Genomic DNA, 53,453 nt, shown 5'->3' on the forward strand with positions numbered 1-53,453 from the left:
GCCAGCGCGCCTTCGTTCTCGATACTGACCATACCTCGCGTCTCTCCGACAAGGGTAAAAAGCGTGCCATAGTAGCGAGCGGTAATGAGCGACCCCGCCACGTCGACCGGTCGCGAGGGGAGCGTCCGGGTCGTCGGCACGGCGCACGTCTCCGCCGACAGCGTCCGAGAGGTCGAGGAGGTCATCGACGCCGAACGACCCGACGTGGTCGCCGTCGAACTCGACGAGGGTCGCTACCGACAGATGCAGGGCGAGACGCCCGACGACATCGAACCCGGCGACCTGCTCCGGGGCAACACCGTCTTCCAGTTTCTCGCCTACTGGATGCTCTCGTACGTGCAGTCGCGACTGGGCGAGCGCTTCGACATCGAACCCGGTGCCGACATGCTCGCCGCCGTCGAGACGGCAGAGGAGTTGGGAATAGACGTCGCACTCGTCGACCGCGACATCCAGACGACGATTCAGCGGTTCTGGTCCCGGATGGGGATACTGGAGAAACTCAGACTCGTCGGCGGCCTCGCCTTCGGTCTCACCGATGCGCGGGGTATCGGCGTCGCGCTCGGCGTCTTCGCCGGCATCGTCGCCGGCCCGCTACTGGGGCTGTTCGGCTCGTCGCTCGGTCTCTCGACGTTCGTCCTGACGCGTGTCACCGGGGGCGTCGCACTCGCGCTCGGCGTCGGCTTCCTCGTCCACACGTTCGCCGACGTGGCCGGGATTCGGAACCCGGACCGGCGCCTCGTCGTCGCCGTGGGCGTCGGCCTCGCCGCCGGACTGCTCGGCGGCGTCGGCCTCGGCCTCGCCGACAGCCTCGTCACCTCGCTCGGCCCGTTCGTCGTCCGAGTCGTCGGCAGTCTCACGCTCGGTCTCGTGGGCGGCGTGACCGTCGGCCTCGTCGCCGGCACCCTCGCCGCCAGTCTCGGCTACGGCGCCGCGGCCGACGACGAGTTCGAGGAGCTAGATATCTCGGAACTCACCGACGCCGACGTGGTGAGCGTCATGATGGAGGAGTTTCGCGCCTTCAGCCCGGAGGGCGCCCGCGCGCTCATCGACGAGCGTGACGCCTACATCGCCCACGAACTCGTCCGCCTCCGCGAATCCGGGGCGGACGTGGTGGCCATCGTCGGCGCCGGCCACCGCGAGGGCATCGAAACCTATCTCGAAGCGCCGGAGACGCTCCCGCCGTGGGAGTCGCTCGTCGGCACCGACTCCGGCAACGGATTTCCGTGGCTGAAGGCCGTCGGCGTCGTCATGTCGCTCGGCTTCGTCGTCTTCTTCGTCCTCCTCGCGATGGCAGGGGTTCGCGACGGCTTCCTCCTCCGCCTGTTCGCGGCGTGGTTCGTCGTCAACGGTCTCTTCGCGGCGACGCTCGCCCGACTCGCGGGCGCGCGCTGGGATTCGACGCTCGTCGGCGGCCTCGTGGCGTGGATGACGTCGGTCAACCCCCTGCTCGCGCCGGGATGGTTCACCGGCTATGTCGAACTCCGGCACACCGCGGTCAACGTCGCGGATATCGGCCGGCTGAACGAACTCCTGAGCGACGAGGAGACGCCGATTCGCACCCTCATCGGGCAGATGTTCGACGTGCCGCTCTTCCGTCTCATCATGATAGTCGCGATGACGAACATCGGGAGCATGATTGCCAGCCTGCTCTTTGCGGTGTACGTGTTGCCGCTGTTCGCGACTGAAGTGGGCGGCGTCGACGGCGTCACCCGACTCATGGTTCAGGGCGCGCGAAACAGCGCCGAACTCCTCTGGAGGGCCATCGCGTGAACATCTCGTTCAGTTCGCGCGAACTGCGTGACCTCGCGGTGGCGTGGGTCGCCCTCGGCGTCGCCTTCGCCATCTTCTTCGCCGGCGGCGGGAGCCGCGCCCTCTCGGTCCTTCTGACCGAGGGCCTTGTCGGCCCGTTGCTCGTCTCCCTGCTCACCGCCGGCCTCGGCTTCCTCCTGCACGAACTCGCACACAAGGTGGTCGCGGTGCGATTCGACCAGATTGCCGAGTTCCGCGCCGACTACGGGATGCTCTTTCTCGCCGTGATGAGCGCGCTCGTCGGCTTTCTCTTTGCCGCGCCCGGCGCCGTCCACCACCGGGGACGACTCACCCCGCGCCAACACGGCCTCATCGCACTCGCCGGCCCGGTCACGAACGGCCTCCTCGCGCTGGTCTTTGCGCCGATGTACGTCGTCGGCCTCGCCGTCGGGTCGCCGCTGCTCTCGCTCGTCGGCGCGCGCGGCGTCGCCATCAACCTCTTTCTCGCGGCGTTCAACCTCGTCCCCTTCGGCGCGCTCGACGGGCGGACCGTCCTCGACTGGAGCAAACTCGTCTTCGTCTGTACGTTCGTCCCCGCCGCCGCCCTCGCAATCCTCGTGGTGTTCGTCCTCGGAATCGGGTTCTGACCGTCAGTGGTGGGACGGGTCGAACTCGAACGCGCCGAACCGGGAGAGTAGGACGCCGAGACCGAGGAGGACGACGACTGTCGAGAGCGCGTAGGGGAGCGTCGCGCCGTAGTGCTGGCCGAGATACCCCGCCGTAATCGGGGCGAAGGCGCCGCCGACGAACCGGAAACTGTTGAACGCGCCCGAGGCCATCGACCGACTGTGCGCGGAGACGCCCATCGCGAGCGTCGCCAGATTGGCGTTCAGGAGACCACAGAACAGGCCCCCGACGACGACGAGAGCGACGAGAAGGTCGCTCCGGCCGCTCGACAGCCACATCAGACAGAGCAGGGCGGCGAAGGCGGCGAGACCGGCGGCGGTGGCTCTGGGCGTCCCGAACCGCCGGTTCAGACGCGGCGAGAGAAGCGCCGAGCCGACGATGACGAACGTCCCCCAGCCGAAAAAGACGAGCCCGAGTTGGAACGAGGGGAGCCCGAGCACGAGCGGGGTGTACGCGAGGAGGGTGAAGAAGCCGAACGTGTACAACAGGCCGACGAGCGCGTTCGTCCGAACGCCCCGGTGGCGGAACGCGCCGAGAACGTCGCGGACGCTCTGCTGTCGTTCGGACTCGGGTTCGGTAATCGTCGTGACGACGAAGGCGAAGGCAATGACCATCAGAATGCTGGTGCCGGCGAAGGGAAAGCGCCAACTCTGGGCACCGAGGATGCCGCCGACCAGCGGGCCACAGGCGATACCGAACCCGAGCGCCGCTTCGTAGAGCGAGATGGCGCGCTCGCTGTTGCCCGTGGAGACGCCGACGATGATGGCGAGGGCCGTCGTCGTGAACAGCGCGTTGCCCATCCCCCAGAAGCCACGGAGGATGGCGAGGGTTTCGACCGTCGACGCGAGCGCGCAGGCGCCGGCGAAGACGGCGACGATGCCGAGACCGAGCAACAGCGTCTTCTTGCTCCCGATTCGGGTGGCGAGCGCCCCCGCAAACAGCATCGACCCACCCATCACCAGCAGGTAGCTGGTGAACAGAAACTCCACCATGAAGTGACTCGCGCCCATCGTCTGGGCGATGCTGGGCAGAATCGGGTCGACGATGCCGATGCCGAGAAAGCAGACGAACGTCGCGACTGCCGTCGCCAGTACCGCAGGATGAAACTCTGAACGGAGACCCATACTCCGTGCCGAACTGCCCGTACACTACAACCCGTCGGTCAGCGAACCCCCTGAGAGAGAGTCTCAGTCGAAGGAATCACCGAGCGTCAGCGAACCACGGTCACCGTCGCGTCCGCCCGCCGAACCACCTGCTCGGCCACGCTCCCGAGAGCGAGACGCGCCAACCCGTCCCGGCCGTGACTGCCCATGACGACGTGGTCGATATCGCTGTCGACGTAGCGGACGATTTCGCGACTCGGGTCGCCGACCACAGTTTCGGTCTGGAGGTCGACACCGACGGCAGCGGCACTGGACGCCGCCCGGTCGAACAGCGTCTCGGCAGCCTCCCGTTCGGCCTCGTACCACGCCTCCGCACCGCTCACGTCCTCGATGCCCGCGCCGTAGATGGCGTCGTGCGGGTCGATGACGTGAATCGCGGTCAGGTCGGCCGTCGGCCACTCGTCGAGTGCGTACTCGAGTGCCCGCATCGCGAGCGTCGAGTTGGTGAGCGGAACCAGCACACGTCGGGACATGGCGCCCGATTGCGCGCGGGGATGTTTATCGGCATCGGCGTGGGCGACAGGTTCCGAAGGCTTTTGCTGACTGACCGGTCAGTTACGCTGTGACCGGTGACTCGTCCGACGCCACTGACGATATCATGTGCGCGACGTATCGCGCGCTCTGTCGGCACGGGTACGCCAATCTGACGATGCAGGACATCGCAGACGAGTGGTCGAAGAGCAAGGCCGCCCTGCACTACCATTACGACACCAAGCGCGGCCTGCTCCTTGCCTTTCTCGACTATCTCTTCGACTCCTACACCGACCGGGTCGCCGACGACGGCGAGGGGACGCCGCCGGAGCGACTCCGCTCGTTGCTCGCGGACGCCCTCGACCCACCGCGGGCAGACAGCGCACAGGAACTCCGAACCGCGCTGTTCGAGGTCAAGGCACAGGCGCCCCACGACGACGGCTTCCGCGAGCGACTGGAGCGGTTCGACCACTACTTGCAGGGCGAGATTCGCGCCATCGTCGCCGAGGGCGTCGAGAGTGGTGCCTTTCGGTCTGATATCGACCCGGAGACGACGGCGACGCTACTCGTGACCCTCGTCAACGGCGCGCGCTCGCGGCGCGTCGCCCTCGGCGACGACGCCGGCGTTCCCGACGCGATTCGCGCGTTCGTCGACGACCTCCTCGTGGAGGGAGACGGATGAACGTCCCCGATATCTTCAAATCGCGGGACGAGTTCGACCTGACCAGCGGCGACGTCGGCAAACCGCTGTTCTATCTCTCGCTTCCAATCGTCGTCACGAACCTGCTCCAGACGGCGTACAACCTCGCCGACACCTTCTGGATTGGGCAGTACAGCACGGACGCCCTCGCCGCCATCAGTTTCGCCTTCCCGATGGTGTTTCTGATTATCTCGCTGGGGATGGGGCTGGCGGTGGCCGGGAGTATCCTCGTCGCCCAGTACACGGGGGCAGAGGAGGAAGCGGAGGCCGAGTACGCCGCCTCACAGACCGTCGGCTTCGCCGCCGTCGTCTCCGTCCTCCTCGGCGCCGTCGCCTACACTTTCGTCGGCGACGTCCTCGACTTGCTCGGCGCCGCGCCCGACGTGTTGCCCCTCGCCACCGCGTACATGGAAATCATCTCGCTGGGCATCTTCTTCATGTTCGGCTTCTTCGTCTTCATCTCGCTCATGCGGGGGTACGGCGACACCATCACGCCGATGCTCGTCATGCTCGGCTCCGTCGCCTTGAACGTCGTCCTCGACCCCATCCTCATCTTCGGCTGGGGACCCTTCCCCCAGTGGGGTATCGAAGGCGCCGCCATCGCCACCGTCTTCTCTCGCGGACTCGCGCTCGTGGTCGGCCTCTGGATAATGCTCTCGGGCCGCCGCGGGGTTCGGATTCGCCCCCGTGACGTGATTCCCAACCCCTCGTACGGGTGGCGACTCGTCCGCATCGGCGTCCCCGCCTCCGTCGAGGGCACGGGGCAGGCCATCGCCATCAACCTCCTCATGTTCATCGTCGGCACGTTCTCGACGCCCGTCGTGGCCGCGTTCGGCATCGGCGTCCGCGTGTTCTCGGTCATCTTCCTCCCCGCGATTGCCGTCTCGCGGGGCGTCGAAACGATGTCCGGGCAGAACATCGGCGCCGGGAAACCCGACCGGGCCGCACTCGCGGCGACGGTTGCCGCGCGTACGACGTTCGTCGTCCTCGCCGCCGCCGGCGTGGTTACGTTCGTCTTCGCCGACCCCATCGTCTCGCTGTTCACGACGGACCAAGCCGTCGTCGACGTGGGCGCGAACTTCCTCCGCTACGTCGCCCCCTCCTTCGGCTTCATCGGCATCATGCGGTCGTACAACGGCGGCTTCCGCGGCGCGGGCAAGACGCTCACCGCCGCGGCCATCGCCGTCACGATGCTCGGCCTCGTCCGTCTCCCCATCGCGTGGGTCGCATCGCGATTCATGGGGCCGCCGGGCATCTGGCTCTCCTTTTTCATCTCCAACATCGTCGGTGCGGTCCTCGCCTACGCGTGGTTCCGGCGCGGGACGTGGCGCTCCGGCAACCCGCAGTCGACGAGCGTCGACATCGCCGACGACTGACCGCCGGCAACGCCTAAGGCCGCTCCGGCGTACCGTGGTGTATGGCAACAGACCAAAGCACCGACTTCCGCATCTCGAACCGGGCCGAGCCGTCGACGACTGTCGTCGCCGGGTTCTCCGCGCTCGGGCTGGCGGGGCTCACGGCGGCAGATTTCCTCGTCGACCATCTGGACCTGACCGAGACTGGTCACGTCTCGGCCGAGTCCCTGCCCTCGATTACCCCCTTCGAGGCGGGGCGGCCGCGGCACCACTCACGGTTTTTCTCGCGCCCCGACCTCGACCTGACCGTCCTCGTCAACGAACTGTTCCTGCCCGCGCCCGTCGTTGACTCCTTCGCGGACGCCCTGCTGTCGTGGACCGACGACAACGGCGTGCTGGAAGTTGCCGTGCTCTCGGGGGTGCCCTACGCCCACGGCCCGGACGAACACGAGACGTTCTACGTCGCGTCCGACGACTATCGCGAGCATCGCCTCCGCGACGTCGACGTGCCGCCGATGCAGAAGGGGTTTCTCGACGGCATCAACGGCGCGCTGATGTATCGCGGCATCGAGTCACCGCTCCGAACGGCGACGTTCATCACGCCCGTCCACGCACAGGCCCCGGACGTCTCCGCCGCCATCCGTCTCGTGGAGACGTTCGACCGGGTGTACGACCTCGGCATCGACGCCGGGCCGCTCGAAGCCTTCGCCCAGACCGTCGAGCAGTACTATCAGGACCTCGCCGAGCGCCTCGAAACCGTCGACGACCAGCAACTGCCCGAAGACCGGATGTACATGTAACTCATAGCCAGCCCTCGGTACGGAAATACTGGAGCATGATGGCGGCGGTGAGCGCCATCCCGACGAGGACGGCGGGGTAGCCAAAGCGCCACCCGAGTTCGGGCATGTTGTACGGGCCGCCCCCGAAGTTCATCCCGTAGACGCCGACGACGAAGGTGAGCGGGAGGATGATGGTCGCGACGACGGTCAGCCGCTTCATCACCTCGTTGGTCGACTGCGAGAGCGTGTTGAGATAGATGTCCCGCGCGCCACTCGCCAAATCGCGGTACGTCTCCACGAGGTCGACCTGCTGGACGAGGTGGTCGTAGACGTCGCGGTAGTACTTCTCGGTCGACTCCTGCACGTGGTCGGCGTCGCCACGGGAGAGGACGCTCACCGCGTCCCGCGTCGGCCACACGATTCGCCGAATCGAGAGGAGTTCCCGGCGCAGGCTGTTGAGGATTTCGAGCGTCTCCGTGTCGAGGTCGTCGATGATGCGGTCCTCGACGGCCTCGATGTCGCGCCCGATTTCGTCGAGGACGGCGAAATACTCGTCGGCGACGGCGTCGAGGACGCGATAGGCGGTGAAGTCGGCGTCGTGTTCGAGGAGTCGCGGCTCCTCGCGGCGCACCCGGTCCCAAACCGTCTGGACGGCGCCCGTCTCCTCGATGGCGATAGTGACGAGCCAGTCGTGACCGAAAAACACCCCGATGGGCTGGTCGCGAATCTCCTCCTCGAAGGTCGTCTCGCCGCCGCGGAGGCTGGCGGTCTTGAGGAGCGCGAAGGTGTGCTCCGGAAAGAGTTCGACCTTCGGCGAGACGTTGCTGCGGACGTCCTCTATCTCCAAGGCGTGGAGGCCGAACGCGGTGCTCAACTGGTCGAGTTCGGCGTCGGTCACGTCGGAGGCGCGAATCCACGTGGTGCCGGTCGCGTTGCGGGCCGCCCGGAGCGACTCGGCGTCCGTCTCCCCTCTGGTTTCGACGCTGTCGCCGTCGTAGACGAGGGTACGAATCGTCACGCGGCCGCCCTCCGATGGTCGCCGATGGCGGCGAGCGTGATGCCGACCATGACCGCCGTGACCGAGAACCCGCGTCCCGGATAGGCGACGAACACGCCGCCGACGTAGCCACAGACGCCGAGGGCGAGGAGGAGGAAACCGACGATGAACGTCCGGTCCATGCGCCATCCACACACGGCGTCCACCAAAGGCTATCGGCTGGTAGTGCTGGCAAACGGTGTGCTTTTGCGTCCGGCCGACGCGATGTGGCGCATGGACGACGCGGGCGAGGACGCGACTGACGAACTGACATACGCGGCGACCGGCGTCGACATCGAAGAGAGCGAGGCGGCGACGGCGGCGCTGGTCGGCGCCGTCGGCGAGAGTTCGGGCGACTACGCGGGACTGCTCGACATCGGCGACCGATATCTCGGGCTGGCGACCGACGGCGTCGGGACGAAACTCCTCGTCGCGGAGGCCCTCTCTGATTACTCGACGGTGGGCATCGACTGCATCGCGATGAACGTCAACGACCTCGTCGCGGCGGGGATTCGTCCCGTCGCCTTCGTCGACTACCTCGCCGTCGACGAACCCGACGAGCGATTTGCCGAGCAGATTGGCGACGGACTGGCCGAAGGCGCCGAGCGCGCCGACATCGAGTTGGTCGGCGGCGAGACGGCGGTGATGCCCGAAGTCGTGAAGGGCCTCGACCTCGCCGGCACCTGCGCGGGACTCGCGGCGAAAGACGCGCTCTTTCCCGGGAGCGCGGAGGCGGGTGACGCCCTCGTCGGCGTCCCCTCCTCTGGCATCCACTCGAACGGGCTGACGCTGGCGCGGACGGCGGTCACGCGCGACGGGTCGTACACCGACCCCTGTCCGTTCGGCGACTACGACACGCTCGGCGAGGCGCTACTCGAACCCACGCGCATCTACACGGACCTGCTTGACCCCATGCGCGACCACGGCGTCAACGCGGCGGCCCACGTCACCGGCGGCGGCTGGACCAATCTCGACCGACTCGGCGACTTCCGCTACGTCGTCGACGACCCCTTCGACCCCCAGCCAGTCTTCGAGTTCGTTCAGGAGACGGGCAACGTCTCCGACGAGGAGATGCACCGCACGTTCAACATGGGAACGGGCTTCGTCGCGGCGCTCGACCCCGCGGACGCCGAATCGCTGGCCGACGCCGTCGACGGCCGCGTCATCGGTCACGTCGAGTCGGGCGAGGGCGTCTCGATTCGCGGCCTCGAACTGTAGAAGCGGTCAGGAGAGTTCCGCCGCGATGTCGGCTTCGGTGATGATGCCGACGGCCTCGCCGCTGTCGGTCACGATGACGGCCTTGTAATAGTCGAGCAGGTTGCTGATTTTGTCGACTGAGTCGCCGCGGGAGACGGTGGGAAACTGCTCGCTCATGATTTCGGCGACGGCGTTCTGGCCGACGTTCTCCCCGGCGCGGCGGATGTCGCTGTAACTTATCGAGCCAACTGGGAGGCCGTTCTGCAACACCGGCAACTGCGAGAAGGCGGCCTCCTCCATCCGGCGCTCGGCGTCGGCGACGGAGTCGTCCGGCGCGACGCTGACCAGCGTCTCGTTCATCAGGTCCTCGGCGCGAACGACGCCGCCTTCGGCCTCGTCGAGGGCGTCGACGATTCGGCGAAGCGTCGACAGTCGTGGGTCGACGTCTCCCCCCTCGATTCGGGCAATCAACGGCTGGGAGACACCCGCCATCTCGGCGAGCGCGCTCTGTGTCAGGTCCAGCGAGTTCCGTCGTTCCCGCAGGTCCTGCGACGTCGGTAACTCCATACGGCGTAATAACCAACGGTTATTAAAATTACTTTCGACCGGTGTCCCCAGTCGCGTCCCAAAACTTATGGTGAATCTGACGTGATTGGCGGCCGATGCCCGAGTGTCAGAACTGTAGTGCGTTCGTCACCCGAGCGTACGCTCGGGCGTTCACGCCGAGCGGCGTCGACGAACCGCGAGTCTGTCCTCGCTGTGAGGACGTGCTTCGGGACGCCCGCTCCCCGGGCGACTGACACCGGCGCCGAGTGGAAGGGGCGGGATTCGAACCACGCGAAGCCATCGCCGGCCGCAAAGCGGCCGTCCCCATCGGCGGGGATGCTCTACCACTGAGCCACCCTTCCGCCTCGAACTACGCCAACGAGTCACTAATACGCGTTGGTGGGGGGGTCCGTCGGCAGTGTGAGCGTCACGACCGTTCCACAGGGGTTTCTATCGGCGAATTCGACGTCGCCCCCTGCCGCGGTGGCTATCCACTGCACCAGCCACAGGCCGAGTCCGCTGCCGTGTTCGAGCGCCGTCTCCGTCCCGCTTCGAATCACCTCACGCTCTGCCTCGGGGATGCCCGGCCCATCGTCGGCGACACAGATTTCGGTGTACGGCGCGTCGCCGGTCCCACCTTCGGCTGGCTGGGCCGTAATTCGCACCCACGGGTGGTCCGAATCGTTGTGTTCGATGGCGTTCTCGACGGCATTTTGGACCGCGACGGTCAGGAGTTTCGCGCTCGGGACCGTTACCGTCACGTCCGGGTCGAGGTCGGATTCGACGGTCGCCGCCGGGTAGTCCGCCCGCACGCGTTCGAGCAGCGGTGTCAGGTGCGTCTCGACGACGACTGTCGTCGCTCCGCCGGCGACGTCTGCCGTCTCGACCAGCAGTCGAACCTGCTCGCCCACGTCGGTCAACTCCCGTGCCGCCGTCGCGATTCGCTCACTCGCGTCCACGACGGCCGGGTCGTCGTGGTCCTGAAGCTCTTCAGCCCAGCCGCTGATGACGTTCATCCGGTTGCGGAGATTGTGCCGAAGCACTCGATTGGCCACTTTCAGCCGCTGTTCGTAGACATGCCGGTCGGACACGTCTCGAAATCGGAGGACGTACCCGACGACTCGGCCGTGGTGGTCCGAGAGCGACGAACACGCGAGGTCGTAGGCGCGTTCCGTCCGGTCGATGACCGTCGTCATCGTCTGCCCCTCGATGGCGTCCGGGTCGAACGACCCTGCCAGCACGTACTCCGGAAGACACGCGTGGATGCACTCGCCCTCGACAGCGCCGTCGAGGATTCGCTCGGCCGCCGGATTCGCCGTGATGATGCGCGCTGCTTCGTCGAGGACGACAAAGCCGTCTTCGGCGTCGTCGACGATGCGTTTTCGCGCGACTGGGACGCGTTCGAGCAGGTCGAACCGAAACAGCGCCAGTCCGAAGAAGGGGCCCGTGAGAAAGAACCCGAACGGCGTGTAATCGAGGGCCGGAACGACGCCCCAGTCGGCACCGAGTACGTACGCCGCGTTCGCCACCAGCGGCGGTATCGCGCCGACGACGAGCAACGTGGCCTGTGTCCGATACAGTGCCGAGCGGACGACTGCAAGCGCCAAGAACCCGAAGCCGAGCGACGTGATTACGTACGTGTACAGAAGATGGGCGACGTACGCCGGACCGAACGTCACCTGTATCGTGGTGAGCAACCCGTAAGAGACGAGCGTCGTCTCCCGCCAAATCAGCCCGTGTGACGGGTTCGTCAGCGTCAACAGGCCGAACAGCAACGGGTCGATAATCATAAACGCCTTGACTGGCGGGGTCAGCCACGCGGTGCGGTTGGTGTACTGGACTGCGAACAGAAACCAGAGCGTCGGGACGAGTCCACCGATAGCGAGTGCGGTCCGCTGCCACGCGAGCTGTTCGGCGAGGCTCGTGAAGCCGAGTCCGACGGCGTAGAGACCTATCCAACCCCCGAGCGCGACGAGCAGTCCGAGAAAGGCCTTGGCCGCGGGTTCCGAGCGGTACTGCCACCCGGCGGCGGCGATAAAGAGAAAGAGCGCCGTACCTGCGAGTCCGACAACCGTGTAGAGCGTCGGGTCCCAGACCACGCCCTAAGTGCAACGTGACAGCGTAAAAGAACGGGGGTGGTCGCTACTGGAAGCCGATGCGGCCGCCGCTGCTGCGACCGGCGAAGTTCTCGCCACCGCCACCCTTGAACTGCTCTTGGACCTGCTCGTAGTAGTCCATGATGTCGTCGGTGATGGTGGGGCGGACGTTCTCCATCGCCTGCCGGAAGTGGCGCATCTCGACTGCCTCGGCGTCTTCGTCCTCGCGGAGCGCGACCATCGCCGCCTCGCGGGCGATGCTTTCGAGGTCGGAGCCGACGTAGCCGTCGGTTATCTCTGCGATTTCGCGCAGGCTCACGTCGGGCGCGAGCGGCGAGTCCTGCGTGTGAATCTTCAGAATCTGCTCGCGACCCTCCTGTTCGGGCTCGCCGATGAACACGAGGCGGTCGAACCGACCCGAGCGCAGGAGCGCGGGGTCTATCATGTCGGGGCGGTTGGTCGCGCCGATGACCATCACGTTGCCCATCTCTTCGAGGCCGTCGAGTTCGGTGAGCAACTGGTTGACGACACGTTCGGAGACGTTGTTACCGACCTCGTTCCCTCGCGAGGGGGCAAGCGAGTCGAGTTCGTCGAAGAAGATGACCGTCGGGGCCACCTGTCGGGCCTTCCGGAACGTCTGCCGGATGGCCTTCTCGGACTCACCGACCCACTTCGAGAGAAGTTGCGGGCCGCGAACGCTGATGAAGTTGGCGTTGGTCTCGTTGGCCACCGCTTTCGCCATCAGCGTCTTCCCCGTCCCCGGCGGGCCGTACAGCAAGACGCCCTTCGGCGGGTCGATGCCCATCCGGTCGAACTTCTGGGGCGAGGAGAGCGGCCACTCGACCGCCTCCTGCACCTTCTGTTTCGGCTGGTCGAGTCCGCCCACGTCGTCCCACGTTATCTTCGGGAGTTCGACCAGCACCTCGCGCATGGCGGAGGGTTCCACCTCGCCGAGCGCGCCGCCGAAGTCGTCGCGCTTGACTATCATCCGGTCGATGAGACTCGGCGGAATGTCCTCCTCGTCGAGGTCGATTTCGGGGAGGTAGCGCCGGAGTGCCTTCATCGCGGCTTCCTTGGTCAGGCTCTCGATGTCGGCGCCGACGAAGCCGTGAGTCTCGTCTGCGAGGTGGTCGAGACTCACGTCGTCCGAGAGCGGCATCCCGCGCGTGTGAATCTGGAGAATCTCTTTCCGGCCCGCCTCGTCCGGGACGCCGATTTCGATTTCGCGGTCGAACCGACCGGGGCGACGGAGCGCGGGGTCGACGCTATCGACCCGGTTCGTGGCCGCGATGACGATGACCTGTCCTCGGGTTTCGAGGCCGTCCATCATCGTCAGGAGTTGGGCGACGACCCGGCGCTCGACTTCGCCAGTCACGTCCTCGCGCTTGGGCGCGATGGAGTCGAGTTCGTCGATGAAGATAATCGACGGCGACTCGTCTTTGGCGTCCTCGAAGATTTCGCGCAACTGCTGTTCGGACTCGCCGTAGTACTTCGAGATAATCTCCGGGCCGGCGATAGAGAAGAAACTCGCGGAGGTTTCGTTGGCGACGGCCTTCGCGAGGAGGGTCTTCCCCGTCCCCGGCGGGCCGTGGAGGAGGACGCCCTGCGGAGGCTCGATGCCGAGTTTCTTGAAGATTTGCGGGTGCTTCATCGGGAGTTCGACCATCTCCCGGACACGCTGAATCTCGCTCTGGAGGCCGCCGATGTCTTCGTACGTGATGCCGCCGCCGGTCTTCTCGAAGCCCGAAATCGGCTCCTCGCGAAGTTCGACGTCGGTGTCTTCGGTGACCAGACAGACGCCGTCGGGTTCCGTCTCGACGGCGATGAGCGGGATGGCTTGTCCCGGCGAGCGCATGAACGGGTGGTTCGTACTCGACATGACGGGCACGATGTCGCGCTCGACGACCGGGCGCTTGAGAATCTGCCGTTTCACCATGCCGGCGGCGTCGGAGCCGAACTGGACGCTCGCCTCCTCCGGCGGCGCGAGGACGAGTTTCTCGGCTTTCGTCGCCTCCGCCTTGCGGATGGTGACGCGTTCGCCGATGCCGACGTCCGCGTTCTGTCGAGTGAACCCGTCGATTCGGACCGTGTCGGTGTTCCAGTCCTGCCGGTCGGCGCGCCACACCTTCGCCGCCGTCCGGTCGGCCCCTTCGATTTCGATGATGTCACCCGGGGACAGCTTCAGGTGAAGCAGCGTGTCGGGGTCGAGTCGGGCGATACCACGTCCCGAGTCGTTCGGGTACGCTTTCGCCACTTCGAGTTGCACTTCGTTCATGATGATCCCGCGAGGATGGTGAGGTTTCCGCGGTGGTGCGGGATAAGTTTGTTGCTACCCCGAATCACGTGCCGGGATGCCGCTCCAAACTGTGTCATGCAATAGCATACGAACGGGCCGTACAAACCCCTACCGATTCAAGCACCGGTCGCAAGCCGTTTGCCCGTCGCGCCCGACGAGCGCGTATGAAGACGCTCGCGTTCGACGGTCGCATGGGAGCGAGCGGCGACATGCTCTGCGGGGCGCTGCTCGCCGCCGGTGCCGACCCCGCCGCCCTCGATGCGGTCACCGCCGCCCTCGACATCCGCTACGAGGTCGGGTCGACGACGAAAGCGGGTATCGAGGCGACCACCGTCGACGTGGTGACGACGGCGGATGACGGCCATTCTCACGACCACTCTCACGGGAACGATGACCACTCTCACGGGCACGCTCACGACGACCACGCCCACGAACACGGTCACGACGGTCATTCTCACGAGCATTCCCACGAGCACACTCACGACGACGACCATGCCCACGAACACACCGACGACGACCCCACGCCCGCCGAGGGCCACGGCCCCAACCGCACGTACGCCGAAGTCGTCGCCATCGTCGAGTCGCTGGACCTCCCGGCGGGCGTCGAGGAGACGACGCTCTCGGTCTTCCGCCGACTGGGTGAGGCGGAGGCGACGGTCCACGGGACCGACCTCCACGACACCCACTTCCACGAGGTGGGCGCCGACGACGCCATCGCGGACGTGGTCGGCGCGTGTTGCCTGCTCGCCGACCTCGACGTCGACCGCGTGGTGACGACGCCGGTGGCCGCCGGCGACGGAACCGTGTCGATGAGCCACGGCACCTACCCCGTTCCCGCGCCCGCCGTCGCCGAAATCGCGGCGAACGCCGACTGGTCGCTCCGCGGCGGCCCGGTCGAGCGCGAACTCCTCACGCCGACGGGAGCGGCCCTGCTCGCCGAACTCGCCGACGGCGTGGAACGCCTGCCCTCGCTCGACGTCGACGCCGTCGGCTACGGGGCGGGCGACGCCGACGTGCCCGGCCACCCGAACGTCCTCCGAGTCCTCGTCGGCGACGGCGCCGGCGGCCTCCGGCGCGAGGAGATTTCGGTGTTGGAGACGACTGTCGACGACGTGACGCCGGAGGTGCTGGGCGGCCTCCAAGAGACGCTCGCCGAGGCGGGCGCGCGAGACGTCTCTATCGTTCCAACGACGATGAAGAAATCGCGGCCGGGCCACCTCGTGAAAGTCGTCGTCGACCCGGCGGACGCCGAACGCGTCGCGCGCCGATTGGCCGAGGAGACCGGTACCCTCGGAGTTCGTGAGGGGGGCGCCGGCCACCGCTGGGTCGCCGACCGCTCGTTCGAGACGGTCCGGCTCGATATCGACGGCGCGTCCCACGAGGTGCAGGTGAAAGTCGCCACCGACAGCGACGGGCGGGTGTACGACGTGAGCGCGGAGTACGACGACGCTCTCGCCGTCGCGGCGGAGACGGCTCTGTCCGTTCGCGACGTGTTGCGACGGGCGGAGGCGGCCATCGAGCGGTAGGTCAGCGGTCGCGGTGTTCGGCCAGCGCCTCCGCTATCGTCAGGTCGCCGGTGGCGACGCGGCGGGCGAGGGTGTCGTCGATAGTCCGGTCGTCGCCCGACAGTTCTCTGGAGCGGTCCTTGATTCGCTGGAGTTCGCCCGCCGTGGGGTCGATATCGCGAGACTCCACGCGCTCGCCGTCCAGTCGCGCGATGTTGACCGCGGCGAGAACGTCGTCCATGCCCCGCGCGCCGTTCCCGAGATACGGCGTCGTCCCCGTCTCGTCGACGAGTTCGACGGGTACGTCGTCGAGGTCCTCGACGAGTCGCGCCCCCTGCAGTCGAGCGCCGTCGCCGATTCGGACCACAGGGTCGACGGCGTCTGCCACCTCCTGTCGGATAGTCTCGACGGCGTCGCTCAGCGGCACCTGAAACGCGGCGACGACTGTCTCGCCCGAGAGGACGGCGATGCCCGGGCGGGGGCCGGGGTCGACGCCGACGACGGTCCGACCCTCGCCGCCGCGGAGCCGGGAGAGCGCCTCGTCGACGGCGCGCCGTGCCTCGCCCGCCGTGGCCGTCACGTGCTGGACGTCTCCGCTCGGAGCCGGGTCGTCCGGCGCGGTGAGCACGACGGACGCGCCGTCCGGCAGGTCGTCGCCGGGTTCGACGGTAGTGAACGTCACGCCGCGCTGTCGGAGGCGGTCGACGACCTCGTGGTACAGTGCGAAATCGGCGGTGGCGACGACAATCACGCCAGTCCTTCTCCCCCGCGGCGCTAAAGCGTGTCGCGGTGTCGAGGGTTTATGACCCACAGCGACTCAGTTCGTGTGTGTCCGACCCAGTCCCCATCGGCTGTCAGCCGCTCGACGACCTGCTCGGCGGCGGGTTCGAGCGCGGCACCGTCACGCAGGTGTACGGCCCGCCAGCCGCCGGTAAGACGAACCTCGCGCTCTCGGCGGCGGTACAGGTCGCCGCCGACGGCGGGACGGCGGTGTTTATCGACACCGAGGGGCTGTCCATCGAGCGCTTTCGCCAACTCGCCGAAGCGACCGCCGATGGCGACGTGGAGGAAATCACGTCCCGCATCGTCGTCTCCGAGGCCCACGACTTCGCCGAACAGGAGGAAGCGGTCCGGGACGCCGCGGAGTTCGCCTCGCGCGCCGAGTTAATCGTCCTCGACAGCGCGACGGGGTTCTACCGTCTGGAGCGCCACGACGACGACGACGAGGGCGAGACGCTGCGCCGGGTTGGCGGGCAGGTGACGCATCTCCTCTCGCTCGCCCGCAAACACGACCTCGCGGCGGTCATCACGAATCAGGTGTTCACCGACCCCGAGGGTGAGCGAGCGCGAGGACTCGGCGGTCACACGCTCGACCACTGGACGGGGACGGTACTCAGACTCGACCGGTTCCGCGGCGGGAAGCGCCGAGCGACGTTAGAGAAACATCGGTCGAAACCCGCGGGCGATTCGGCGACGTTCCGAATCACCGGCGAGGGGCTGGCTGCTGGCGAAGACCTATAGCTCGCCGAGTTTCCGGAGGAGCTGGCCGCGGTACTCCTCGTCGGCGATGAGTCCTTTCAGTTCGAGGACGTTTCGTTCGAGCGTATCGAGGGCGACGTGGAAGCCGTGGTCGGCGCCGTAGCCCTCGCCGGTGCCGGCGACCTGCCCGCGGTTAGTTCGCAGTCGAATCTGGCACTGGATGAGCGGCGTGCCGCGCAGTTTCTCCTTGTGTTCGTGGAATCGAACGTGGGCGTGTTGCACCTGCATCTCCTGATACTTGTCGGCCACGCTAGTGATGTCCTCGACGATTTCCTCGCGGGTGATGGTGTCCAGCAGCGCGACGTTGGTAATCTGGACGTCCATCTGGCCCTCCTCGGTGAAGGTGAGCGCCCGGAGCACGTCGGTCTTGGTGAGGACGCCGGCGACGGTGTCGCCGTTCTCCCCGTCGGAGACGACGAGGCCGGAGATGTCGTTGTCGAGCATTCGGCGGACGGCGTCTTCGACCGTCTCGTCTGCCGTCGTCGTCAGCACGGGGCTGGTCATGAGGTCGTAAACCGGAAGGTCGAGCATCCGGTCGATGTCGCCACGGCGGTCCTCCCGCCCCTGTCGGTCGGCGTCGCGGACGACGAAGTCCACGATGTCGTGGGTGGTGAGGACGCCGGTGAGCGAGCCGTCCTCGTCGACGACGGGGAGCCGCGAGATGCCGTGTTTGCGCAGGCGGTTGATGGCCTGTCCGACGTGGGACTGCTCGCCGACGGTGACGACGTCTTCGGTTCGAATCTGCTCGACGGTCAGCGCATCGAGGCTGTCGAGGACCGCCTCGAGGATGGCGTCGGCGGTGACGATGCCCCAGAGTTTCTCGCCTTCGTAGACGGGCGCAATCTTGGTGTTGCCCTCGACGAGGACCCGCGCCACCTCGCGGACGTCTTCGGTTCGGTCGACTCGCGGCGCGGGCTTCATCAGCACGCTCGCTTTCGTGTCGTCCTCGATTCGCGAGCGGACGAGGTCACGCTCGCCGATGACGCCCGCGTACTCGCCGTCCTCCGTGACGATGAGCCCCTTCGGGTTCTCTCGCTCGAAGATGGAGCGGACCTTCGCCAGTCGCTCGCCAGCGTCTACTTCGATGTACTCGGAGATGGCAATCTCGGAGATATCCATAGGTGTACGTGCATCGCACGATGGCTTGAAAGTTGTTCCTCCGGCCTAACTGGTGAGAACACCCGGTAACGTTTGCACGGAGGTCCACGCTTTTGATTGGGAGCGGCGTCGTGCCGGTGGTGGCCCGCTCGAACGTCCCCATCGTGGCGAACCGGTGGCTGCTCCGCCGGGTCGCCCGCCCCGTGCTGGCGCTGCTCGGGGTCGTCGCCTGTGGCGTCGGTGGGTTCGTCTACATCGGCGGCGTCAGCCTCGTCGAGGCGGCGTTCTGGCTCCTCGACCCGTCGAGCATCGCGCTCTACTACCAGACCGCCTCGGGACCGGTCGACCGCGTCAAGACGTTCGCCATCGTCGTGCGCGTGGCGCTCGTCGGCGCGCTGCTCTGGACGGGCGAAACGGCGCTGACGGCGGCGTTCGGCGGGCAGATACAGGAGGAACTCAAACGCGTGAAAAACCAACGAGAACGAGCCTCGGTCGAGGACCACGTCATCATCTGTGGCTACGGGATGTTCGGACAGACGGTCGCCGAGCGAGCGCGCGAACAGGGGCGCGAAGTAGTCGTCATCGAGCGCGACCCCACGCAGTACGAACGCGTCCTCGACGACGGCTTCCTCGGCGTCGAGGGCGACGCCAAACACGAGGGCGTCTTGCAGGATGCGGGCGTCGACCGCGCGTCGTCGCTCGTCGCCGCCATCGACGACTCGAACGCGAACATCCAGATTGCGCTGCTCGCGACACAGCTCGCGCCGCATCTGACCGTCGTCGTCCGCGTCGGCGACGAAACCTACGAGTCCGTGGCGCGCCACGCCGGCGCCGACGAGGTCATCATCCCCGAAGTCGCCGGCGGTGAGCAGGTGCTGGAGCGGTGGTGACCGGGAAGCGGGACAGGCTGGACGTGACTCACTCACTTCGATTCCGGTAGCCCAGAGCGGAGCAGGCCGAGAACACCAATCAGGGCACCGGCGAACAGCGCCCACAGTCCGATATCCGAAAACAGCCCCGTGCTACTGAGGGAGAGAAAGCCACCGAAGAGGAGGAGAAGTATCCCGAACCGGTACGTGACGCTCATCGCCACACGGACGCTTCGGGGTCGACATCAGTCTTCTGGGAAATCATGTGGGAGCGAACCAGCCGACGGCTCGACGAGCAGTTCGGTGAGAAACGGAAGTGGGTTGGGGCGAATTTGAATCGCCGGCCTCCTCCATGTCAAGGAGGTGTCATAACCAGACTAGACCACCAACCCGGTCGTGACGTGCTTTCGAACGCATCTCTACGTATCGCTGGCTGGTAATTGAACCTTTCGGAACCGCGACCCGCGCGTCGATTCCGGGGAATATATGACCGACGACGACAGCGGCGCGTGGTCACCCCGCCTCCCGACGACAGGTTTAAGCAAGTGTATAGATTTGTTCATTGCAAGCCGAACTAATACACTGGTGTTCATTAATGCAGGACTATATCGAGCGCGTTACCGAGGGTGAGGACTTGACACGCGAGGAGGCACGGGATGCGGCCCGGGCCGTCTTCGAAGAGGCGACCGAGGCTCAGATTGGGGCGTTGCTGGCGGCGCTTCGGGCGAAAGGCGAGACGGAGACGGAGATTGCCGGCTTCGCGCAGGGGATGCGGGACGCGGCACGGACCATCACGCCCGACCGCACGCCGCTGGTCGACACCTGTGGGACGGGCGGCGACGACTACGACACCATCAACGTCTCGACGACGAGCGCCATCGTCGCCGCGGGCGCGGGCGTCGCCGTCGCCAAGCACGGCAACTACTCCGTCTCCTCGACGTCGGGGAGCGCGGACGTGTTGGAAGTCGCGGGCGTCGACGTCGAGGCCGAACCGCCGGCGGTCGAGGAGGCCATCGAACGCGACGGCATCGGCTTCATGCTCGCGCCGGTCTTCCACCCGGCGATGAAGGCGGTCATCGGTCCACGGAAGGAACTCGGGATGCGGACGGTGTTCAACGTCCTCGGCCCACTGACCAACCCCGCCGGCGCCGACGCGCAGGTGGTGGGCGTCTACGACCCGGACCTCGTCCCCGTTCTCGCCCGCGCACTCTCGCAGATGGACGTCGACCGAGCGCTCGTCGTCCACGGCTCCGGCATGGACGAAATCGCGCTGCACGACGCCACGACCGTCGCCGAAGTCGACGGCGACACCGTGACGGAGTACACGCTGACGCCGGCCGATTTGGGACTGGAGCAGGCGCCCGTCGAGGCCGTCGCGGGGGGCGACCCCGAGGCGAACGCCGCCGACCTCGAAGGTATCGTCACCGGCGACGTGACGGGGCCGAAACGCGACATCATCCTCGCGAACGCGGGCGCGGCCATCTACATCGCGGGCGCCGCACCCGACTTGGCCGCCGGCGTCGACGCGGCGCGGGAGGCCATCGACTCCGGTGCCGCGGCCGCGAAGTTCGACGACCTGCGGGGCGTCTGATGGTCCGCTCGAAAATCTGTGGCGTGACGAGCGAGACGGACCTGCAGGCGGTGGCCGACGCCGGCGCCGACGCCGTCGGTATCATCACCGAGGTGTCCGTCGACACGCCGCGGGAAGTCGCGCCCGAACGCGCCGCGAACCTCGTCGCCGCCGCTCCGCCCTTCCTCTCGACGGTGCTGGTGGCGATGCCCGACACGGCGACCCGCGCCGTCGAACTCGCGGGCGCCGTCGCGCCCGACGCCATCCAGTTGCACGGCGAGTTCGACGACGCCGACATCCGGTACATCCGGCGCGAGGCGCGCGCGGACGTCATCACCGCCGTCGACGCCGGGGACCCCGAGCGGGTGCGCCGGTACGACGGCGTCGCCGACGCCCTCTTGCTCGATTCGACGACCGAGTCGGGCGCGGGCGGCACGGGCGAGACGCACGACTGGCACGCCGCCCGAGCGCTCGTCGAGGACCTCTCGACGCCGGTCGTTCTCGCGGGCGGGTTGACGCCGGGGAACGTCGCCGAGGCGGTGGAGACGGTCGACCCCTACGCCGTCGACGTCTCCAGCGGCGTCGAGCAAACGGGCGGGGAGAAAGACCACGACGCCGTCGCCGCGTTCGTCCGGAACGCGGCGGAGGTGTTTGCATGACCCCCGACCACGACCGAGCGGCGTTCGTCGACTGTCTGGCCGACCGGACCGACCCGGTCGTCGCTCGCCTCGCCGTCACGCTCGACGCCGAGACGGCGCCGCTGTCTGCCTACGCCGCCCTCGACGACCGGAGCGACTACGGCTTCCTGCTGGAGAGCGCCGAGAAGACGCCTTCCAGCGACCCCGAGGGCGCGTTCACCGCCGACGGCGAGGGCGCCGACCGCCACGCGCGCTACTCCTTCGTCGGCTACGACCCCGACGCCGTCGTCTCGGTGACCGGAACCGACGTGACCGTCGATTCGCTCGGCAGCCCCACGGCCGAACTCGTCGCGGAGCGGGCGGGCGTCGCCGACGCGGACGATGCCGACGTTCTGGACGCCCTCCGAACTACCCTCCCCGACTTGGAGCGAGTGGGCTTCCCAGAGGCCGATCGCCAGCAACTCGACGGCGGGCTGGTCGGGTTTCTCGCGTACGACGCCGTCTACGACCTCTGGCTCGACGAGGTGGGCGTCGACCGCCCCGACCCCGTCGTCCCCGACGCGGAGTTCGTCCTCACGACCCGGACGGTCACCTTCGACCACGCCGAGGACGCCATCGAACTCGTGTTCACGCCCGTCGTCACCCCCGATTCTGACCCCGGTGCAGTGTACGACGCTCTCGTCGCGGAGGCCCGCGACGTGGAGGAGACGCTCGCGGACGCCGAGGCCCCCGAGACGGGCGGGTTCGTTCGAGAGGGAGAGACCGCCGGCCCGCGCGAGGCGTACGAGGACGCGGTGCGGACGGCGAAAGACCACGTCCTCGACGGCGACATCTATCAGGGTGTCATCTCCCGGAAGCGAGAGTTGACGGGCGAGATAGACGCGCTGGGGCTCTACGAGTCGCTTCGCGCCGTCAACCCCTCGCCGTACATGTACCTCCTGCGCCACGACGACCGCTCCATCGTCGGCGCCAGCCCCGAGACGCTGGTGTCGGTGCAGGGGACCCGGGTCGTCTCGAACCCCATCGCGGGCACCTGCCCGCGCGGCACCAGCCCGGTCGAGGACCGCCGTCTCGCGGGCGAGATGCTCGCCGACGGCAAGGAACGCGCCGAACACACGATGCTGGTGGATTTGGCGCGCAACGACGTCCGCCGGGTGTCCGACCCCGGTTCGGTCCGGGTCGAGGAGTTCATGAACGTACTCAAATACTCCCACGTCCAGCACATCGAATCGACGGTCACGGGGCGTCTCGCGACGGACGACACCCCCGGCGCGGGCGGGGAGCGCGACCCGCCCTTCGACGCGTTCGACGCCACGCGCGCGACGTTCCCGGCGGGGACGCTCACCGGCGCGCCGAAGGTGCGGGCGATGGAGATAATCGACCGGTTGGAGCGCGACCCCCGCGGCGTCTACGGCGGCGGCGTCGGCTACTACTCGTGGTCCGGCGACGCCGAGTTCGCCATCGTCATCCGGACGGCCACGATAGCCCACGGCGACCCCGACCGAATCACGGTACAGGCCGGCGCTGGCATCGTCGCCGACAGCGACCCCGCGAGCGAGTACGAGGAAACCGAGCAGAAGATGGGCGGCGTCCTCGACGCCCTCGACCGCATCGAACAGGCCACCGAACCGGAGGCAACGCGATGAAGGTACTCGTCGTCGACAACTTCGACTCCTTCACCTACAACTTGGTCGAGTACATCTCCGACCACCCCGACCCGGCGACCGGCGAGCCAATCACGGTCGAGGTGCTGAAAAACACCGCGTCGCTGGAGGACGTGCGGGCTATCGACCCCGACGCTATCGTCATCAGTCCCGGTCCGGGCCACCCGAAAAACGACCGCGACGTGGGCGTCACCCTCGACGTGCTTCGCGAGGTGAGTCCGACGGTGCCGACGCTCGGCGTCTGTCTCGGCCTCGAAGCGGCCGTCTACGCCTACGGCGGGAGCGTGGGCCACGCGCCGGAGCCAATCCACGGCAAGGCCTACCCCGTCGACCACGACGGCGCGGGCGTGTTCGCGGGGCTCGAACAGGGCTTTCGCGCCGGGCGCTATCACTCGCTCGTGGCGACGAGCGTCCCCGACTGTTTCGACGTGACGGCGACGACGACACACGTCACCGAGGACGACGAGGTGGACCTGATTATGGGCATCCGACACCGCGAGCACCCCATCGAGTGCGTGCAGTTCCACCCCGAGAGCGTCCTCACTGCCGCGGGCCACGACATCATCGACAACTTCCTGCACCGACTGGCGATGCCGACGGCCTGACCGCTCAGCCGAGGAACATCGACGCCAGCAGGAGGACGCCGACCACGAGGGCGGCGATGGTCACCAGTCGCCACGCGACTTTCAGGACGACGCGCCCGACGAGGACGACGACGCCGATGACGACGATGGCGAGTAGCAGTTGCCCGAGCGGTCCACCGAGGAGGCCACCCAGTTGGAGCGCCACTTGCGGCGAGAGCGACATATCTGATATCGACTCACAGCGGGCGCATAAGTCTGTGGGCAGTACGCCGCCGCTCGGGCGGTTCGGTTATGTATCACAATCTGGACACGTAACGACGGCCGGCGTGTGACCGTGTGATACGGTGTGTTCTCTCGTGTCACTCAGCTGTGGGCATCGCCAGCACACGGTCACCGCAATCGACCAACCACCAGTTCGACTGGAACACCGCCGCTGTCGGGCGATATTCTTCGCATATTCCACTTCCGCTCCGGTCTACATAGCGTTATATGCGTCGCCCCGGGAAGATTGAGTTGTACAGGCGGCATCGTGTCCCGGCCCATCGAGGGAAGTAGACAGGAATCGGACAGTTTGGCGGGCGGAACCAACGCCTTTACCTCTCGATTCCACATATGCACGAGCGGATTCACGCCAGCTATCGGGCCGGGCGGGGGACCCGCCGACCTTCACCAGACATGAGTACGTACGACATCGACACCGACGAAGTGGAGTTACCAATCAAACGCACCGACGGAGAGACACTCGAAGAGCGACTCACCGCCAACGCGTATCACAACATCCTCCCCGCGCGCTACCTTCGGAAGGACGCGAACGGCGACCTGATAGAGGACCCGGAGGACCTCTTCCCGCGCGTCGCGAAGAACATCGCGCTCGCGGAGGCCGTCTTCGAGGCGCGCAAGCAGGACGTCGACATCACGGTCACGCCGGACCAGTTGAAGCCCGACCATCCCCGACGCGACGAACTCGCCGCCGAGGTGTTCGGTAAGGGTACGACCGTCGACGACGACGTCGAGACGTCGCTCTCCGAGCACAACGTCAACAAGTTCGCCTACGAGACGGTCGTCCCCGAACTCCCCGAAGACGTACGCGCCACCGTCGAGGAGACGCGCGAGGAGTTCGAGACGCTGATGGGCGACCTCTCGTTCATGCCGAACTCGCCGACGCTGATGAACGCGGGCGACGAACTGCAGCAGTTGTCGGCGTGTTTCGTCGACTCGCCCGAGGACGACATCGACGACATCCACCAGACCGCCAAGGAAGCGGCACAGGTCTTCCAGTCCGGCGGCGGGATGGGCTATGCCTTCTGGCGGCTCCGACCCTACGGCGACCCCGTCGGCTCGACCGGTGGCATCGCCTCCGGTCCCATCACGTTCATGCGGACGTTCGACCAGATGTGCGAAACCATCGCGCAGGGCGGCGCGCGCCGCGGGGCGCAGATGGGCGTCATGCGCATCTCGCACCCGGACGTGATTCAGTTCATCCACGCCAAGAACAAGGACGTCTCGCTGGCGCACACGCTACGCCTCAACGACCCGGACGACTACACTCACACCACGTTCAACGAGGCGCTGGAGGAGGCCCGCGAACTCATCGACGACGAGGGGAAGGTGCCGAAACACCTCCGCAACGCCGTCGAGGGTCACCTCTCGAATTTCAACATCTCCGTCGGCATCACCGACGACTTCATGGAATCGCTGCAGGAGGGCGGGGAGTTCACCTTCACCAACCCGCGAACGGGCGAGCCACACATCGCCACGCCGGAGACGAAGGAACTCTACGACATGTTCGGCCTCGCCGAGTACGTCGAAGTCGGCGAGGAACTCTCGATGCCCGCCGAGGTGCTGTGGGAGGACATCGTCGAGGGCGCCCACGAGAACGGCGAACCGGGCGTCATCTACCTCGAACGTGTGAACAAGCAACACTCCTTCGACGTGGAGGAGAACCCCGACCACCGCATCCTCGCGACGAACCCCTGTGGCGAGCAGCCACTCGAAGAGTACGAGGCCTGTAACCTCGGGCACATCAACCTCTCGACGCTCGCGGACCTCGACGCGCCGGACTGGCGGGTCTGGGCCGACGAACACGCGGACGAGTACGACACGGAGGCCGAAGCCGTCGACGCCTTCCTCGAGGAAGCCATCGACTGGGACGCGTTCGACCACCGCATCGACTACGGGACGCGCTTCCTCGAGAACGTCGTCACCATGTCCGACTTCCCGGTGGACGAAATCGAGCAGAAGGTCCGGGAGATGCGAAAGATTGGACTGGGCGTCATGGGGCTGGCCCAGCTGTACGTCCAACTCGGCATCCGCTACGGGAGCGACACGGGGAACGAAGTCGCCCGGCAGCTGATGAAACACATCAACCACCAGTCGAAGTGGTCCTCGCACGAACTCGCCGAAGACCGCGGGACCTTCTCCGACTGGGACGATTCGAAGTACGCCGACCCGACGCGCTACCGCGAGTGGTTCGAGCATCACACGGGACTGGACGCCGACGAGTGGGCCGACGGCTTCCCTATCCGCAACCACAACACGACGACCATCGCGCCCACGGGGACGACGTCGATGGTCGGCAACACCACCGGCGGTTGTGAGCCGATTTACAACGTCGCCTACTACAAGAACGTCTCCGACGACGTGCAGGGCGACGAGATGCTCGTCGAGTTCGACGACTACTTCCTGCGGACGCTGGAGGCAAACGACCTCGATATCGACGCGGTCAAGGAGGAGGCACAGGAGCAGATGGCCGCCAACGAGTTCGACGGCGTCGAGGGGCTGGAGACGGTGCCGGACCCCATCGGCGAACTGTTCGTCGTGACCGGTGACCTCGCCGGTAAGGAACACGCCGCGGTCCAGTGTGCGTGTCAGAAGGGCGTCGACTCCGCCATCTCGAAGACCTGTAACTTCCCCAACTCCGCGTCCGTCGAGGACATGGACGAGGTGTATCGCTACATCTACAACAACGGCGGGAAAGGCGTCACCGTCTACCGCGACGGCACGCGCTCGAAGCAGGTTCTGACGACCCGCGCCAAAAACACCGAGTTCTCCGACGAGAGCGAGGCCGCGGAGATGCTGGTCGAACAGATAGAGGAAGTGTTCGGCGGGCTCGAAGGCTTCCTCGACAACGAGGACGTGCAGGCGGCGCTCGACTCGCAACTGGACGATATGCTCGCCGCCGCGGACGGCGAGCGCGAACTCGGTACGAAGCGCCCGCGCCCCGACGTCCTCCACGGCGTCACCCAGCGCATCGACACCGGCTACGGGAAGCTCTACGTCAACATCAACGAGGACGACGCGGGACAGCCGTTCGAGCTCTTTGCCAACATCGGCAACTCCGGTGGCTTCACCGCCTCCTTCACCGAGGCGCTGGCCAAGACCATCTCGACGGCGCTTCGCTCGGGCGTCGACCCGCGCGAAATCGCCTCCGAACTGCAGGGCATCCGCTCGCCGAAAGTCGCGTGGGACAAGGGCGAACAGATTAACTCCATCCCCGACGCCATCGGGACGGCGATGCGCCGCTATCTCGACGGCGAAATCGACCAGCCCTACCCCAAACAGCAGAACCTCTCCGAACTCGAAGACGCGGAGATGGAGGCCGCGGCGGCGGCACCGACCGAGGGAGCGGACGGGACGGCCGTCGACGACGACACCGCCGACCTCCTCGCCGCCGGCGAGAGCCCCGAATGCCCGGAGTGTGGCGAGATGAACCTCTACTACTCCGAAGGCTGCAAGACCTGCGAGTCCTGCGGCTGGTCCGAGTGCTGAGCCGCTAGTCGTTCGACGATTTCCGTTTTTTCGCCCGTCAAGTCGACCGTTTCCACGGCAGTAGCGACGGCCGTAGAACGTTCGAGCGCCTCCGATGTCGCAATCTTCCGATTCGTGAATCGAACTGCCGACGGGCGGAACAGTCATGTCGCTGTGGTAGTCATATAAAGCCATGTCTGCACGGAGTGGCCGTCCCTGCCCTAGCTGTGAGACGGCGATGCATCGCCGTCACTGCAAGTACGTCTGTCCGAATCACGGGGTCGTCTACGACTGCAGCGACACCTTCTGGTAACATGGTCCGTCGCGCCGCTGATAGCCCACGCAGTACGTGGGTCACGACAACGGAGGCCCGCGGATGGTGAGTGACGACGGCGTTGCCCGTGGGAAGTCGATTCAGCGCCGGACGGGGAAGACGTTCCACCTCGCGACCCGGCTCCTGCCCGAGCGAGTTCGGGAGCCGACGTACGTTCTCTACGCCTTCTTCCGGGTGGCGGACGAGGTGGTCGACGACGCGGAGGGAGTGCCCCCGGCCGAGCAACGGGCGGAACTCGAACGCCTCCGGGCGGCGGCGCTGGGCGAGGAGCCGACCGACGACCCGGTGCTCGCCGCCTTCGCCGACCTGCGCGAGACACACGACATCCCCGACGCGGACGTGAACACGTTCGTCGACGCGATGTTGACCGACGTGAGCAAAGACAGGTATGAGACGTTCGAGGAGTTGCGGGCGTACATGGACGGCTCGGCGGCCGCCGTCGGCCGGATGATGACGGCGGTGATGGACCCCGAGGACCCGGAGCGAGCGCTCCCGCACGCGACGGCGCTCGGCGAGGCGTTCCAACTTTCGAACTTCCTTCGGGACGTGCGCGAAGACATCGTCGAGCGGGACCGAATCTACCTGCCGATGGAGACGCTCGCGGAGTACGGCGTCTCGGAGCGCGAGATTCGTGACTTCGAGATGAGTCCGGCGTTCGAGCAGGCGATGGAGCGAGAGCTTCGACGGACGGAGGCGCTGTATCACGAGGGCGTCGCCGGCATTGAGGCGCTGCCCGAGGACTGTCAGTTCCCGGTGCTGGTGGCCGCGGTGCTCTACGCCGACCACCACCGGCTCATCCGGGCGCGGGAGTACGACGTGCTGTCGGCGACGCCACAGATAGGCACGGCGCGAAAGTTGGCGCTGGTCGCGCGCACGCGCTGGCACTGGGCGTGGAACCGCGACCCCGAAACCGTCTTTCGGCGCGTCAGCGCCATCCCCGACCGGCCCGAGGCGACGACGGACCGCGGCCGGACGCCCGGCCTCGCGCGCCGTCTCCTGCAGGGCGCCGTCGACAGCCTCCGCCGTCTCACCTGAGTCGCGCCGGGACGAAGGGCGTCGCGTCGAAGCGGGTGGCGCGGAGGAGGCCGACGCCGAACAGGCCGCCGACGGCGGCGGCGCCCCAGTTGCCGAAGTAGACGTTCACCCCGCTCCAGAGGAGCACGAAACTCACCAAGTCGTCGAGTGCGAACTCACAGGTTTCGAGGCGGTCACGGAGCGCCGTCCGGTCGAGGACGGCGTCGAGGACGAGGACGGTAACCGTCGCCGAGAGCACCCAGCCCGCGAAGTTCGAGAGCGGGACGCCGTACACCGGGCCGCCGTCGGTGTAGGCCCAGAAGCCGAGCGCGACGGCACCGGGGTCGAGGACGAGGTCCATGGCGACGACAGTCCCGATGACGGCGGGGAGACGAATCGCGGCCGACCGCGCTCGGCGGCCGAGCAAGAGCAGGGAAAGCAGGTAGGCGTTGCACACGAGCGGTAGGAAGAAGACGGGGAGGCCGACTGGGACGCCTGCGATGGTAGGGCCGAGGTCGATAGCGTAGTGGAACTCGCCGTAGGGCCACGCGGTCCGGAGGCCGACGAACTCGATGGCGTAGGCGTAGCCGGCGAGTGCGAGGATGCCGACGCCGGCCCGCCGGTCGACGAGCGGTGCGACGCCGACGAGCAACGGCGAGCGCATGACGAGGGTGCCGAGGAGGATGAGCAGGGGGTGAAAGGCCAGCGGGTCCGGCACGACGCCCTCGGCGCTGGCGACGAGGAGGACGGCGCCGACGAGCGGGAAGACGACGGCGATGGTGACTCGGTTGTCGCGAACGAGGGCGTCGAGACGCGCCTGCACGTCGGCGCGAGAGCGGTTCGTCGCGGTGACTGGTTCGCCGTCAGCCATGAACGAGCCTCCAGAGGCCGCCGATGGAGATGAGCGCGCCGACGACGGTGTTGACGGCGGGGAACCACCAGTACGCGCGTGCGGTGTCGACACTTGACCAGCCGACGAGGGCGATGCCGACGGGGTAGAGAGCGAGGAGCGCGCCCAGTCGCAAGTCGAGAGCGCCGAAGGCGACGGCGGCGAGGGTCCAGCAGGCGGCGCAGTAGGCGTAGGCTCGGCGCTCGCCGAGGCGGGTCGCCGTCGTTTCGATGCCCGCCCGCCGGTCGGGGTCGATGTCGGGTATCGCGGAGAAGGTGTGCATCGCCATCGACCACAGCCACCCGCCGGCGACGGCGAGAAGCGGCGGCTGTGCGCCCGCGACGGCGGTGTAGGCGGCCACGCCGGGCAGGACGTACAGTCCGTTCGAGAGCGAGTCGAGCGGCGGGCGGGTCTTCAGGCGGAGCGGTGGCGCGCTGTACGCCACGCCGAGAGCGAGGAAGCCGGCGAGCCACGGCCACGCCGCCGGCGGCGTCAGGGCAGTGGGGAGGAGTAGGAGAAGGCCGCTGGCGACGACGGCCAGCGGGACCACGCGCTCGCCGCCGTAGCGAACCTCGCGGTCCGCTTTCTTCGGGTTCTCGGCGTCGGCGTCGGCGTCGAACACGTCGTTGACGCCGTAGAGGAGGACGTTCGCGGGGAGGAGGAAGTACGCAAAGAGGGCAATCGTGGTCGGCGTGAACAGGTCGGCGGGCGACCGCGCGCCGTAGACGACGCCAACCGCGACGGGGCCGGCGAGATAGAGCCAGAACCGCGGGCGCGAGAGTTTCAGGAGGTAGGCCAGCGTCATCGTGATTCGGCCATCGCCTCCGCCGTCAGCCGGCCGCTGATGAGACACATGGGGACGCCGATGCCCGGCGTGGTGTACGACCCGGTGAAGTAGAGGCCGTCGACGGCCGACGAAGCGTGGGGCGGGCGGAGGAGCGAGGTCTGACGGAGGGTGTGTGCGAGGCCGAGCGCCGACCCTCGCATACTGTTGTAGCGCTCGGCGAAGTCGGAGACACAGAACGATTTCTCGAAGACGATGCGGTCACGGAGGTCGACGCCCGTGTTGGCGGCGATGTCGTCGAGCAACAGGTCGCGAAACGCCTCGCGTCGCTCGGGGCCGTCGTCCAGTCCGGCGGCGATGGGGACGAGTGCGAACAGGTTGCTGTGGCCCTCGGGAGCGACGGTGTCGTCCGTCTTCGAGGGGACACAGAGGTAGTAGGCGGGGTCGTCGGGCCACGCCGGGTCGCCGAAGATGGTGTCGAAGTGGTCGTCCCAGTCCGTCGGGAGGACGAGCGTGTGGTGTTCGAGCGCGTCGACGTCGCCCTCGACGCCGAGATAGAGGAGGAAGGCAGAGGGCGCGTAGGTGCGTGACTCCCAGTAGTCGGCGTCGTACTGGCGGTCCTCGGGCACGAGGAGGTCCTGTTCCGTGTGAGCGTAGTCGGCGTTCGACACGACTTCGTCGGGGAAGAACTCGCGCCCGTCGTGGGTTCGGACGGCGAAGCCGCCTCGCTGGCCCCTGATTTCGGCGACCGGGTGGTTCGTGCGGAAGTCGACGCCGAGTTCCTCGGCCATGGCGACGACGCCGTCGACGACGCCCCCGAGTCCGCCCTCGGGGTAGTAGACGCCGAGTTCGAAGTCGACGTGGCTCATCAGGTTGTAGAGCGCGGGCGTGTTGTCCGGCGCGCCGCCGAGAAAGACCAGCGAGTACTGGACGATTTGCTGGAGTTTCGGGTGGTCGAAGTAGTCCTCGACGTGGCCCTGCATGGTGCCGAGAAGCGAGAGGCCGCGGGCGTACCGAAACACGTCGGGGTCGATGTAGTCGCGGAGGCGAGGGCGGTCCTCGTAGACGAAATGCTCCATCCCCACCTCGTAGGTGTAGGCCGCTTGGTCGAGGTAGTCGTCGAGGGCGTCGCCCGCGCCGGGTTCGTAGGATTCGAAGAGGTCACGGTTCTGCTCGATGTCGGGGACGAGGTCGACCCGGTCGCCGTCCTTGAAGAAGATGCGATAGTGAGGGTCGAGGCGTTCCAGCCCGTAGTACTGGCTGGGCTTGCGCCCGAAGTCGGCGAAGAAGTCCTCGAACACGTCGGGCATGAGATACCACGACGGTCCCATGTCGAACCGGAACCCGTCGGCGTGGAGCCTGCTCGCCCGGCCGCCGAGTTGGTCGTTTTTCTCGAGTACCGTCACGTCCGCGCCGGCGTCTGCGAGATAGCAGGCCGTCGAGAGGCCGCCGAACCCGCTGCCGACGACGACGACCGAGCGACCATCGACCGACGGCGTCGGCGGGCTACCGTTCATGCCCCGCCGTTGGGACGTGACCCCTATATACTGCCCGCCCGGTTCGCGTTACAGATTCCCCGCGACCACCTTCGCGGCGACGAGGACGGGGTCCCAGACGGGGCTGAACGGCGGGGCGTAGGCTAGGTCGAGACGCGTCAGTTCGGCGACGGTCAGGTCGGCCTCGATGGCCGTCGCGAGCGTGTCGATGCGGATGGCGGCGCGGTCCCGGCCAGCGATGGCGCCGCCGAGGACGCGTCCGGTGGTGCGGTCGGCGACGAGCGTGACCGTCGTCTCCTCGTTTCCGGGGTAGTAGCCCGAACGCGACCCCGCAGTTATCGTCTCGCTGACGGGGTCGAAGCCGGCGTCGGTCGCCGCCGCCTCGTCGACGAGTCCGACGCGGCCACATTCCATGTCGAAGGCCTTCACGACTGCCGTCCCCGCCACGTCGCCGACGGGTGTCGGCGTGCCAGCGACGGTAGCCCCGACCGCTCGACCGGCGCGGTTGGCGGTCAGCCCGAGCGGTATCCACGTCTCCCGACCCGTGACCGCGTGTCGCGCCGTCGCCACGTCGCCCGCGGCGTAGACGGCAGGGAGGGAGGTACGGCCGTAGGCGTCGGTGCGGATGGCGCCGTTCGGGCCGCGGGCGGCGTCCGTATCGTCGAGGATGGCCGTGTTCGGCCGGACGCCGACGCCGAGTACCGCGAGTTCGACCGGAATCCGGTCGCCGTCGACGACGACCCCCTCCACTCGGCCGTCGCCGGCGAGGCGGTCGACCGCCGTATCGGTGTGGACCGTCACGCCCCGTTCGGCGAGATGTGGCTCCACCCGGTCGGCGACGGCCGGGCCGAACGGCTGGAGGACGTGCCCGGACCGCTGAAAGAGGTGGACATCGACGCCGCGGGCGGTCAGCGCCTCGGCCATCTCGACGCCGACGTAGCCGCCGCCGACGATGGCCGCGCGGTCCGGAGAGTCGAGCGCGGCGTTGTTGGCGACGGCGTCGTCGTCGACCGGGCCGTCGCCGAGGCGAGCGGGGTCGTACGCGTCGGGTGGGGCGAGGTAGGCGTCGAGTGCCGCGGCGCTGTCGAGGCCGTGAATCGTGAAGACGCCGTCGAGGGTGGCGTCGAAGTCGCCGGTCGTCGCGCTCGCGCCCGTCGCCACCAGCAGTTCGCTGTACGGCTGTTCGAACCGGCCGTCCGCGGCGTCGACGGTGACGGTTCGGCTCCGGGGGTCGACCGCGACGACTTCGTGGCCACGCCGCAGGTCGATGCCCCGGTCGGCGATGTCGCTCGGCGAGAGCGACAGGAGGTCGGTCAGTCGGTCGACCGACCCCTCGACGAAGTAAGGGAGGCCACAGTGGGCGTAGGACACCCACTGTCCGCGTTCGAAGACGACGACGTCGCGGTCGGTTTCGCGCCGGAACTTGCTCGCCGCGCTCAGGCCGGCGGCGTCACCGCCGACGACGACGAACGGGTGTGCCATGCAAGCGAGACGGGGACGAGCGACAAAAGCGTGGCCGCGTCACTCCCGGTAGAGCAGGTAGCCGAGGACGACGGCGAGTGCCGTCTCGGAGGCGAGTGCGAGCGTCTCGGCGGGGCCGGCGACGACGTGTGCGGCCAGATACGCGAGCGTCGAGCCGTGGTGGTGGGTTCCGGGACCGGCGAAAAACAGCGGGCGATGCCCGCCTGCGTGCCACGCGAAGTAGCCGACGACATAGACCACCATCAGGCCGATGCCAGCGAGATAGAGCGGGCGGCGCTCGGCGCCCGCGATGACGGCGACCAGCCCGCCGACGAGTGCGAGTCCCGACACGACGAAGAGCGGCCAGCGGAGGTCCGGCGGGAAGAGGATGCCGCCGCTCAGATACGTCAGCCAGTTACTGACGCCGAGTGCCAGATGAATCACGGCGACGATGACGACGAGATGTGCCGCGACGATGTGGAGGGGGTCGAACGAACGAAGGTTCATCCCTCGAAGGAGGGAGCCGGGTACTCAAAGTAGTCTCGGTTCAGAAGCGACCGCGACGACGGAACAGGCGCGTCAGAAGTCGCTCGACGGGGCCAGCCGTCGACGGCGCGGAGACGCCGGGGAGGTAGTAGTCGCCGTCAGAGGGTCGGTCGCTCGTAGTTGAGTTGCTCATGTAAATGAAGGTAGTCGGTGGGACTGATTAAAATTTCCGAAGTAAAGTTGGCGAACCCCCAAGCAAACCCGTCCTTTGGCAAATATTCACAGACAAACGGTCCGTTAGAGCGTACCACGAGTGGTCAGACCGAACGTATTATTAATTTCTGGTTATTCGTTGTTAATATGGGTAGACTCTCTCTCGTCGGCGGTGGTGCAGTCGGCGTACTAGTCGCGCTCTCTGCGCTCGCGGCGACTGCCGGCACGTGGAAACTCCTCGGCATCTCGTGGGTCGCGTTTCTGGCGATGGGGCTCGGCATCCCCCTCGGACAGCGGACGTGGGGCGGGCGCTCGTGGGCGCTCGTGTGGGGGTACGGCCTCGCCGCCGGCGCGATGGTGACGAGCGCCGCCGTCTTCCTCCTCCCGCAAGCGATTGCGCATCACGCCACATTCGGCGGGTTCGGCGTCGCGCTCGGCCTCCTCATCGGGTTCGCCGGCCACACCATCGGTCACCGTCTCGCACACTACGACCTCCCACTCGACCGGACCGTCGCGGCGCTTTCGGCGCACTCGCTCTCCGCGGGCATCATCATCGGCGTCGTCTACGGTAACATGCCCGAACTGGGGCCGCTTCTCGGCCTCGCCATCGTCTCGCACAAGGGACCGGCGGGGTACGCGGCGGCCCGCCGCCTCTCCGCCAGCGACCGCGACCCGACGCTACTGCTCCTTCCGGCCGCGGGCGTCGGGATTACGGCGCTCAGCGCGAGCCTGATTCAACTGCCCGCCGCCCCGGTGGTTCGCGGCATCGTCTTCGGCTTCGCCGCCGGCATCTTCCTCCACGTCGCCATGGACTTCCTTCCCCGGTGTGAAATCGGGAGCGACGTTCACGACCTCCTGACGGTGACCGGCGACGCACACGAACTACTGGACCGACTGCGCATCCACGCCGTCCTCAGCACGGGCCTCGGCGGCACCGTCGTCTTTCTGGCGTGGCTCCTCGTCAGCTAACCGTACAGCCGTCGGAGCTGATAGGAGATGCCGACGCCGGCAGCCAGCAACACGACGAGATTGAACACCGCCTGAAACAGCGAGCGATACTCGTCGGTTATCCACGTCCCGATGACGTTCGAGACGCTGAGATACAGCCGAATCACGGCGACGAAGGCGAGGAGGCCGAGCACCAACAGAATCGCGTAGTTGGCGTAGCGCCGGACGTTGCTGGTGGTGTCTGTGTCGGCCTTGGATTCGGTACGCTCTGACTGGCTCTCGGATTGGGTGCTGGATTCACTCATTGGTGTACCTCCGGGCGAGAAGCGCAACGGCGAGAAGGGCCGCGACGGCGACGCCGACGCCGAAGCCGGGGCCGCCGCCGGCGGTGGCCTGTTCTGTGTCTCGAACCGGCGCACCGCCGTCCCCGCCGTCGCGGTCGAAGTCACTCACGCGCAGTTCCACGTCGCGCCGAGTCTCGTTGACGCGAATCGTCTCGGTCGGGTCGAGGTTCGCGGCGCCGCGCGCGCTGTCGATGACGACACCGTCCTTCCAGAGGACGATGTCGATGTAGTAGTTGTAGTTCCCGGGGACGGTCAACTGCGTCGACACCGTCTCCGTCCGCCCCGGCCGGATAGAGCCAACCGGGACCGACGCGCGGTTCGCGACGATGTTCGAGTCGGCCTGCCGGAGCGTCACCGTCACGCGGAGGTCCTCCGGTTGCTCGTCGCCCGTGTTCGTCAGCGCCATCTGCAGGTCGAGAGTCGTCCGATTCGCCTGCGTCTCGGCGATGGAGAACGAAACCGGAGGCAGGGCGCTCGCCTCGGCGAACTGGACGTCGCTCTGAGCGTAGGGCGGCTGGAGTGCCTCTAGCCCTTGGAGTTCGCGCATCCCGCTATCGACGCGCTGACCGTCGCGGTAGACGACCGCCCGAACCTGATAGCCGCCCTCGCGCTCGACGGTCAGGTTCGTCGGCACCGCCGTCTCGCGTTCCTCGGTCAGATTACCGACGTCGACGGTCCGTGTCGTCTCCACCAGCCCCGACTCCGCGTCGATGGCCTGTACGCGGAGGGTCACGTTCCGCGTCGGCGGCCCGCGGTGTGCAAGTTGCGTCTCGACCTGTAGCGTGACCGTGTCACCGGTCACGTCGCCCGCGGAGATGTCCATGCCAGCGATATCGACCGGGCCGGGACGGACCGGCCGGTCCTCGCTGGGGTCGGCGAGGGCACCGGGGACGACGACGGCGGCGACGACGGCGAGGAGGGCTACGCCCGCCGCACCGACGGCAAGCGTTGTTTCACGGCGCATGGCCGAGTCAAGTCGTGGCCCCGGCAAAGCCTTTGGGGAGACTGAAACGGCCGCTAGCGTTACCGCTAGCCCAAGACGTCGTCGAGGAAGACGAGTTGGTGTGCCACCGTCGCCTCGAACGCGCGCCCGAGGGGGTCGACGTGGTCCACCGGAAGGCGAAGGAACGTCGAGCGGTCGATTCGCTCGGCCGCCTCGGCGACGGTGTCGGCCGGGGAGATGTCGTCTGTGTCGGCGGCGACGAGAAGCGTCGGGCTGGCGACGTCGCCGGCGTCCACGAGCGGTCGGTAGCGAACGAGTGAGGTGAGCGACCGCGCGGGCGTTTCGTTGAGCCAGTCGCTCTCGCGGGGCACGTGGTCGAGATACGCGTCGCCCGTGGGTCGGGGCAGGACGCCGAACTCGTCGCGCCCGCCGACGACGGGGACGGTGTGCGAGCGCCCCACCCCACTCGCGAGGCGGTCACGGACGCCGGCGGCGACTGCTCGCGCCAGATAGCCGGGTGAGCGAGCGCGGGCGAAGGCGCGGCCGTCCAGAAACGGCGCGATGGCGACGACGGCGTCGACACGTCGGTTCGCGGCCACGCGAATCGCGTGCCCGCCGCCCAGTCCGTACCCCCAGAGAGCGACGGGGCGGCGCTCGCCGTCGAGACGCCGCACCCGGTCGATTGCGGCGTGCCAGTCGGCGACCTGTGCCGCGGGGTCGACCAAGTGGTGCGTGTCGCCACCGAACCGCCCCGATGGGTCGGCGTCGTCGCTCTCGCCGAAGCCACGGTAATCGAAGACGAAGGCCGCGTAGCCCGCGCGGGCGAGTCGCTCGGCGTAGGCCGGGTAGCCGAAGGTTCGCTCGGCGGCGATATCGGGGCCGCAGACGACGACGGGCGGCGTCGACGGCCGGTCGGGGCGATAGAGTCGACCGCGACACCGGGTGCCCTCGCTCTCGAACGCGAGCGTGGTCGTCGCGACGTCGAACCGACGGCGTGACTGGGTCGCGGTCACGGCTCTCTCACTCTAGGTCTTCGTCGAGCGTTTCGAGAACGCGCGTCGAGAACTCCGTCTCGGAGATGCGGTACTCGCGCAGGCCCGTGAACCACTCGGCTTTCGCGTACCACGTGTTCAGCACCTCGTCCTCGAATCGAAGCACCGTCGCTTCGACGCGCTTTGGCTCCCAGTCGTCTTCTTCCTCCATGTCGAGGAAGGCGTTCAGCACCTTCCCCATCTCCATGTGGTTGACCTCGTCGCCCGGGTAGGCGGTGATGTACGACAGTTCCACGGGGTCGACGTCGTCGATGTCGTGGACGTCGACGCCGAAATTTCGAAGTTCGGTCTCGAGTTCGGATTCGTCCATCATGGTGGTAGTTGCGCCTCGGCGGGCAAAACCCTTGCCGGATTGGCGTCGGAGCGTCGCTACGGGTCGCAAAAAACGAAACGGGCAGTCGTCAGTTCTGGTTCGGCTTCGGACCGAGGCCGCCGCGGTCTATCATCGGGACCATGGTCGATGGCTCGGTGTCCGTGTCCGGTTCCGGTCGGTCGCGCCGGCCGTCGGTCGTTGGACCGGTTCCGGACCGGGGCTGCAGCGGGATGACCGGGTCGATGGTTATCGTCGTGCGGTTCTTCGGTGTCGTGCGTCGGGACGTGCTCATTGGGTTGGGTCGTATGCTGAATGGGTGGTCGAACGGCGTTGCGTCATCGAACCACGGTCAGCATACGAGTGCGACGCGTTGCATCGTAGTTCGTCCATAGCGCCCATCCATAATAAACCTTCATGATTGTTATTGAGGATGGGCACCCGACACACGGTGTCCGCTCCGGTATCTTGAAAGCGCCCGCTCTGTACCATCCATCGAAGCGTGCTCTCGTCTGGAACGTCGCTCTCGACAGTCGCGCTCGCCGTCACGACAGTGTCGACGGACGCCCTCGTCGTCTTCAGCATCGTCTTGCTCGCGCTCGTCCTGTTCGTGACGGAACTCCTGCCAATCGACGTGACCGCCATCCTCCTGATGGTGCTGTTGATGGTCTTGGGTAGCGACGGCGTCGTGAACTTCACGCACATCTCGGCGGCCGAGGGCGTCTCCGGGTTCTCGAACTCCGCGACGATCACCGTCCTCGCGATGCTCATCCTGAGTTCGGGCATCAGCCGAACCGGACTGGTGCAGATACTCGGGGGGAAGATGGCCGCGTTCGCGGGCGAGGACCGGGACCGACAGTTGCTCGCCACCATCGGCGTCGCCGGCCCCGTCTCCGGGTTCATCAACAACACGCCCGTCGTCGCCATCCTCGTCCCCGTCATCACTGACCTCGCACACGCCGGCAAGACCTCTCCCTCCAAACTCCTCTTGCCGCTCTCCTACGCCTCCATGTTCGGCGGGACGCTCACCCTCATCGGCACGTCGACGAACATCCTCGCCAGCGACGTGTCGGCGCGTCTCCTCGGCCACCCCTTCTCCATGTTCGAGTTCACGTCGCTCGGCGTCATCGTCCTCCTCGCCGGGAGCCTCTATCTCATGACTATCGGCCACCGGCTCCTCCCCGAACGCGTCCCCGTCAAGGAGGACTACGTCCAAGAGTACGCCATCGAGGAGTATCTGACCGAGGTGGTCGTCGAACCCGACTCGCCGCTCGTGGGCAAGACAGTCGCCACCGCCATCGACAGCGTCGAGTTCGACGCCGACATCCTGCAGGTCGTCCGCGATGGCGAGGAGTTCATCGAACCCCTCGGGCCGAAGACCATCCGCGCGGGCGACCTGCTCCGTCTCCGGGCCGACCGCGATACGGTCAACCAACTACTCGAGCGCGACACCCTCACGCTGACGGGGCACCCGCCCCGGAGCGAAGACGAACTCGAACCCGATTCAGAGCCCGCACAGACGCTCGTCGAAGTCGTCATCCCGCGCGGCTCCGTCCTCGCCGGCAAGTCGCTCGCGAGTTCCACCTTCCGACAGCGCTACGACGCGAACGTCCTCGCGTTCCGAAGCCGAGGCGAGACGGTCCGGGACCACATGGACCAGCGCCGCATCCGCGTGGGCGACACGCTCCTCATTCAGGCCGCGCCCGACAGCATCGACCGACTCTCCGACAACGAGGACTTCATCGTCGCACACGAACCCGACGAACCCCACTACCGAACCGAGAAGATTCCCCACGCCATCGCCATCATGGCCGGCGTCGTCGGCGTCGCCGCCGTTCCGTGGGGGGCCGTCGGCAACGCGCTCGCCAGCGTGACGGGCGTCGCTGGCTTTCAGGCGCTCGCCGCACTCTCGCTCCCGATTCTCATCACCGCCCTCGCTGGCGTCGTCGCCATGGTCGCCACGGGCGTCCTCGACCCGACCGAAATCTACGACGCCGTCGAGTGGGACGTCATCTTCCTGCTGGCCGGAGTCATCCCCCTCGGCATGGCGCTCGAACAGACCGGCGGCGCCGACCTCCTCGGAACGCTCGTCGCGTCGACGAGTACCGTCCTCCCCACCATCGGCGTCCTCTGGGTGTTTTACGTCGCGACCGGTCTCATCACCGGCGTCATCTCGAACAACGCGAGCGTCGTGTTGATGCTTCCCGTCGCCGTCGAGGCGGCGACACAGATTGGCGCCGACCCGTTCTCCTTCGTCCTCGCCGTCACCTTCGCGGCGTCGACGGCCTTCCTCACCCCCGTCGGCTACCAGACGAACCTCTTCGTCTACGGTCCCGGCGGGTACAAGTTCTCGGACTACATCCGGGTCGGCGGCCCCCTCCAACTGTTCCTGTCTTTCGTCACCGTCGCCGGCATCGTCGCGCTCTGGGGCGTCTGACGCTCATCGAACTTCGTCCGCCGCCGCGACCACCCGTTCCACCCGCTCGACCGACACCGGGTTGCCCGCCTCACCCCCCGCTTCGAGCGCGCTCCCCACGATGACGCCGTCCGCGAGGGTGAGGGTATCGGCGACCGTCTCGGCGGTCACGCCGCTGCCGACGAACACCGGCGCGTCGAATCCGTGGTCGTCGCGCGCCGCGACCGCTTCCCGGACCGTCTCGGACGCCGTCTCCCGCCCCGTCGCCGACCCGCTCACGACGATGCCGTCCGCGAGGCCCCGTTCGACGGCGTCGCTCACCACCGCGTCGATGTCAGCCGATTGGCCGAGTGGTGTCGAGTGTTTCACCGCCACGTCCGCGAGGATGCGAACGTCGGCATCGAGGCGGTCCCGCACTCGCGTCGTCTCGTGTGCGCGCCCCGAGAGCAGGCCTTGGTCGGCCACCCGCGCGCCGACGTGGACGTTGCTGCGGACGAACGAGGCGCCCGTAGCGGCGGCGACGGCCATCGCCGCCGGACCGTCGTTGCGGAGGACGTTCACCCCGACCGGGCGGTCGGTGGCGTCGCAGACGGTGTCGACGAGCGCCGTCAGGTCGGCGACGACGCTCCGCGGCACCGACTCGGGGTGAAAAGGCGCGTCACCGAAGTTCTCGACCAAAATGGCGTCGACCCCGCCGGCGTCGAGTCGCGTCGCGTCCCGGCGCGCCGCCTCGTGGAGCGCTTCACGTCCCGCGTCCGCGTCGAAGCGCGGCGATTCGGGGAGCGGCAGCAGGTGGACCATCCCAACGACCGGCCGGGCGGTGCCGAAGACGGCGTCCATGTCCATAGCCGACCCGCGCACGGCAGCGAGTTAAACTACGCGTCGGCCAACCCCGCCGGCTCCGCGTCCAGAATCGACCACTCGTGCCCCGGCAGGAGGCGGTCGGCCCGCTCCAGAACGTCGGTCGCACTCTCCCACCACGCGAAGTCGTCCATCGGCTGGCCGGGAATCGGGTCGCCGTCGTCCGGGTCGTTCTCGAACGTCTGCACCGCGTCGACGGCCACGACGGTCGTCGCGCTATCCTCGTCGACGGCGACCGACTGGTGTCCGACGGTGTGTCCCGGCGTCGGGAAGGCAGTCACGCCCGGACAGAGTTCCGTCTCGCCCGAGATGGGGGTCAGGTCCACCGACAGCCACGGCGGCTCCCGACCCAGCGACTTGGCGTCGTATCGCTCCGCGTGAATCGGGTAGGGCGCGATGGCGTACTCCAGTTCGCGGCGCTGGACGTAGATGTCCGCGCTCTCGAAGGCATCGAGCCCGTAACAGTGGTCCCAGTCGAGGTGGCTGAGGAGGACGGCGTCGACGTCTGCGGGTGCGTACCCCTCGTCGTCCAGAATCGCGAGCAAATTCTGTCCGGGTTCGCGGTGACAGCGATAACTCGGGTGGTACTCGGCCATCAAATCAGTGGGACCGAAGCCCGTGTCGACGAGTATCGTCCGCTCGCCCTCGACGAGGTAGACGATAGACGGCGCTTCGACCACGCCGCTCGCACCCTGCACCAGAACGCTCGCGTCGACGAGGAAGGAGCCACAGCACCGAGGCGTGACGGTCGGCATAGTCTAAGTTCGTCCGGCAGGGGGATAATTAGTCCGACACGCCGTTGGCGTGGGCGCAGTCGACGTGTGCGTAGCCGTCGATTTCGTCGTAGTACGCCGGCGTTCCCTTCTCCGCGGACGAGCCCTCACCGCAGTAGTGACACGTTCGCGCCATGTCCGGTGTGAGACGCCGGCCGCAGTAAAACCCGGGTGCTATTCTTCGCGCACATCGAGCGCTGAAAACCGAACGATTGGCGCGCTGTCGTGACTAGTCGAGCACGACGAACCAGAAGCAGACTCCGAGGACCGCAGCCCCGGTTCCGAGCGCAATGCTCACGCGACCCAGACTCGCCAAGAGGACGAGCGTCGAGGCGATACCCAGAAGCGGTGTCCACGGAACGCCGGGGACACGGAAGCGGCGCTCCCGGTCGGGGTGTTTCCGCCGGGACTGAATGAGTGCGACGTTGACGAACGACAATCCGCCGAGAAGCATGAAATCCGCGAAGTGGGCGAGCGACTCCAGTCCGAGGACGAGACTGCCCTGTGCCGACTCGCCGGGCGATGTCCCGAAGACGACGCCGAACACCAAGAAGAAACAGAGAATCAGGCCGCCGGTCACGGCCACCGCGACGGTGGGACTCCCGGTCCGGTCGTCTATCCGCTCGACCGGGGCGGGGAGGTGGTCGCGCTCGGCCATCGCCAGTTTCACGCGGGACCCAGCCAGTACCGTCGCGTTGGTCGCCGATATCATCGAGAGGAGCGCACCGCCGACGAAGACGTAGAAGCCGGCCGGGCCGAGATAGTACTGGGCGGCCCGCGCCATCGCCACCTCGCCGTGTTCGGCGACGAAGGACGTGGCGGCTGCCCGAGAGTCCAGCCCCGCCCGATTGGCGAGAAACGTGAGAAAGGCGCCGTCGTTGATAGCCACGACGACGACGAGTACGACCAGTACGTACAGAACGGTCACGCTCCCGATACTGAGGAATATCGCCCGGGGGACGGTCCGTTCCGGCGACTCGATTTCGCCCTCGCTGGTGGCGATTGCCTCGAAGCCGAAGAACGTGATGAACACGAGCGCGGACGTGAGCGCGACGTCTCCGAACTGCGTAGCGTGAGTCGAGAACGAGGTGACGACCACGTCCGTCTGGAAGGCTCGCAGCCCACCGAACAGAAAGAGCCCAATCAGCGCAATCTTCAATCCGGTGACGACGATTTGGAACTCACCGCTCTCCTCGGCACCGGCAAGGTTGATGCTCACGAGGACGCCGAGGACGGCCAGTCCCGGCCCCCAGAACGGCACGGCGGCCGGGAGCGACAGCGCGGGCCAGACGAACCGCGCGAACCAGTCGGTGAAACTCAGGAGATAGAACGCCGCGCTGGCGGGGTAGCCGAGAATCATCAACCACCCGACCAGATACGACCAGTCGGAGTCGAACACCTCCGCGACGTAGGCGTAGCCGCCCCCGTCGACGGTGTAGATAGTCGCGAACTCGGCGTACGAGAGCGCGGTGAACGACGCCACGAGCGCCGCCAACCCGAAGGATAGGGCGGCCGCCGCGCCGACGGTGGCGACTGCGAGTCCCGACAGGACGAATATGCCACCGGCGACCATCGTCCCGACGCCGATTGCCGTCGCGCCGAGTAAGCCGATGTTGCGTTCCAACTCCGCCCCGACAGCGGTCGACGACCGTCGGTCTTCCTTCGGCGTCACGTCGGACACCACCTGACCGACGGTTCCCGGTGAAGATAGGAAAGCCTTTGGAGAGTTACACGTCGTTCGTGCGAGTCCCGAAGCAGTCGCTCACCGGCCGAATAATGGAAAGAAGTGCAGATGTTCGTTACTCGTTGCCGAACATCTGGCGCATTATACGCTGAGATTTAAACAGAATTTGAATAGCGGGTCGTCAATCAAAGAGTCCCAAGGTAGGGAACATTACGGCCAAGAAGGATGATGGAGGCCACCCCGAGTTTAGGCCAGTAGCAGCATCCATCGGAACAGCTCAAGAATTACTAAATACAGGACGAACAGCACACTGACGGCAGTAAAGGCTGGCGTTGCGACTTCCTTGGCGTGCTCCCACGAGTAGATTCCGTAGGCTGGCGTCCGTTTTTCTGGGTTGATCTCGTCGGGGAGTCTCTCAGCGACACTGTCCAGATGATCTCCTCCAACTACTGCGACTACTCGGTCGGCCTCCTCTGTAGCTTCGGCGACCTTGTCGGCGATGATCTGGTCACGATTCAATTTGTCGGTAGTTCGGTTCATGCTATGCCGCCGGAGAACGAGGACGGGAAGGAGTGCTGCCCCGAGAAGCAGAAAAGCGCCTCCAAGCGTATTCCCGGTAAAGAGGCCATAAAAGACGCTACTGACAAAGATACCGTAGAAGAGGACAGCAGCAACTACTTCTACAACCGGGTTCGCATTTTCGACGAGTTCAGCATCCGATTCGCGAGTGGCCACCAGTTCGGCATCTTGGGCTTCCGCTAAGTCAACCAGAACGCGATGGTCAGTATAGAGCGTATCAAATAGAACAAGCCCAACAATCGACATAGCAGTTGCGTACCAGCTTCGGAGCAGCCCGTAGTCCGCGTCTTCACGTTCTCCTTCAAGTACGAGTGCATCAACTCCTTCGACGAGAAGTTCGCGCTCCTCTGCAAGGTCGCTTTCGCTGGTGTGAATTTCGCCCTTCAGTACCACTTGAGGCTGGTCTGACTCGGTCATAAATCGCGGGCCACCATCGCGACGAAATACTTCGTGCCCATCAAAACGGCAGCCCCTATCACGATCGCACCAACTATCTTGAGGTCTTCGAGGGTCAGGGGTGGTAGAATCCGGATGGACGCGTAGGAGACGACGGCCTTCGTAACCCGTCCCTGTAACAGGAAGTAATCGAACACGAGAAGTGCGGCAATCGGCTCGCCATACCTATACGCGTTCAGACCGTTCGTGAACGGTGTCTTGATGGTATAGACGATTGCACCGATGAGTTTACTCATTACTCCCATCGCGTATCAGCACCCCATATCTCTCGTCTGTTGGATACTAAAGCGAGAAATCCCAGCGCCGTAGTATCGTTTGATCAGGAGGGACATCACGGGTCATCCCCCGTAAGGTGTGCAAACCGAGTCTCGGCAATGGTGTTTCGATGCACCTCGGGATAGTCCTCCGGACAGAAGGGACACCCGTCCCGATTGGGGGAATACTGCGTCACAGCGCCAACACCGCCCAAATCAGTCAACGTTCGGACGAGAGCAATGGGCTTGACAGATGGGTAGCCATCAAGAGTGATTTTAGCGAGTTCGCCGGCCACGAAGCAGCCAGCCAGAAACGACGCGAACGGGAAGGCAGCGTCTGGCCCGCTATCCTCCGACTCGTCGCGGGTTGGTGCCTCTCCTTCGGCACAGGCCGCGTCAGTATCAGCTGTATCGGGTGGGAAGTGGCACAGGAGGCACGGCTCTTTCAGCGGGATATTACGTCGCATGAACACGTCCGACTGGCCCGTAGAAGCGTGTACCATCAGAGGTGGCCGATCGTGCTGGATGCTACGGCGGACGTTCCGCTCGTTTGCAAGTGGAAGAACCACATCTGCAGGCTCCGGGTCGGTCGCAGTGAAGGAGACGTAGTCTCCCTCGAAGGATTGGACTTCCATCTGGTCGGCGAGGAACTCGGCTGCGGCGTCCACCTTCGCAGTCCCCTCGCTAGCATGGCGGGCAGTGAATAGCGGCGATCGATTAAGGTTCACCAACTCCACTGGATCGAAATCGACCAACTGGAGGGTACCCTCAACCGGGAGCCGTCCGAGGAAGTATGCAGCTGCGGAACCCACGGATCCAACGCCAACCATTCGTGCCGTACCGAGATCGATCGACGAGGGAAGGTTCGGGTTGGCTGGCTCGGCTGTAACCTCGCGTGCTTCGTGGTGGAACGCGTCGTAGGTCACCGCGTGGGTCAGGGACGCCTCAGATGCTCCAACGGCAGTCTTGAACGCCTCCGCCCCTCCGAGGCACGCGGCTACAGCGGGCCCAATAGGGTTCTCGTCTCTAGTGGAGAGAGGCTCTACGGGCGCGTCCCTCACGACGCGAGCAAGCCAGCCACCACCGTCGAGTCGAATCGTCGGCGTGGTTCCCGATTCAAGGTCAGGGTTGCCCACGGCAACGATGCAGTCGTACGATGAGGGGTCTGGGGTGCGCGTCAGACCGAAGCGGCCGTGAGGATCGGCGGCCCGCATTTGCTTTATCGATTGTTCGGCAAGCGTCGATGCAGTCGGTGCCAGTTCGTCGTCGGCCGGGACGGAGGGGAAAGCCACGTCGACGTTCCGGGCGAACCGACTGAGGAGGTTCAGAGTTGTCCGGGCGGCGACTCGACCAGCGTACGTCGACAACACATCACGTTCACCAGCGACGAGTATCGCTGCATCCCGGTAATCCGTTCCATCACTGATCTTATTCGTCCGATCGTCACGTGCGGCGTAAAACTCGTCTGGAGGTGGTAGTGTGGTCATCGGTCTCTACTGTCGATGAAAGATGGTGCCGAGGGGAGTGTCTCGACCCGTTTTTCGACCGCTGATGCTTCCAGCTCCACGAAGTCACCATCGTGGTAGACATGGACGCCACAGTCGGTATATGGGCGGACGCCGTCTACGGCGTAGTTCGGAACGACGATCGAGAAGTACCCCTCGTGCGGAAGCTGGGCCGCTTCGCTGTCCAACTCCGAGTGGCTCGTTCGCTCGCCGGGATGACTGTGGACGGTGGCCACGAGTTCGAGGTCGTGGTCGTGGATGGCGTCTATCACCGCCGCATTCGCTACAGGGGAGATGTCATAGGATCCCGGAGATGTAGTGGCCTCCGGGACGATGACCGTGAGAGCGACTCTTGTAGACTCGTCCGGCAGAGACTGACCGGCCCAGTAGACGACCCCCTCGTGGTCTTCGTGTGAGGGAGAGTGGCTGCGAAGACCGCGCCGCGTCTCCCTGCAAACCTCCTCGGTGACGAGAAGTCCCGGTGGCTTCCAGTCTTCTTCGGGAGCGTCGTCGCTCTGGGGAGTAAGGATGCGCCGGGCAGCCATGCGGATAGAAGCGATGAAGCTCATCGCTGGCCGTCCCACCGTCCCTGATAACGTTCTGGTTCGCTGATGCGGCGGTAGATGTCCAAGAGGATGTCGCCGAGCGTGGTCAGATTCCCAGCATCGGATTGCCAGTCGCCCATCGTCCAGTCGCTATGAGGAGTCGCATCGTCCTCGTAAATTCGACGGTTGTATTGGTGACAGAGGACAGGGTCTTCTTTTCCGTCTCCAAACGCGATGAGACTCTGGCTCTTGCCTCTGTCATTGAAATACGCCTCATAGTGGCCGACTTCTCCTGTCTCGGGATGTACCATCTCCACATAGGGAGGTTCCTCGTCGTACCCCTCACAGTCGAACTGAACGACGTACTCTTCCCCGTCTTCCGGGCTCTCCATACGTACCTCGACGGTTAGTGTATCGAGGTCGGCTTCGACCTCCCAGCCGTTCGTCTGGCACAGCTCTTTCACATCCTCGAGTTGGCGCTCGACCAGCGCCCGAGTGACATCCGCCTGCACGTCTATACGCCCTGCTCCTCGTTGACGAGATTGACTGTGCCGCCGTCGAGATGGTACCGGGCAAGGGGTTTGTTGCGGTCGAGTTCTCCCTCGTCCGGATGGACAAACGTAGGATCGTCGGGATCGTACCCGTACGCGTCGGCGACCTCCTCGGCGGCTTCACCCACCTTGGTGCCCTTCTGGAAGGTGAACTCTTCTGCGTCGCCACGCCCCGACTTGACGGTGAACGTGACGGTCGATTCGCCTGCATCTACGTCGGCTTCTTTCTCACTCACGTGTGGACATATAGGGCGGTGTGATAATGAAGATTTTTGGACAACTACGATTAGTACCCAAGTCATTAATACTTAGATGTAGTATCCTACTACGACGATTGAGTAGTAGTACCATGAACGGAGCCGAGGAAGTCCTTCGAGAGATCGGTTGGGGCAAGAATGAGGCGGCATGTTACTGTGCGCTTGTTGAGTATGGCGAACTCAAGGCCAGCGACATCAGCACCATCGTCGACATCCCCTCTTCGAAGGTGTACTCGGAGATGCAGAAGTTAGTCAATCGGGGATACGTGAGGGAACGCGGTGACCCAAAGCGATACGCGGCACAGAATCCGAGATACGTCATCCGGGAGGAGCGGGCCGAGTTCAACGATCAACTCGGCGATGTCGAACAGGAGTTGCAGGAGGCATGGGAAATTCAGGAGGATTCCTCTCCACCCTCGGAAAGCCACGCGTGGGTTCTGTCCGGGCGGCAGGGGATGAACAGTCAACTGGCACGTCTGATCGATCTCGCTGAAGAGCATCTCATCGGATTTGACAATCGTCTCCCTTTGACCACCCCAGAGACGCTAGATGGCCTCGTGGAAACGACTGAGAATGGTCTCGAAGTCCGTCTTGTAGGACGATCAAACGCCACAGATCGCCTGAGTCGTCTCGCGGATGCTGGTGCCGATGTCCGACTCGTGAATGAAGCGCAAAAGACCTCCTTCTATGTGGCGGATGGCGAGTATCTATTGCTCCACGCGAACAGCGGTAAGTCAACAGTAGTTTTCAAGGATGATTTCATCGGGAGCGTTATGACGGAGGAGTTTGAAGATATGTATAACAACGGAAACGAGATTAACAATGAGGCGTAGACAATTCCTTCCTCTCGTCCTCTTAGGGGCAGAGGATGAGGAACCTGTGGAGGGTCGAACGCGCCTGCAGAAGCTTATGTTCCTCATCCAGAAACGAATGGAGGAACAAGGCGACCCGCTCGATTGGGGCTATCCTTTCCAAGCATACGATTACGGCCCCTTCGCGAAGGAGTTGTACGACGATTTGGATCAGCTACGCCGTCGTGGTCTCGTCGAAGAGCGAGAACAACATCTCGACGATGATGTTATCCAATACGACTACGTCCTGACGTCGAAAGGGCGAGAGTTTGTACGGGAAGAATTGGAAGACCGGCGTCCCGATGGGCTTGCAGAGACGACTGAGGCAATCAAGGACGACTTTAATGATGTCCCGCTCCAGAAGCTAATCGACTACGTTTACACCGAGTACCCCGAATACGCGGAGAATAGCGTTCTTTGAAGGTACAGGAGTTGAAGTACCCCTCCTATCGAATCCCTGTTTTACGACCCGGCGAATAGAGGACGGTTTAGTCCTCGTGTGTTCGTAAAGGCGGGAGGTGGTGGCGAGAAGCGAGATGACCTGCCGACGAGCCCTCGCGTTCGGCAGACATCCCTCTTTTAAACGGATTTTACATTCATAAGCGAGGACGGGTGACGGGGGTGGTGTGACCGAATCGGAAGGCTACATCGGGATCAAAGTCAACCCCGATACGAAAACGCGGTGGCAGACCGCTGCTGAAGAGAACCCTGAGTACCGATCGCTGACCCACCTCATCGCCGTGGCCGTGGAGGCGGAACTCGGCGAGCAACCCGACACCGGTGGCGAAGTCGACGTCGACATGAACGGTGTCCACGAGCGGCTGGACAGCATCCGCGACGAGATGCGGGAAATGGGCGACACCATCGACGAGACGTACATGCTCGCCCGCAACGAGGAGATGGCTGACTACACCGAACTCAAGGGCCTCGTGCAGGATTTGATCCCGACCGGTGATCGGGAGGAGATCCTCAGGCGAACGCCCGAGAAGCCGCCGATGGAGACACCGGAGGACGAACTGGAGGATGTGGTTGGACGCACCGGGAGCGCATCGCATCTCGCCCGCATCTTGCAGAATGAGGGGTACACTCCCATCGAGATCAAGGGCATCATCGAACAGTTGGCGGACGACGTGAAGGGCATCGAGGCGACGTTCGCGCGCCCGCAGGAGCAGTCCGACAAGCGCATCTATCGGGTGGAGGGATACGATGGTTGAGGCTCGTCGTATTCCGGGGGCCGCCGTCAAGCCGTACGAAGACTACGTCGAGGAGTTCGGTGAGCGGAACGCCGAGATTCTGAGCGGATTCAAAGCCTCAATGGAGCGCACACAGGCAGACGGGAGTGCCCAGACGTGGGTCAGTGGTGCTGTGACGTGCGCCCGGTGGCTTGAGGAGCACTACGACATCAATCTCGAAGAGGCGAGCCGGTCTGACCTTGACGACTACCTTGAGTACATCTCCGGTGAGTTCGACTCCACGGAGACGCTCGGTGGGAAACTCGACAGCGTGCGGCACCTCTACGACTGGATGTATCGGAAGGGGGTGATTGACGACGACCCAGCAGCCGAGTTCGACTGGGAGAACTACGTCAACGGAAAGTCGCGCACCCTGCAGGCGGAGGCGTTGAACCAGAACAAGGATTATGTCGCCATTCCCCGGGAAGAAGTCGAGGAACTCTGGCAGGACGATGCCCTCCCGTCACCGGCTCTGCGTAACGAGATCATCATCCGTTTGCTGTGGTACACGGGAATGCGTTCGTCCGAGATCGTGCGCATCGAAATCGACGACATCGACCGCGACGAGGGGCGGATCAGGATTTACGCCAAGAAGACAGGTGACTACCGCGACGTGTGGTATCCCGTCGGTCGGCTGGAGCCGCTGCTGAACGAGTGGTTGGGGTACAGGCGGTCGGCGTTGTCGCCTTACGCTCACGAGTCGCCCTACCTGCTCCTGACGCATCAGAAGGAGCAGATGCGGGCGTCTCACGTGTCGCGGATCGTCAAGGACGCGGCACGGAACGCGGGGATCAACGAGGTGCTGTACGTGGACGCGGCCGGGAAGAAGCGTTGGAAGATCACTGGTCACACCCTCCGCCACTCGTTCGCTACGCACCACGCGAACGTGCTGGAGACGCCGATCCACATCTTGCAGGACGTGATGGGCCACGACAAGATCGAGACGACGCGTAAGTACATCAGCGAGGATAAGGAGGCACAGCGTCGCGCGATGCAGGAGCCGTGGGAGTGACCGAGCCGCCGTCAGCAGGTTTTGAACGCAACCGTTTAACTGGGTGAGGTGGCACAGATTGCGGTGCAAATGGTCGAGAAATCGGACGACGAGACGTGGTACGAGTACCTGTACAGCGACGAATTCACCGCCGATGAGCGCGGCGACTTGCGGGACGAGTTCTTCGCGCTGATGGCAGACGAAACCCGAGAGATTCTCGATGACAGCGAGCTGGATGAGTCGAGGTACCAGACGAGGATTAGCACCCATCTGTATGTGGGCTCGGACGATGAATGGCTGATGGACGAACAGAAGGACGCGGAGGAGTTGCGCGACGTGCTTGCCGGCGAGGTCGGCGATGAGTCTGTTGGCGTGTTTGTCACGCCGCGCTCCTCGGAGGGCAAGATTGCGGAGATTCCTGATGAGGATCACATCCCTGTGGACGAGTACAGCGTTTTCGTCGAGCTGACGCAGGTGCAGGAGGATTTGGAGGATACGATGGGAGCGGTGAAGGGCGAACTCAACGAGGCTGTCGGAGGCGAGTAACGACGCGTCGTGGGTTCTGATGCCCCGGTGGCCGCGCCGTCGGCAGGTTTTGAACGCGGACATTTATCTGGGGTTGGTGGCACAGATTCTGGTATGACCGAGAAACCCGGCGATGTGACGTGGTACGAGTACCTCCACGGTGACGACGCGGCGGACGGTGGGCGAGACGAGTTCGGCGAGGAGATGGCCAGCGAAGTCAGGGAGGCTCTCCAACAAAGCGAGTTGGACGAGTCGCGGTACGAGGTTGAGGCAGGTCACCGACCGCAGATCACCGCCAGCGGCTGGGAGATGGAGAAGCAGGATGTCGTGGAGTTGCGAGACATGCTTCGGGAGGCAGGAATCGGCGATGAGTCCGTGGGCGTGTACGTGACGCCACGTGACTCGCAGGGCGAGATTGTGGAGTTGCCGCTGGATAACGCCCCGGTGGACGTCGAGTACGAGGTGTTCGTGAACCCCAAGCAGAATCAGGAGGCGATCGACGGTGGCGCAGCGAGCGCGCTGAAAGGATAGCGGTCAGTTGTTTTGTGTGGCCAGCTCTCGCGCCTTGTTGACGGAAACAGGGATGTTCTCCACGCGACCGATTACGCGCCACGGTTCCTCAACGTCTGCCTCGGCGAGGACACGTTGCATTTCTTCTTCGTCGACGTCACCATCTTCGCAGGCGTGGTACGCCCTGACAGCGACGTCTTCGTACTCTCCCGTCACCTTACGCACCGCTTCTAGTTCGTCACCTGCGGCGTGCCAGTCTTCGCCAGTAGGGGTAGTTGCGGACAGTTTATCGCCGAGGGGTGTCTCCCTCACCTTCATTTCTCCTCCGCCTTCGAGGGCTTCGAGTGCCTCATCGAGTTCCATACTCGATTGCGGGGCAGTCCACCGGAATGAGATTTTATAAATTCAATCGTCGTGGTCGCGCCATGCATCTTCCAATTGTCCTTGTGGGCCGGGGGCGCGCCTCCGTCCCGAAGCCTTCCCGGCTGGCCGTGCGGGCGGGTGTGGGTTAAGCCGTGGACTCGCCCAACCACTCCCACACTTCGTCACGCACGCGGCGCGGGTACGCCCACGTGTCGTCGTAGTCCGGGCGCTCGGGATCGCGGCAACTGAAGGCCCACGTCTGCGTCCAGTCCTCCACGTGGATGACGGTCTCCCCACGCACGGCTGTGAAGCCGGGGCCGCCGCCCTCGCCCTCGACTTCGCCGTAGATGATGCTGAACCCCTCCTCGTCGAGATCGTCGATGAGGTGCTGGAGGCCATTCGGGAAGTCGCCGTGGCGGGTCACGCGTCACCACCGGCCTCGACGGCCTCGAGGTAGCCGACCGCCATCTTAGCGGCGTCGCACGGGGAGTCGAACCGGGAATCGCGGTCGCGACCGTCATCGGCGACATACTTCCCGGCGTGCTCGTAGACGGAGACGCCAGTCTCGATGTCGAAAACGTAGTCTCCGGTGAGCTGGTTCCCGGCCTCGATACAGCGACCAGCGCAATGCCACCTCCGCGCGACTTCGCGGATGGCCTCGGACTCGATGGCGTCGATGTCACACGTCTCGACGCGTCGCGGCTGGTTGGGATTCCTGTCGTCGCTATCGTGCAGGTTCTCACGTACCACTGCACTATACCGGGACGGTGCTGCCCGCGGATAAATGTAGCAACGGACGGGGGCTCGGCAGAATGAGGTGAAGGGGATCAGTCCGCCAACGCGATAGTGAACCCCGCCCCAACCCTGTCGTCAGAAGGGCGGTCATTGGTGAAGTCATCGAGCACGGTCTGGTTCGGATGCATCCGCTTGTGGACAAGCGGTGCATCCAGTTTCATCGCCGCGTACTGGAGTGCGTGCTCCGTGTACCAGTCACGCTCCCGGTCAAGCATCCACGCGTCGCCGACGCGAACGAACGGATACCTGTATGTCCGCGCCTGCTTCTTCGGGGACGTAACCACTTCTGCGCTCTCGCCGTCCTTCTTCAGCCACGTCCCGTACTTCACGCCTTTTCACCCGCCACTTCGGCGGCCAGCGCGTGACTGTACCAGTCGTTCACCGCCCCGACGTAGACCTCGTGGAAGGCTTGTGTCGCATCACGGTTATTAGTCGGCGGAGCAGCTGTCCAGTCGACTTCAAACTCGTCGACGAGGTCTCCAGCCGGACGGCAGATCTCTACCCGATGGCGCTCGTACTCCCCGTCGATGAACGTCGCTTCGGCGCGGAGTGTAAACCGACCGTGAGGCCCGCCAATCCGCATCAGCAGCGACACTGCTAATTGGTCGCCTCCAACCTCTTGTGGGCGAATTCGGTAGTCTTCAACGTAGGCGTCGCCCTCGAAGCCGTCGAATGTTCGAAGTCTGTTCGTGTTGATCGGATGATTCTCGTTCATAGTCTCAAGCCGTGTTGTAGCTGTCTC

General features: G+C 65.6%; 63 protein-coding genes and 2 tRNA genes (1 of these 65 only partly in view). 25 read left to right on the top strand and 40 right to left on the bottom strand.

Annotated features, from left to right (window positions below; translation table 11 throughout):
* On the bottom strand, window positions 1–23 hold the beginning of the coding sequence (locus ACQUSQ_RS08935) for a glycerate kinase type-2 family protein (RefSeq protein ID WP_435068685.1). Its footprint begins 1,294 nt before the window's first position; the window shows 23 of its 1,317 coding nt (coding positions 1–23); the start codon lies at window positions 21–23; its stop codon lies beyond the left edge, outside the window.
* A gap of 61 nt (window positions 24–84) precedes the next feature.
* Between ACQUSQ_RS08935 and ACQUSQ_RS08940 the strand changes: the two genes are divergently transcribed.
* Entirely contained in the window at window positions 85–1,770 is a 1,686-nt protein-coding gene (locus ACQUSQ_RS08940) for a TraB/GumN family protein (protein ID WP_435068411.1), read from the top strand.
* Window positions 1,767–2,396: a metalloprotease gene (locus tag ACQUSQ_RS08945; RefSeq protein WP_435068412.1), complete on the top strand. Its 630-nt coding sequence runs from the start codon at window positions 1,767–1,769 to the stop codon at window positions 2,394–2,396. The genes ACQUSQ_RS08940 and ACQUSQ_RS08945 overlap by 4 nt, the downstream gene beginning before the upstream one ends.
* Window positions 2,397–2,399: 3 nt before the next feature.
* On the opposite strand, the gene ACQUSQ_RS08950 is transcribed toward ACQUSQ_RS08945, so the two are convergent.
* The gene (locus tag ACQUSQ_RS08950) at window positions 2,400–3,560 is read right to left on the bottom strand and encodes an MFS transporter (protein ID WP_435068414.1); all 1,161 of its coding nucleotides are present in this window, start codon (window positions 3,558–3,560) and stop codon (window positions 2,400–2,402) included.
* Between the two features lie 86 nt (window positions 3,561–3,646).
* Window positions 3,647–4,072: a universal stress protein gene (locus ACQUSQ_RS08955; RefSeq protein WP_435068415.1), complete on the bottom strand. Its 426-nt coding sequence runs from the start codon at window positions 4,070–4,072 to the stop codon at window positions 3,647–3,649.
* 89 nt (window positions 4,073–4,161) lie between these two features.
* Between ACQUSQ_RS08955 and ACQUSQ_RS08960 the strand changes: the two genes are divergently transcribed.
* From ACQUSQ_RS08960 to ACQUSQ_RS08970, 3 genes are read left to right on the top strand one after another with little or no spacing between them, the layout of a single operon-like run.
* Window positions 4,162–4,752, top strand: a complete 591-nt coding sequence (locus ACQUSQ_RS08960) for a TetR/AcrR family transcriptional regulator (RefSeq protein WP_435068416.1) — start codon at window positions 4,162–4,164, stop codon at window positions 4,750–4,752.
* Window positions 4,749–6,146, top strand: coding sequence for an MATE family efflux transporter (locus ACQUSQ_RS08965; protein WP_435068417.1), 1,398 nt, complete (start codon window positions 4,749–4,751; stop codon window positions 6,144–6,146). Before ACQUSQ_RS08960 ends, ACQUSQ_RS08965 begins: the two co-directional genes overlap by 4 nt.
* Before the next feature lie 41 nt (window positions 6,147–6,187).
* Window positions 6,188–6,925 (top strand): proteasome assembly chaperone family protein, encoded by a 738-nt coding sequence (locus ACQUSQ_RS08970; protein ID WP_435068418.1) that lies wholly within the window; start codon window positions 6,188–6,190, stop codon window positions 6,923–6,925.
* 1 nt (window position 6,926) lies between these two features.
* Here the strand turns inward: ACQUSQ_RS08970 and corA are convergent, their stop codons facing one another.
* Both corA and ACQUSQ_RS08980 read right to left on the bottom strand, forming a co-directional pair.
* A complete protein-coding gene (corA, locus tag ACQUSQ_RS08975) occupies window positions 6,927–7,922 on the bottom strand; it encodes a magnesium/cobalt transporter CorA (protein ID WP_435068420.1) in 996 nt (331 codons plus the stop codon).
* Entirely contained in the window at window positions 7,919–8,083 is a 165-nt protein-coding gene (locus ACQUSQ_RS08980) for a hypothetical protein (protein WP_435068421.1), read from the bottom strand. The genes corA and ACQUSQ_RS08980 overlap by 4 nt, the downstream gene beginning before the upstream one ends.
* A gap of 82 nt (window positions 8,084–8,165) precedes the next feature.
* On the opposite strand from ACQUSQ_RS08980, the gene purM reads away from it, so the two are divergent.
* Window positions 8,166–9,158, top strand: a complete 993-nt coding sequence (purM, locus tag ACQUSQ_RS08985) for a phosphoribosylformylglycinamidine cyclo-ligase (protein WP_435068687.1) — start codon at window positions 8,166–8,168, stop codon at window positions 9,156–9,158.
* Between the two features lie 6 nt (window positions 9,159–9,164).
* Here purM and ACQUSQ_RS08990 read toward each other — a convergent pair whose 3' ends face one another.
* Entirely contained in the window at window positions 9,165–9,704 is a 540-nt protein-coding gene (locus tag ACQUSQ_RS08990; RefSeq protein ID WP_435068423.1) for a CBS domain-containing protein, read from the bottom strand.
* A 95-nt stretch (window positions 9,705–9,799) separates the two neighbouring features.
* Here ACQUSQ_RS08990 and ACQUSQ_RS08995 point away from each other — a divergent pair, with 95 nt between their 5' ends.
* Window positions 9,800–9,937, top strand: a complete 138-nt coding sequence (locus ACQUSQ_RS08995) for a DUF7563 family protein (protein WP_435068425.1) — start codon at window positions 9,800–9,802, stop codon at window positions 9,935–9,937.
* 13 nt (window positions 9,938–9,950) lie between these two features.
* On the opposite strand, the gene ACQUSQ_RS09000 is transcribed toward ACQUSQ_RS08995, so the two are convergent.
* The 3 genes from ACQUSQ_RS09000 to ACQUSQ_RS09010 all read right to left on the bottom strand — a co-directional run bounded on the left by ACQUSQ_RS09000 (window position 9,951) and on the right by ACQUSQ_RS09010 (window position 14,054).
* A tRNA-Ala gene (locus tag ACQUSQ_RS09000) sits at window positions 9,951–10,045 on the bottom strand.
* Between the two features lie 24 nt (window positions 10,046–10,069).
* Window positions 10,070–11,782 carry a histidine kinase N-terminal 7TM domain-containing protein gene (locus ACQUSQ_RS09005; protein WP_435068426.1) on the bottom strand — a complete coding sequence of 571 codons (1,713 nt, stop codon included), beginning with the start codon at window positions 11,780–11,782 and terminating at the stop codon, window positions 10,070–10,072.
* A 43-nt stretch (window positions 11,783–11,825) separates the two neighbouring features.
* On the bottom strand, window positions 11,826–14,054 hold the full coding sequence (locus ACQUSQ_RS09010; protein WP_435068427.1) for a CDC48 family AAA ATPase: 2,229 nt from the start codon (window positions 14,052–14,054) through the stop codon (window positions 11,826–11,828).
* 185 nt (window positions 14,055–14,239) lie between these two features.
* Here ACQUSQ_RS09010 and larC point away from each other — a divergent pair, with 185 nt between their 5' ends.
* Window positions 14,240–15,601 (top strand): nickel pincer cofactor biosynthesis protein LarC, encoded by a 1,362-nt coding sequence (gene larC, locus ACQUSQ_RS09015; protein ID WP_435068428.1) that lies wholly within the window; start codon window positions 14,240–14,242, stop codon window positions 15,599–15,601.
* A 1-nt stretch (window position 15,602) separates the two neighbouring features.
* Here larC and ACQUSQ_RS09020 read toward each other — a convergent pair whose 3' ends face one another.
* Window positions 15,603–16,331: a hypothetical protein gene (locus ACQUSQ_RS09020; RefSeq protein ID WP_435068429.1), complete on the bottom strand. Its 729-nt coding sequence runs from the start codon at window positions 16,329–16,331 to the stop codon at window positions 15,603–15,605.
* 77 nt (window positions 16,332–16,408) lie between these two features.
* On the opposite strand from ACQUSQ_RS09020, the gene radB reads away from it, so the two are divergent.
* A complete protein-coding gene (gene radB, locus ACQUSQ_RS09025) occupies window positions 16,409–17,101 on the top strand; it encodes a DNA repair and recombination protein RadB (protein ID WP_435068430.1) in 693 nt (230 codons plus the stop codon).
* Here the strand turns inward: radB and ACQUSQ_RS09030 are convergent.
* On the bottom strand, window positions 17,096–18,238 hold the full coding sequence (locus ACQUSQ_RS09030) for a CBS domain-containing protein (RefSeq protein ID WP_435068431.1): 1,143 nt from the start codon (window positions 18,236–18,238) through the stop codon (window positions 17,096–17,098). The genes radB and ACQUSQ_RS09030 overlap by 6 nt on opposite strands.
* Before the next feature lie 119 nt (window positions 18,239–18,357).
* Between ACQUSQ_RS09030 and ACQUSQ_RS09035 the strand changes: the two genes are divergently transcribed.
* Window positions 18,358–19,107 (top strand): potassium channel family protein, encoded by a 750-nt coding sequence (locus ACQUSQ_RS09035; RefSeq protein ID WP_435068432.1) that lies wholly within the window; start codon window positions 18,358–18,360, stop codon window positions 19,105–19,107.
* Between the two features lie 32 nt (window positions 19,108–19,139).
* On the opposite strand, the gene ACQUSQ_RS09040 is transcribed toward ACQUSQ_RS09035, so the two are convergent.
* Complete coding sequence (locus ACQUSQ_RS09040) at window positions 19,140–19,304, bottom strand: hypothetical protein (RefSeq protein WP_435068433.1); 165 nt, start codon at window positions 19,302–19,304, stop codon at window positions 19,140–19,142.
* Between the two features lie 99 nt (window positions 19,305–19,403).
* A tRNA-Val gene (locus ACQUSQ_RS09045) sits at window positions 19,404–19,478 on the bottom strand.
* Window positions 19,479–19,681: 203 nt separating this feature from the next.
* Here ACQUSQ_RS09045 and trpD point away from each other — a divergent pair.
* From trpD to trpG, 4 genes are read left to right on the top strand one after another with little or no spacing between them, the layout of a single operon-like run.
* Window positions 19,682–20,677, top strand: coding sequence for an anthranilate phosphoribosyltransferase (trpD, locus tag ACQUSQ_RS09050; protein WP_435068434.1), 996 nt, complete (start codon window positions 19,682–19,684; stop codon window positions 20,675–20,677).
* Window positions 20,677–21,315 (top strand): phosphoribosylanthranilate isomerase, encoded by a 639-nt coding sequence (locus ACQUSQ_RS09055; protein WP_435068436.1) that lies wholly within the window; start codon window positions 20,677–20,679, stop codon window positions 21,313–21,315. The genes trpD and ACQUSQ_RS09055 overlap by 1 nt, the downstream gene beginning before the upstream one ends.
* Window positions 21,312–22,940, top strand: a complete 1,629-nt coding sequence (gene trpE / locus ACQUSQ_RS09060) for an anthranilate synthase component I (RefSeq protein ID WP_435068438.1) — start codon at window positions 21,312–21,314, stop codon at window positions 22,938–22,940. Before ACQUSQ_RS09055 ends, trpE begins: the two co-directional genes overlap by 4 nt.
* Entirely contained in the window at window positions 22,937–23,563 is a 627-nt protein-coding gene (gene trpG / locus ACQUSQ_RS09065; RefSeq protein ID WP_435068439.1) for an anthranilate synthase component II, read from the top strand. Before trpE ends, trpG begins: the two co-directional genes overlap by 4 nt.
* A 4-nt stretch (window positions 23,564–23,567) precedes the next feature.
* Here the strand turns inward: trpG and ACQUSQ_RS09070 are convergent, their stop codons facing one another.
* Window positions 23,568–23,765 (bottom strand): hypothetical protein, encoded by a 198-nt coding sequence (locus ACQUSQ_RS09070; RefSeq protein ID WP_435068441.1) that lies wholly within the window; start codon window positions 23,763–23,765, stop codon window positions 23,568–23,570.
* A gap of 452 nt (window positions 23,766–24,217) precedes the next feature.
* On the opposite strand from ACQUSQ_RS09070, the gene ACQUSQ_RS09075 reads away from it, so the two are divergent.
* The 3 genes from ACQUSQ_RS09075 to ACQUSQ_RS09085 all read left to right on the top strand — a co-directional run bounded on the left by ACQUSQ_RS09075 (window position 24,218) and on the right by ACQUSQ_RS09085 (window position 28,658).
* The gene (locus ACQUSQ_RS09075) at window positions 24,218–27,310 is read left to right on the top strand and encodes an adenosylcobalamin-dependent ribonucleoside-diphosphate reductase (RefSeq protein WP_435068442.1); all 3,093 of its coding nucleotides are present in this window, start codon (window positions 24,218–24,220) and stop codon (window positions 27,308–27,310) included.
* Window positions 27,311–27,482: 172 nt separating this feature from the next.
* On the top strand, window positions 27,483–27,602 hold the full coding sequence (locus ACQUSQ_RS09080; protein ID WP_435068444.1) for an HVO_2523 family zinc finger protein: 120 nt from the start codon (window positions 27,483–27,485) through the stop codon (window positions 27,600–27,602).
* 63 nt (window positions 27,603–27,665) lie between these two features.
* Complete coding sequence (locus tag ACQUSQ_RS09085; RefSeq protein ID WP_435068445.1) at window positions 27,666–28,658, top strand: phytoene/squalene synthase family protein; 993 nt, start codon at window positions 27,666–27,668, stop codon at window positions 28,656–28,658.
* Here ACQUSQ_RS09085 and cruF read toward each other — a convergent pair.
* The 6 genes from cruF to ACQUSQ_RS09115 are packed head-to-tail and all read right to left on the bottom strand — an operon-like array spanning window position 28,651 to window position 33,946.
* Window positions 28,651–29,508, bottom strand: coding sequence for a bisanhydrobacterioruberin hydratase (gene cruF, locus ACQUSQ_RS09090; RefSeq protein ID WP_435068447.1), 858 nt, complete (start codon window positions 29,506–29,508; stop codon window positions 28,651–28,653). The genes ACQUSQ_RS09085 and cruF overlap by 8 nt on opposite strands.
* On the bottom strand, window positions 29,501–30,331 hold the full coding sequence (locus tag ACQUSQ_RS09095) for a prenyltransferase (protein ID WP_435068449.1): 831 nt from the start codon (window positions 30,329–30,331) through the stop codon (window positions 29,501–29,503). The genes cruF and ACQUSQ_RS09095 overlap by 8 nt, the downstream gene beginning before the upstream one ends.
* Window positions 30,328–31,827, bottom strand: a complete 1,500-nt coding sequence (locus ACQUSQ_RS09100; protein ID WP_435068451.1) for a phytoene desaturase family protein — start codon at window positions 31,825–31,827, stop codon at window positions 30,328–30,330. Before ACQUSQ_RS09100 ends, ACQUSQ_RS09095 begins: the two co-directional genes overlap by 4 nt.
* A gap of 48 nt (window positions 31,828–31,875) precedes the next feature.
* Window positions 31,876–33,288, bottom strand: coding sequence for an FAD-dependent oxidoreductase (locus ACQUSQ_RS09105; RefSeq protein WP_435068452.1), 1,413 nt, complete (start codon window positions 33,286–33,288; stop codon window positions 31,876–31,878).
* A 39-nt stretch (window positions 33,289–33,327) separates the two neighbouring features.
* Window positions 33,328–33,774 carry a hypothetical protein gene (locus tag ACQUSQ_RS09110; protein WP_435068453.1) on the bottom strand — a complete coding sequence of 149 codons (447 nt, stop codon included), beginning with the start codon at window positions 33,772–33,774 and terminating at the stop codon, window positions 33,328–33,330.
* Between the two features lie 40 nt (window positions 33,775–33,814).
* The gene (locus ACQUSQ_RS09115) at window positions 33,815–33,946 is read right to left on the bottom strand and encodes a hypothetical protein (protein ID WP_435068454.1); all 132 of its coding nucleotides are present in this window, start codon (window positions 33,944–33,946) and stop codon (window positions 33,815–33,817) included.
* Window positions 33,947–34,113: 167 nt separating this feature from the next.
* On the opposite strand from ACQUSQ_RS09115, the gene ACQUSQ_RS09120 reads away from it, so the two are divergent.
* On the top strand, window positions 34,114–34,935 hold the full coding sequence (locus ACQUSQ_RS09120) for a ZIP family metal transporter (RefSeq protein ID WP_435068455.1): 822 nt from the start codon (window positions 34,114–34,116) through the stop codon (window positions 34,933–34,935).
* Here ACQUSQ_RS09120 and ACQUSQ_RS09125 read toward each other — a convergent pair.
* The 5 genes from ACQUSQ_RS09125 to ACQUSQ_RS09145 form a co-directional block, all read right to left on the bottom strand.
* Entirely contained in the window at window positions 34,932–35,219 is a 288-nt protein-coding gene (locus ACQUSQ_RS09125) for a hypothetical protein (RefSeq protein WP_435068456.1), read from the bottom strand. The two genes, ACQUSQ_RS09120 and ACQUSQ_RS09125, sit on opposite strands and share 4 nt — an antisense overlap.
* Window positions 35,212–36,222 carry a DUF7490 domain-containing protein gene (locus tag ACQUSQ_RS09130; RefSeq protein WP_435068458.1) on the bottom strand — a complete coding sequence of 337 codons (1,011 nt, stop codon included), beginning with the start codon at window positions 36,220–36,222 and terminating at the stop codon, window positions 35,212–35,214. The genes ACQUSQ_RS09125 and ACQUSQ_RS09130 overlap by 8 nt, the downstream gene beginning before the upstream one ends.
* 65 nt (window positions 36,223–36,287) lie before the next feature.
* Window positions 36,288–37,214, bottom strand: a complete 927-nt coding sequence (locus tag ACQUSQ_RS09135) for an alpha/beta hydrolase (protein ID WP_435068459.1) — start codon at window positions 37,212–37,214, stop codon at window positions 36,288–36,290.
* 7 nt (window positions 37,215–37,221) lie between these two features.
* Window positions 37,222–37,566, bottom strand: a complete 345-nt coding sequence (locus ACQUSQ_RS09140; protein ID WP_435068460.1) for a hypothetical protein — start codon at window positions 37,564–37,566, stop codon at window positions 37,222–37,224.
* 88 nt (window positions 37,567–37,654) lie between these two features.
* Window positions 37,655–37,858 carry a hypothetical protein gene (locus ACQUSQ_RS09145; RefSeq protein ID WP_435068461.1) on the bottom strand — a complete coding sequence of 68 codons (204 nt, stop codon included), beginning with the start codon at window positions 37,856–37,858 and terminating at the stop codon, window positions 37,655–37,657.
* A 258-nt stretch (window positions 37,859–38,116) separates the two neighbouring features.
* On the opposite strand from ACQUSQ_RS09145, the gene ACQUSQ_RS09150 reads away from it, so the two are divergent.
* On the top strand, window positions 38,117–40,000 hold the full coding sequence (locus ACQUSQ_RS09150; protein ID WP_435068689.1) for an SLC13 family permease: 1,884 nt from the start codon (window positions 38,117–38,119) through the stop codon (window positions 39,998–40,000).
* Between the two features lie 3 nt (window positions 40,001–40,003).
* On the opposite strand, the gene ACQUSQ_RS09155 is transcribed toward ACQUSQ_RS09150, so the two are convergent.
* From ACQUSQ_RS09155 to ACQUSQ_RS09200, 10 genes are all read right to left on the bottom strand, one after another.
* Window positions 40,004–40,825: a BtpA/SgcQ family protein gene (locus tag ACQUSQ_RS09155; RefSeq protein ID WP_435068463.1), complete on the bottom strand. Its 822-nt coding sequence runs from the start codon at window positions 40,823–40,825 to the stop codon at window positions 40,004–40,006.
* Window positions 40,826–40,854: 29 nt separating this feature from the next.
* Window positions 40,855–41,595, bottom strand: a complete 741-nt coding sequence (locus ACQUSQ_RS09160) for an N-acyl homoserine lactonase family protein (RefSeq protein WP_435068465.1) — start codon at window positions 41,593–41,595, stop codon at window positions 40,855–40,857.
* Between the two features lie 28 nt (window positions 41,596–41,623).
* Complete coding sequence (locus tag ACQUSQ_RS09165) at window positions 41,624–41,749, bottom strand: hypothetical protein (RefSeq protein WP_435068466.1); 126 nt, start codon at window positions 41,747–41,749, stop codon at window positions 41,624–41,626.
* Window positions 41,750–41,842: 93 nt separating this feature from the next.
* Window positions 41,843–43,285 (bottom strand): APC family permease, encoded by a 1,443-nt coding sequence (locus tag ACQUSQ_RS09170; RefSeq protein WP_435068467.1) that lies wholly within the window; start codon window positions 43,283–43,285, stop codon window positions 41,843–41,845.
* Between the two features lie 258 nt (window positions 43,286–43,543).
* A complete protein-coding gene (locus ACQUSQ_RS09175) occupies window positions 43,544–44,293 on the bottom strand; it encodes a hypothetical protein (protein WP_435068468.1) in 750 nt (249 codons plus the stop codon).
* Complete coding sequence (locus ACQUSQ_RS09180; RefSeq protein WP_435068470.1) at window positions 44,290–44,568, bottom strand: hypothetical protein; 279 nt, start codon at window positions 44,566–44,568, stop codon at window positions 44,290–44,292. Before ACQUSQ_RS09180 ends, ACQUSQ_RS09175 begins: the two co-directional genes overlap by 4 nt.
* A 95-nt stretch (window positions 44,569–44,663) precedes the next feature.
* Window positions 44,664–46,073 carry a ThiF family adenylyltransferase gene (locus tag ACQUSQ_RS09185; protein ID WP_435068471.1) on the bottom strand — a complete coding sequence of 470 codons (1,410 nt, stop codon included), beginning with the start codon at window positions 46,071–46,073 and terminating at the stop codon, window positions 44,664–44,666.
* Window positions 46,070–46,660, bottom strand: coding sequence for a Mov34/MPN/PAD-1 family protein (locus tag ACQUSQ_RS09190; protein WP_435068473.1), 591 nt, complete (start codon window positions 46,658–46,660; stop codon window positions 46,070–46,072). The genes ACQUSQ_RS09185 and ACQUSQ_RS09190 overlap by 4 nt, the downstream gene beginning before the upstream one ends.
* Window positions 46,657–47,148, bottom strand: a complete 492-nt coding sequence (locus ACQUSQ_RS09195; RefSeq protein ID WP_435068475.1) for a hypothetical protein — start codon at window positions 47,146–47,148, stop codon at window positions 46,657–46,659. The genes ACQUSQ_RS09190 and ACQUSQ_RS09195 overlap by 4 nt, the downstream gene beginning before the upstream one ends.
* Before the next feature lie 2 nt (window positions 47,149–47,150).
* On the bottom strand, window positions 47,151–47,423 hold the full coding sequence (locus tag ACQUSQ_RS09200) for a hypothetical protein (protein WP_435068476.1): 273 nt from the start codon (window positions 47,421–47,423) through the stop codon (window positions 47,151–47,153).
* Window positions 47,424–47,536: 113 nt separating this feature from the next.
* Between ACQUSQ_RS09200 and ACQUSQ_RS09205 the strand changes: the two genes are divergently transcribed.
* The 6 genes from ACQUSQ_RS09205 to ACQUSQ_RS09230 all read left to right on the top strand — a co-directional run bounded on the left by ACQUSQ_RS09205 (window position 47,537) and on the right by ACQUSQ_RS09230 (window position 51,574).
* Window positions 47,537–48,277, top strand: a complete 741-nt coding sequence (locus tag ACQUSQ_RS09205; protein ID WP_435068478.1) for a TrmB family transcriptional regulator — start codon at window positions 47,537–47,539, stop codon at window positions 48,275–48,277.
* Window positions 48,267–48,716 carry a type II toxin-antitoxin system antitoxin SocA domain-containing protein gene (locus ACQUSQ_RS09210; protein ID WP_435068480.1) on the top strand — a complete coding sequence of 150 codons (450 nt, stop codon included), beginning with the start codon at window positions 48,267–48,269 and terminating at the stop codon, window positions 48,714–48,716. Before ACQUSQ_RS09205 ends, ACQUSQ_RS09210 begins: the two co-directional genes overlap by 11 nt.
* Window positions 48,717–48,921: 205 nt before the next feature.
* Complete coding sequence (locus ACQUSQ_RS09215; RefSeq protein WP_435068482.1) at window positions 48,922–49,509, top strand: hypothetical protein; 588 nt, start codon at window positions 48,922–48,924, stop codon at window positions 49,507–49,509.
* Entirely contained in the window at window positions 49,502–50,539 is a 1,038-nt protein-coding gene (locus ACQUSQ_RS09220) for a tyrosine-type recombinase/integrase (RefSeq protein ID WP_435068484.1), read from the top strand. Before ACQUSQ_RS09215 ends, ACQUSQ_RS09220 begins: the two co-directional genes overlap by 8 nt.
* A 69-nt stretch (window positions 50,540–50,608) precedes the next feature.
* Window positions 50,609–51,064 carry a hypothetical protein gene (locus tag ACQUSQ_RS09225; RefSeq protein WP_435068486.1) on the top strand — a complete coding sequence of 152 codons (456 nt, stop codon included), beginning with the start codon at window positions 50,609–50,611 and terminating at the stop codon, window positions 51,062–51,064.
* Window positions 51,065–51,157: 93 nt separating this feature from the next.
* Entirely contained in the window at window positions 51,158–51,574 is a 417-nt protein-coding gene (locus ACQUSQ_RS09230) for a hypothetical protein (RefSeq protein WP_435068488.1), read from the top strand.
* A gap of 3 nt (window positions 51,575–51,577) precedes the next feature.
* On the opposite strand, the gene ACQUSQ_RS09235 is transcribed toward ACQUSQ_RS09230, so the two are convergent.
* The 5 genes from ACQUSQ_RS09235 to ACQUSQ_RS09255 form a co-directional block, all read right to left on the bottom strand.
* Complete coding sequence (locus tag ACQUSQ_RS09235; protein ID WP_435068492.1) at window positions 51,578–51,916, bottom strand: hypothetical protein; 339 nt, start codon at window positions 51,914–51,916, stop codon at window positions 51,578–51,580.
* A gap of 145 nt (window positions 51,917–52,061) precedes the next feature.
* Window positions 52,062–52,340, bottom strand: a complete 279-nt coding sequence (locus ACQUSQ_RS09240) for a hypothetical protein (RefSeq protein WP_435068494.1) — start codon at window positions 52,338–52,340, stop codon at window positions 52,062–52,064.
* On the bottom strand, window positions 52,337–52,666 hold the full coding sequence (locus ACQUSQ_RS09245; RefSeq protein ID WP_435068496.1) for a hypothetical protein: 330 nt from the start codon (window positions 52,664–52,666) through the stop codon (window positions 52,337–52,339). Before ACQUSQ_RS09245 ends, ACQUSQ_RS09240 begins: the two co-directional genes overlap by 4 nt.
* 77 nt (window positions 52,667–52,743) lie before the next feature.
* Complete coding sequence (locus ACQUSQ_RS09250; RefSeq protein WP_435068499.1) at window positions 52,744–53,040, bottom strand: hypothetical protein; 297 nt, start codon at window positions 53,038–53,040, stop codon at window positions 52,744–52,746.
* Complete coding sequence (locus tag ACQUSQ_RS09255) at window positions 53,037–53,426, bottom strand: hypothetical protein (RefSeq protein ID WP_435068500.1); 390 nt, start codon at window positions 53,424–53,426, stop codon at window positions 53,037–53,039. Before ACQUSQ_RS09255 ends, ACQUSQ_RS09250 begins: the two co-directional genes overlap by 4 nt.
* Window positions 53,427–53,453: the final 27 nt, after the last annotated feature.

Source organism: Haloplanus sp. C73 (genome assembly GCF_051195115.1).
Lineage (GTDB): Archaea > Halobacteriota > Halobacteria > Halobacteriales > Haloferacaceae > Haloplanus.

Bases quoted from the DNA above. Each gene is read 5' to 3' on its own strand.
- ACQUSQ_RS08940 (WP_435068411.1), top strand. From the start codon at position 85: ATGAGCGACCCCGCCACGTCGACCGGTCGCGAGGGGAGCGTCCGGGTC.
- ACQUSQ_RS08950 (WP_435068414.1), bottom strand. From the start codon at position 3,560: ATGGGTCTCCGTTCAGAGTTTCATCCTGCGGTACTGGCGACGGCAGTC.
- ACQUSQ_RS08955 (WP_435068415.1), bottom strand. From the start codon at position 4,072: ATGTCCCGACGTGTGCTGGTTCCGCTCACCAACTCGACGCTCGCGATG.
- ACQUSQ_RS08965 (WP_435068417.1), top strand. From the start codon at position 4,749: ATGAACGTCCCCGATATCTTCAAATCGCGGGACGAGTTCGACCTGACC.
- ACQUSQ_RS08970 (WP_435068418.1), top strand. From the start codon at position 6,188: ATGGCAACAGACCAAAGCACCGACTTCCGCATCTCGAACCGGGCCGAG.
- ACQUSQ_RS08980 (WP_435068421.1), bottom strand. From the start codon at position 8,083: ATGGACCGGACGTTCATCGTCGGTTTCCTCCTCCTCGCCCTCGGCGTC.
- purM (WP_435068687.1), top strand. From the start codon at position 8,166: ATGTGGCGCATGGACGACGCGGGCGAGGACGCGACTGACGAACTGACA.
- ACQUSQ_RS08990 (WP_435068423.1), bottom strand. From the start codon at position 9,704: ATGGAGTTACCGACGTCGCAGGACCTGCGGGAACGACGGAACTCGCTG.
- ACQUSQ_RS08995 (WP_435068425.1), top strand. From the start codon at position 9,800: ATGCCCGAGTGTCAGAACTGTAGTGCGTTCGTCACCCGAGCGTACGCT.
- ACQUSQ_RS09010 (WP_435068427.1), bottom strand. From the start codon at position 14,054: ATGAACGAAGTGCAACTCGAAGTGGCGAAAGCGTACCCGAACGACTCG.
- larC (WP_435068428.1), top strand. From the start codon at position 14,240: ATGAAGACGCTCGCGTTCGACGGTCGCATGGGAGCGAGCGGCGACATG.
- ACQUSQ_RS09030 (WP_435068431.1), bottom strand. From the start codon at position 18,238: ATGGATATCTCCGAGATTGCCATCTCCGAGTACATCGAAGTAGACGCT.
- ACQUSQ_RS09040 (WP_435068433.1), bottom strand. From the start codon at position 19,304: ATGAGCGTCACGTACCGGTTCGGGATACTTCTCCTCCTCTTCGGTGGC.
- trpD (WP_435068434.1), top strand. From the start codon at position 19,682: ATGCAGGACTATATCGAGCGCGTTACCGAGGGTGAGGACTTGACACGC.
- ACQUSQ_RS09055 (WP_435068436.1), top strand. From the start codon at position 20,677: ATGGTCCGCTCGAAAATCTGTGGCGTGACGAGCGAGACGGACCTGCAG.
- trpE (WP_435068438.1), top strand. From the start codon at position 21,312: ATGACCCCCGACCACGACCGAGCGGCGTTCGTCGACTGTCTGGCCGAC.
- trpG (WP_435068439.1), top strand. From the start codon at position 22,937: ATGAAGGTACTCGTCGTCGACAACTTCGACTCCTTCACCTACAACTTG.
- ACQUSQ_RS09070 (WP_435068441.1), bottom strand. From the start codon at position 23,765: ATGTCGCTCTCGCCGCAAGTGGCGCTCCAACTGGGTGGCCTCCTCGGT.
- ACQUSQ_RS09075 (WP_435068442.1), top strand. From the start codon at position 24,218: ATGAGTACGTACGACATCGACACCGACGAAGTGGAGTTACCAATCAAA.
- ACQUSQ_RS09080 (WP_435068444.1), top strand. From the start codon at position 27,483: ATGTCTGCACGGAGTGGCCGTCCCTGCCCTAGCTGTGAGACGGCGATG.
- ACQUSQ_RS09085 (WP_435068445.1), top strand. From the start codon at position 27,666: ATGGTGAGTGACGACGGCGTTGCCCGTGGGAAGTCGATTCAGCGCCGG.
- cruF (WP_435068447.1), bottom strand. From the start codon at position 29,508: ATGGCTGACGGCGAACCAGTCACCGCGACGAACCGCTCTCGCGCCGAC.
- ACQUSQ_RS09095 (WP_435068449.1), bottom strand. From the start codon at position 30,331: ATGACGCTGGCCTACCTCCTGAAACTCTCGCGCCCGCGGTTCTGGCTC.
- ACQUSQ_RS09100 (WP_435068451.1), bottom strand. From the start codon at position 31,827: ATGAACGGTAGCCCGCCGACGCCGTCGGTCGATGGTCGCTCGGTCGTC.
- ACQUSQ_RS09105 (WP_435068452.1), bottom strand. From the start codon at position 33,288: ATGGCACACCCGTTCGTCGTCGTCGGCGGTGACGCCGCCGGCCTGAGC.
- ACQUSQ_RS09110 (WP_435068453.1), bottom strand. From the start codon at position 33,774: ATGAACCTTCGTTCGTTCGACCCCCTCCACATCGTCGCGGCACATCTC.
- ACQUSQ_RS09115 (WP_435068454.1), bottom strand. From the start codon at position 33,946: ATGAGCAACTCAACTACGAGCGACCGACCCTCTGACGGCGACTACTAC.
- ACQUSQ_RS09120 (WP_435068455.1), top strand. From the start codon at position 34,114: ATGGGTAGACTCTCTCTCGTCGGCGGTGGTGCAGTCGGCGTACTAGTC.
- ACQUSQ_RS09125 (WP_435068456.1), bottom strand. From the start codon at position 35,219: ATGAGTGAATCCAGCACCCAATCCGAGAGCCAGTCAGAGCGTACCGAA.
- ACQUSQ_RS09130 (WP_435068458.1), bottom strand. From the start codon at position 36,222: ATGCGCCGTGAAACAACGCTTGCCGTCGGTGCGGCGGGCGTAGCCCTC.
- ACQUSQ_RS09140 (WP_435068460.1), bottom strand. From the start codon at position 37,566: ATGATGGACGAATCCGAACTCGAGACCGAACTTCGAAATTTCGGCGTC.
- ACQUSQ_RS09145 (WP_435068461.1), bottom strand. From the start codon at position 37,858: ATGAGCACGTCCCGACGCACGACACCGAAGAACCGCACGACGATAACC.
- ACQUSQ_RS09155 (WP_435068463.1), bottom strand. From the start codon at position 40,825: ATGGACATGGACGCCGTCTTCGGCACCGCCCGGCCGGTCGTTGGGATG.
- ACQUSQ_RS09160 (WP_435068465.1), bottom strand. From the start codon at position 41,595: ATGCCGACCGTCACGCCTCGGTGCTGTGGCTCCTTCCTCGTCGACGCG.
- ACQUSQ_RS09165 (WP_435068466.1), bottom strand. From the start codon at position 41,749: ATGGCGCGAACGTGTCACTACTGCGGTGAGGGCTCGTCCGCGGAGAAG.
- ACQUSQ_RS09175 (WP_435068468.1), bottom strand. From the start codon at position 44,293: ATGACCGAGTCAGACCAGCCTCAAGTGGTACTGAAGGGCGAAATTCAC.
- ACQUSQ_RS09180 (WP_435068470.1), bottom strand. From the start codon at position 44,568: ATGAGTAAACTCATCGGTGCAATCGTCTATACCATCAAGACACCGTTC.
- ACQUSQ_RS09185 (WP_435068471.1), bottom strand. From the start codon at position 46,073: ATGACCACACTACCACCTCCAGACGAGTTTTACGCCGCACGTGACGAT.
- ACQUSQ_RS09190 (WP_435068473.1), bottom strand. From the start codon at position 46,660: ATGAGCTTCATCGCTTCTATCCGCATGGCTGCCCGGCGCATCCTTACT.
- ACQUSQ_RS09205 (WP_435068478.1), top strand. From the start codon at position 47,537: ATGAACGGAGCCGAGGAAGTCCTTCGAGAGATCGGTTGGGGCAAGAAT.
- ACQUSQ_RS09210 (WP_435068480.1), top strand. From the start codon at position 48,267: ATGAGGCGTAGACAATTCCTTCCTCTCGTCCTCTTAGGGGCAGAGGAT.
- ACQUSQ_RS09220 (WP_435068484.1), top strand. From the start codon at position 49,502: ATGGTTGAGGCTCGTCGTATTCCGGGGGCCGCCGTCAAGCCGTACGAA.
- ACQUSQ_RS09225 (WP_435068486.1), top strand. From the start codon at position 50,609: ATGGTCGAGAAATCGGACGACGAGACGTGGTACGAGTACCTGTACAGC.
- ACQUSQ_RS09230 (WP_435068488.1), top strand. From the start codon at position 51,158: ATGACCGAGAAACCCGGCGATGTGACGTGGTACGAGTACCTCCACGGT.
- ACQUSQ_RS09235 (WP_435068492.1), bottom strand. From the start codon at position 51,916: ATGGAACTCGATGAGGCACTCGAAGCCCTCGAAGGCGGAGGAGAAATG.
- ACQUSQ_RS09255 (WP_435068500.1), bottom strand. From the start codon at position 53,426: ATGAACGAGAATCATCCGATCAACACGAACAGACTTCGAACATTCGAC.